Source organism: Aquicoccus porphyridii, from assembly GCF_008369105.1.
Taxonomy (GTDB): domain Bacteria; phylum Pseudomonadota; class Alphaproteobacteria; order Rhodobacterales; family Rhodobacteraceae; genus Aquicoccus; species Aquicoccus porphyridii.
The window spans coordinates 110847-166619 of sequence record NZ_VINQ01000008.1; the positions used below are offsets into that span (position 1 = coordinate 110847).

A 55773-nucleotide genomic window follows, 5' to 3' on the forward strand; every position below is an offset into this window, starting at 1 on the left:
TCGCGCGCTCTCCTTCGGGGAGATCGGGAGACGGATCGGTCATGTTCATCTCGATCCGCTCGACCAGCGTTCCGAAGGCCGATTCCGCCTTGCCCATGCCGCCCTCTTCCATCTTGGCGAGCACGTCGGGGGCAAGTTGCAGGTTCCATGCGATGTCGTATTCGCCGGTTTCCATCACCGCGCGCCCGGCGCCCGTGGCATCGCCGCCGCCTTTCAGCGTGAGCGTGGCAAAGGCGGGCTTTGCCGGGTCACGGTAGTTGGGGTTGGCGACATACTGGATCACGTCGTTGGGCTTGAACTCTTCCACCATGAAGGGTCCGGTGCCGATGGGCCCGAAATTCGCGTCGGTGCATTCCTGCGCCTTCGCGCCCATGCAGTTCTCGTACTGGGCCTTCTGGATGATCGGCGATTGCGCGCCCATGAAGGCCGAGTAAGGATAGGGTTGCGGCCGCTTGAAGTTGATCACGACGGTCAGATCATCCGGGGTTTCGATGCTTTCGACCCCTTCGAATTTCGAAAGCTGTGCACAGCCCCCTTCGGGATGCATGCAATAGTCGGCGGTGAATTTCACGTCGGCCGAGGTGAAGGGCGTGCCATCCGACCAGACCAGGCCTTCCTTGAGTTTCCAGGTGATCGAGGTCAGATCCTCGGCCACGCCGCCATTCTCGATCGTCGGGATTTCCCGTGCGAGGAACGGCACCATGTTGCCGTTCTCATCGAAGCGGCCAAGCGGTTCGATCACCAGCGACGAGGCCTCGATGTCCTTGGTGCCGCCCGAGAGATAGGGGCTCAGGATCGAGGGCGCCTGCCAGTAGATCACGCCGACATGGCCGTCCGATCCGCGCTCAGCCATGGCCGCGGGGGCCAGTGCGAACGCTACGGCGGCGCCGAGCAGGGTTGATTTCATTTTCATGTCTCACTCCTTGTTGGACAGGATTTGAACCTGTGCGTTTGTTGCCACGCGAAGGGCGTGGTTTTCGATTGGTTTGCCGGAATGATATGTAACACATTCGAGGGGACAAAAACCCCCGATTTCGCGCATCCGCCCCGACAACTGTGACGCATCACAGACCGAGTGGCCGCAAATTGCAAGGCTTGCGTCCGGGTCTGCGCCTTTTTTTTCATCACCGCCCAATTGTTTGACATCTTGCCGAAGCTGCCGTTAGCGTTTCGCAATATCCAGCACATGCAATGGGGATTTCCATGCTCGACCAGCCGATTGCGACGATCGAGAAGCTCCGGGTGGAGTTTCAGACCAAGGATGGCCCGGTGGTTGGGGTCGAGGATGTGTCATTCGATATCAAGCCGGGCGAAACCGTTTGCATCGTTGGCGAATCCGGATCGGGCAAGTCGGTGTCGAGCCTGTCTCTGATGCGGCTGGTGGAGTATGGCGGCGGCGAGATCGCGGGCGGACGGTTGCTGTTCAACCGGCGCGAGGGCGATGAGATCGACCTGGCGAAAACCGACCAGGGGCTGATGCGGACGATTCGCGGCAACGAGATCGGGATGATCTTCCAGGAGCCGATGACCGCGCTCAACCCGGTGTTTACCGTGGGGCGGCAGTTGACCGAAGGGTTGCGCCTGCACATGGGGATGAACCGCAAACAGGCCGAGGCGCGGGCGCTGGAACTGCTCAACCAGGTGCGAATCCCCGAGGCCGAGCGGCGATTGAAGCAATATCCGCACGAATTGTCCGGCGGCATGCGCCAACGGGTGGTGATCGCGATGGCGCTGGCCTGTGAGCCGCGGCTGTTGATCGCGGACGAGCCGACGACGGCGCTGGACGTGACGATCCAGGCCGAGATCCTGGCGCTGGTGGACCGCTTGAAGCGCGAGACCGGAACGGCGGTGATGTTCATCACCCATGACATGGCGGTGGTGGCGCAGATGGCCGACCGGGTGGTCGTGATGTATCGCGGCAACAAGGTCGAAGAGGGAACGGTCGAAGAGATATTCGAGAATCCGCAGCACGATTACACCAAGGCGCTTCTCTCGGCGGTGCCACGGCTGGGCGAGATGACCGGCAAGGATCTGCCCGAGCCGATGAAGCTCCTGGGGGTCGAGGGACATCGCACCGATCCGATTCCGGGCAGTGAAGACGTGCTTTTGGAAGTGCGCAACCTGACCACGCGGTTTCCGGTCAAGGGCGGGTTTTTCCGCCGGACGGTGGCCAATGTGCATGCGGTCGAAGACGTGTCCTTTTCGATTCGCAAGGGTCGAACGCTGAGCCTCGTGGGCGAATCGGGATGCGGAAAATCCACCGTGGGTCGCTCGATCCTGCGGCTGGTCGAGCCGCAGGAAGGGCATGTGACGCTGGGCGGGGTGGATATCATCGCGCTGGGCCATGACGGGCTGCAAAAGGCCCGGGCCGACATGCAGATGGTGTTTCAGGATCCGTTCGCGAGCCTCAATCCGCAGATGCAGTTGATGGACCAGGTGGCCGAGCCGCTGCGCAATTACCATGTCGTCAAGGGCAAGGAATTGCAGGACCGGGTGGCACAGCTTTTCGACCGGGTGGAATTGCCGCGCAGTTTCCTGCGGCGCTTCCCGCATGAATTGTCGGGCGGGCAGCGGCAGCGGGTGGCCATTGCGCGGGCACTGGCGCTGAATCCCAAGCTGATCGTCGCGGACGAGGCGGTTTCGGCGCTGGACGTGAGCGTGCAGGCGCAGGTGCTGAACCTGATGATGGAGCTTCAGGCGGAGCTGGGCCTGTCCTACCTGTTCATCAGCCACGACATGGCGGTGGTCGAGCGTGTGTCGCACGATGTGGGGGTGATGTATCTTGGGCGCATCGTCGAGATGGGGCCGCGCCGGGCCGTGTTCGAAGACCCCCGGCACCCCTATACACGCGCATTGATGAAGGCGGTTCCGATCGCCGATCCGCACCGGCGGAAATCGGAAAAGGAATTGAACTTCAAACCGATCCCGTCGCCCATGCACCCGGTGGATTACGAGCCCGCACCTTCGGAATACGAAGAGGTGAGCCCGGGCCATTTCATCCTGACCACCGACAGCGGGTATTGAGGATCAGCGGGCATGGCCAAGGCAGGACCGCGCAAATCGGTATTGATCACGGGAGGAGCGCGGGGCATCGGAGAGGGAATCGTTGCCGCCCTCTACCCCGATCATGATCTGACTGTCCATTACAACAGGACGAGGCCGGACACGGATATGATCGGGCAATGCGCCGTGTTTCAGGGTGATTTGACCGACCCGTCCACGCCGGCCCGCGCGGTTGAGGCAGCAATGGCGCGTTTTGGCAGGCTTGACGCGATTGTGCACAATGCCGGTGTGATCGCAGATTCGCCCCTCGACAGCTTCGACCCCGATGCATATCGCGCGATGTTCGAGGTGAATCTCTTTGCTGCACAAGGCTTGTTGGCAGCGGCGCGGCCACATTTCGGGCGCGGGGGGGTGATGGTCAATATTTCATCGGTCAACGCCGTCCTTCCGCCAAGTGGTGCGTCGATGTATGGGGCGAGCAAGGCGGCCCTTGAGCTTTGGACGCGCGGAGCGGCCAAGGAACTGGGACCGCAAGGTATTCGAGTCAACGCTATTGCGCCCGGTGCCATTGACGTGGCCGGTGCGGCGCGCGATGAGGCTCTGAAGCAGGCCTTTGTCGAAATGACCGCGCTTGGCCGCATGGGGACGCCGCAGGACATAGCGGACGCTGTGTGTTTCCTGATCAGCGATCAGGCGGCGTTCATTACCGGAGAAGTGCTGACCGTGTCAGGAGGATACAGACTGTGACCACACGACTGAGCCCGCTGGAACTGATGGAAAAGCTGGTGAGCTTTCCGACGGTGAGCCGCGATTCGAACCTGCCGCTTGTCGATTGGGTCGAGGAATACCTGACCGGTCACGGGATTGTCTGTCACAGACATTACCGTGAGGATAACGAACAGGCCGCGCTTTTCGCCCATGTCGGCCCCGAGGTCGAGGGCGGGGTGATTCTCTCGGGGCATACCGACGTGGTGCCGGTGGATGGCCAGCCATGGGCCAGCGACCCGTTCACCGTAACCGAGCGCGACGGCAAGTATTTCGGGCGTGGCACCTGCGACATGAAGGGGTTTGACGCGCTGGCGCTTTGGGCGCTGGTCGAGGCGAAGTATCAGGGCGTGACGCGCCCCCTTCAGATCGCGCTTTCCTATGACGAGGAAGTGGGCTGTGTCGGGGCGCCGCCGATGATCCGGGCGATGCAGGGGCCGATCCCCAGGGCGAGTGCCGTGATCGTGGGCGAACCGTCGGAGATGCGCGCGGTCACGGGGCACAAGGGCGGGATCGGTATCGTCACGAATATCGTGGGGTTCGAGGTGCATTCGAGCCTGATGCACACCGGGGTCAACGCGATCATGGAGGCGGCGAAGATCATCGACTGGACCAACCAGGTCAATGCCGAGGAGATGGCGCGCGAGCCGGATGAACTGGCCGCGATGTTCGAGCCACCCTGGACGCTGGGCCATGTCGGCACGATTCAGGGCGGCACGGCCAACAATATCACGGCCAAGGATTGCCGGTTTACCCTAGGCTATCGCGTGGTGCCGAGCCAGTCGGCCGAGGATTGGCGCGACCGATATATCGCCAAGCTGCGCGAGGTCGAGGCGGAGATGAAGAAGATCCGCCCCGAGGCGCGCATCGACTTCGAGCAAGCCTTTGACGTGCCGGGGCTGGTACCGGAAGAGGATGGCGCGGCCGAGGCGTTGGCGCGGCGGCTGACCGGGGATAACGGAACCCACGTGGTGAGCTACGGCACCGAGGCCGGGCAGTTCCAGGCGGCGGGGTATTCGGCCGTGATCTGCGGCCCGGGCAGTATCGAACAGGCGCACCAGCCCGACGAGTTCATCAGCGTGGCGCAGTTCAATGCGGGCCATGATTTCATGAAGGCATTGCTGCGGGAATTGGCGTGACCGGTTTTCCCATTGCGATGGGGCAGGCGGTGGAACATGACGCGGCGCTGCCCGAAATGGCCGATGTGGTGATCATCGGGGGCGGTGTGATCGGGATCACTGCGGCATGGTATCTGGCCCGCAAGGGTCAGCGGGTGGTCGTGGTCGAAAAGGGCCGCGTGGCTGCCGAACAAAGCGCGCGCAACTGGGGCTGGATTCGCCAGACCGGGCGCGACCGCGCCGAGTTGCCGATCATGGTCGAGGCGCTGTCGCGCTGGCGCGAACTGGCCGAGGAAACGGGCGAGGATATCGGCCTGCGGAGCTGTGGGATCACGTTTCTCGGAGCGGACGAGACGAAACTGGCGGCGTTCGAGGCATGGTTGCCCGAGGCGCGCGCCAATGGCGTGGACAGCCGGATGATGAGCCAGGCCGAGCTGGCTACGATGATGCCGGGTGCGGCGCGGGGTTGGGCCGGGGCGCTGCACACGCCCAGCGACATGTGCGCCGAACCGTTCGTGGCGGTGCCGGCGCTGGCGCGAGGGGCCATGCGTGCGGGTGTGACCATCATCGAGGGTTGCGCAGCGCGCGGGCTTGATATCGCGGCGGGGCGGGTTGCGGGGGTGGTGACCGAGAAGGGGCGCATCGCTTGCGACCGGGTGCTGGTGGCGGCGGGGGCGTGGTCGGCGCTTTTCCTGCGGCGCGAGGGGGTGAAGATCCCGCAGCTTTCGGTGCGCTCGAACGTGTTGGCCACGGGGCCGGTGGCGGATGTGCATGGCGATGCGGCGGGCGAATCGGGCATGGCGTTTCGGCGGCGGGCGGATGGCGGCTATACGCTGGCTTCGTCTGGGTTCTACGAGTTCTGGATCGGGCCGGATGCGTTCCGCGCGCTGCCGCAGTATCGGCAGCTTCTGATGGGTGATCCGTTCGGGCCGCGCTATCGGCTGTTCGCACCCGAGGGCTATCCGGATGGCTGGGGCACGCCACGGCGCTGGTCGCTGGACGAGCAAAGCCCGTTCGAGCGGATGCGTATTCTTGACCCCGCGCCGAACGAGCGGGCGCTGACCGACGTGCTGCGGCGGTTCGAGGAGACCTTTCCGGCGCTGGGAAAAGTGCCGGTGGCGCGCAAATGGGCGGGGATGATCGACACCATGCCCGACGTGGTGCCGGTGGTGGATGAGGCGGCAAAACTGCCGGGGCTGTTCATCTGCACCGGCATGTGCGGGCATGGGTTCGGGATTGGCCCGGGGTTCGGGCGGATCATGGCCGATCTGATGTGCGGCGAGACGCCGGGGCATGATCTGGGCCGGTTCCGTTTGTCGCGTTTTTCCGACGGCTCGAAACTGGAGCTGGGCCCCGATCTCTGACCCCCCCCTTGCCCATGCCGGTGAGGGGAGTAAGTTCAACGCTGCGCAACAGGAGAGACACCATGCCCGTCAAGAATCGCCTGGCCGAAATGCAGCAAGACATCGCCGGGTGGCGACATCATCTGCATGCCAACCCGGAACTGCGGTTCGAGGAGTACGAAACCGCCGGTTTCGTGGCCGGAAAGCTGCGCGACTTTGGCTGTGACGAGGTGGTCGAGGGTGTCGGCGGCACGGGTGTTGTCGGGGTGATCCGGGGGCAGGGCGGTGGCGATCGTGCGATTGGCTTTCGCGCCGACATGGACGCATTGCCCATAAATGAGGCGACCGGGTCGGCACATGCCTCGACCCGGCCCGGCAAGATGCATGCCTGTGGCCATGACGGGCATACCGCGATGCTTCTGGGGGCGGCGAAATACCTGTCCGAGACGCGCAATTTCGACGGCTCGGTCGTGTTGCTGTTCCAGCCCGCCGAAGAGGGTGGCGGTGGCGCGAGGGCAATGGTCGATGCGGGCGTGATGGAGCGTTGGAACGTGGCCGAGGTTTACGGGCTGCACAACTGGCCCGGGATGCCGGTGGGCCATTTCGCGATGCGTCCGGGGCCACAGATGGCCGCGCCGGACAAGTTCGAAATCCTCGTGCGGGGCAAGGGCGGGCATGGCGCGATGCCGCATCTGGGGGTCGATACGGTGCTGGCCGCGTCGCAGATCGTGCAGGCGCTGCAATCCATCGCGTCGCGCAATGTCGATCCGCTCGAAAACGTGGTGGTGTCGGTTTGCGGGTTTCGCAGCGAGAGCGACACCTACAACGTGCTGCCCGACAGCGTGACGCTCAAGGGGACGGTGCGGACGTTGAAGCCCGAGGTGCAGACGCTGGTGCGCGAGCGGATGGAGGTGCTGGCGCGGCTGACGGCGCAGGCGCACGGGGCCGAGGCCGAGTTGACCTATATCGCCGACCGGGTGGTTCTGGTGAACGATCCGCAAGGCGTCGAGAACGCGGCCCATGCCGCGCGGCGGATTTCGGATGCGGTCGAGACCGAGATGACCCCGGTGATGGGCGGCGAGGATTTCGCCGATATGCTCGATGCGCGACCGGGGGCCTATATTTTCATCGGCAACGGGGCGAGTGCCGATCTGCATAACCCGAAATACGAATTCAACGACGAGGCGATCCCGTTCGGCACGAGCTGGTTTGCCGAACTGGCCGAGACGCGGATGCCGCTGGGCTGAGACATAGCAACAAGAAGGAAAGACAAAGATGCCAGTCAAGAACCGCTTTGCGGAGCTGCACGGGGAAATCACCGAATGGCGACGCGATATCCATCAACATCCCGAGATCCTGTTCGATACGCACCGGACATCGGCGTTGGTCGCCGAGAAGCTGCGCGAATTCGGCTGTGACGAGGTGGTGGAAGGAATCGGGCGCACCGGGGTCGTGGGCGTGATCAAGGGCAAGAGCGACAAGTCGGGCAAAACCATCGGGTTGCGGGCCGACATGGATGCGCTTCCGATGGATGAGGCGACGGGGCTCGACTATGCGTCGAAGACGCCGGGCGCGATGCATGCCTGTGGCCATGACGGGCATACCGCGATGCTTCTGGGGGCGGCGAAACATCTTGCCGAGACGCGCAATTTCGACGGCACGGCGGTGGTGATCTTTCAGCCCGCCGAGGAAGGCGGCGGCGGCGGCAAGGAGATGTGCGACGACGGGATGATGAAGCGGTTCAACATTCACGAGGTTTACGGGATGCACAATTGGCCGGGCTTGCCGGTGGGGGCGTTCGCGATCCGCTCGGGGCCGTTCTTTGCCGCGGCGGACCGGTTCAACATCACCTTCGAGGGCCTTGGCGGCCATGCCGCCAAGCCGCATGAGACGGTCGACACCACGGTGATGGCGGCGCAGGCGGTCACGGCGCTTCAGACCATCGCCAGCCGCAATGCCGATCCGATTGATCGGGTCGTGGTGTCGGTCACGTCGTTCGAGACCTCGTCGAAAGCGTTCAACGTGATCCCGCAGCAGGTCGAGCTGAAGGGCACGGTGCGGACCATGAGCCCCGAGATGCGCGACCTTGCCGAACGCCGGATTTCCGAGATTTGCCAAGGGATTGCGGCCACGTTCGGGGGGCGGGCCGAGATCGACTATCTGCGCAGCTACCCGGTGATGGAGAACCATCCCGAGCAGACAGATTTCGCGATCGAGGTGGCGAAATCCATCTCGGGCGATTGCGGCGAGGCGCCGTTGGTGATGGGGGGCGAGGATTTCGCCTTCATGCTGGAGGAACGGCCGGGGGCCTATATCCTGCTGGGCAATGGCGACACGGCGATGGTGCACCACCCCAAGTACAACTTCAATGACGAGGCGATTCCGGCGGGCTGTTCATGGTTCACGGAAATGGTCGAAAAGCGGATGCCTGCCGCGTAAGGCATTGAAAACAAAGGGCGGGGGTGATGTGACCCTGCCCTTTGGCCTATCCGCCTGTGTGGCTCATGTGGCGGGGCATCTGGCCCGAGACGTCCTGCCGCGAATAATCGAAATCATGGCCCTTGGGCTTGCGCGCGATGGCGGCGCGGATCGCCGCTTCGAGCGGCGCGTCGCTGTCGGGGTGATTGCGCAGGGGCACGCGCAGGTCGGCCTGATCCTCTTGTCCGAGGCACATGAAAAGTTCGCCCGTGCAGGTGAGGCGGACGCGGTTGCAGCTTTCGCAGAAATTATGCGTGAGCGGCGTGATGAAACCTATCTTCTGACCGGTTTCATTGATCTTAACATAGCGCGCAGGTCCGCCCGAGCGCTCGGCGAGGTCGGTGAGCGTGTAGCGTGATTCGAGTTTTGCGCGCAGATCCTTGAGCGACCAGTATTGATCGAGCCGGTCCTCGTTGCCGATGTCGCCCATCGGCATGACCTCGATCCAGGTGAGGTCCATGTCGCGGGCGGCGGCCCATTCGGTCAGATCGAACAGTTCGACATCGTTGAAACCCTTGAGCGCGACGGCGTTGATCTTGACCCTCAGGCCCGCCTCTTGCGCCGCGTCGATCCCGCGCAGCACGTTGTCGAGCTTGCCCCAGCGGGTGATCGCGGCGAATTTGTCGGGGTCGAGCGTGTCGAGTGAAATGTTCACCCGGCGCACGCCGGCATCGTACAAGTCCTTGGAAAAGCGGTGTAACTGGCTGCCATTGGTGGTCAGCGTCAATTCCCTGAGCGCGCCGGAGTCGAGATGGCGGGTCATCGAGCGGAAAAACGTCATGATGTCGCGCCGCACCAGCGGCTCACCGCCGGTGATGCGCAGTTTCTCGACACCGAGGCGGATGAAGGTGGAACACATCCGGTCAAGCTCTTCCAGCGTCAGGAGTTCCTTCTTGGGCAGGAAGGTCATGTTCTCGGACATGCAATAGACGCAGCGAAAATCGCAGCGGTCGGTCACCGAGACGCGCAGGTAGGAGATGGCGCGCTGGAATGGGTCGATCAGGGGTGCTGTCATGACACAAGGAACCTATGCGTGGGCGGTGCCACGCGCAAGGGCGATCTGCGCGATTGATGGAGCAGGGGGAAGGGCGTAACCTGTCCCCATGAAACAGCGGTTCGTGAGTGTTGGTGTGGCGGTTTTCCTGGCAGGATGCGGGGAAATCATGCCTATGGAACAGGGGGTTGCGCCCGATGGCGGCGGCGAGCCGCAGGTCCGCCCGGTGGCGCGGCCAGGGGAGGCGGATGCCGCGGTGCGCCCGTCCATGCGGACCCGGACGGTCGAGGAGTTCGACACCACCAGCGCCGAGGAAAGGCAGGCGGCCGAGCGTGCCGGGCAGACGGCGCAGGCTGGCGGGCAGGGGCGCAGCCTTGGGCGCACCATCGCGTCGCTGGGCGATCCGGCGCGGCCGGGCCTGTGGATCGAGACGCCGCTTGTTTCCGCCGCGGGGCAGGGGCGCGTGATTTTTCCCAGCAATGGCAAGGCGGTAGAGCTTGACCTGATCCCGATTGATGCACCGCGTGGCGCCGGAAGCCGCATGTCACTGGCCGCTTTTCGGGTGATCGAGGCGCCGCTGACCGACCTGCCAGAGGTCGAGGTTTACAGTGAGTGACCGCACCGTCCCGCCGGGTTAACGCGGGGTTTCGGTGTAAATCCGGGGGGTGATCCCCGGCTGCTGCCCGGCTGTTGGGCGTGCACCGCCGCGATGCAGCGAAACGGGCGGCCGAAATGGTAAAGGCTGCGCGCGGCGGCGACGCGTGTGCAGGATCTCATGGCAGGTATTTCCCCGCCTCCTTGCGGGCAAACGGTTTCATTCGCGCCCCGTGGGCGTCGAGGAAGGCACGGCTTCTGGCGGGGTCGTGTTTCGAAAGATCGCGCAGCCACCAGGCCACGGCTTTCTGGATGAACCAGTCCGGATCATCGACGTAAGAGGCGGCCCACCCCAGCACCCTGTCGCGGAGTGCCAGATCATCCGGGCCGGGGTGGTTCTGCCGGGTCCAGGGCAGGGTAATGACCAGTGCTGCGCGGCGCGTCCACATATGGTCGGACCGGGTCCAGGGCTCGACCGCGTCGAGCCGCGCGGGGTCGGCGACGAGACGTTTCTGCCCGGCAATGCAGGCGTGATCGGCAATTGCCCAACTGTCGAAATCGGGCACCCAGCCCTGGATCAGCGCCCAGGCGGCGGCGTCGGGGCGGATGCGGGCCTGGGTCAGCAGCTTGGCGGCGGCGATGCGGGCCTCGAAGATATCGGTCTGCCAGAGCTGATCGGCGAGGGTGACGCGCTCGTCCACGGTGAGCGACCGGCGCCACGCCTTGGCAAGGTCGTTCAGCGCGGGGTTGGGGATGCCCAGCACTTCGCGGCCCTGCTTGTGATAGGCTTTCTGGCCCTCGGCGCGACCGGGTTCGATATGGGCGCGCAGCTGGTCGAGGGCATCGGAAAGGGTCATCGCGGATTACTCGACCGTCACCGATTTGGCGAGGTTGCGCGGCTGGTCGACATCGGTGCCCTTGGCGACGGCGGTGTGGTAGGCCAGAAGCTGGGCCGGGAGGGCGTAGAGGATCGGGGTGAGATTGGGCTCGACCTGAGGCAGGGTGAGGGTGATCCATGCGTCATCCGCGGCCTCGGTGGCGCCGGGCGGATCGGTTATCAGGAGCACGCGGCCGCTGCGGGCGATCACTTCCTGCATGTTCGAGGTGGTCTTGTCAAAGAGCGCGTCGCGCGGAGCCATCACGACCACGGGCACATGTTTGTCGATGAGCGCGATGGGGCCGTGCTTGAGTTCGCCGGATGCGTAGGCCTCGGCGTGGATATAGCTGATCTCCTTGAGCTTGAGGGCGCCTTCGAGGGCGAGGGGGAACATCAGGCCGCGGCCAAGGAAGAGGATGTCGCGCGCTTCGGCGAGCTTCTGTGCGGCGGCGGCCATGGCTTGCGAGCCTTCGAGCGCGGTGTTGAAGGCCGAGGGCAGGGCGCGCAGGGCGCTGAGATGATCGGTGAGCTGGTCATCGCCGATGGCACCGCGATCATGTGCGGCCTTGAGGGCGAGCATGTAGAGAACGGTGAGCTGGCAGGTGAACGCCTTGGTCGAGGCGACGCCGATCTCGGTGCCTGCAAGGATCGGCAGCGCGAGGTCGGATTCGCGCGCGATCGAGCTTTCGGGGACGTTGACCACCGACAGGATGGAGGAGGCCTTGCCCTCGCAAAAACGCAGTGCGGCCAGCGTGTCGGCGGTTTCGCCCGACTGGCTCACGAAGAGCGCGGCGGTGCGGGCGGGGATGGGCGGTTCGCGGTAGCGGAATTCGGAGGCGATATCGACATCGCAGGGCAGGCCGGCGATCTGTTCGAACCAGTATTTCGCGGTGAGGCAGGCATAGAAGGCGGTGCCGCAGGCGACCAGCGAGAGCCGGTCGATTTGCGTGAAGTCGACCCCCTTGCCGGGCAGGACCACCGATTTGCCGTCATCCGAAAGGTAATGCAGGATCGCCTCGCCGATCACCTTGGGCTGTTCGGCGATCTCCTTGGCCATGAAATGCTGATGCCCGCCCTTGTCGACCTGCGTGTTCTTGATCGAAACGGTGCGGATCTCGCGGTTGGCGGGGCGGTTCTCGCGGTCGAGGATTTCCAGTGAACTGCGGGTGATGACGGCGAAATCGCCCTCTTCAAGATAGGTGATGCGGTTGGTCATCGGGGCGAGCGCGATGGCGTCGGAGCCGACGAACATCTCGTTCTCGCCATGACCGATGGCGAGCGGCGAGCCCTGTCGCGCCGCGATGAGCAGATCCTCCTCGCCTTCGAAGAGGAAACAGAGCGCATAGGCACCGGTCAGCCGCTTGATGGTTTCGAGCGCGGCTTCGCGCGGTGACAGGCCCTGCTCCATGAGGCATTGCACCAGCAGGGCCACGGTTTCGGTGTCGGTTTCGGTGGTGAACCGGATGTCCTTTTCGGCCAGTTCGGCGCGGATTTCGCGGAAATTCTCGATGATGCCGTTATGCACCACGGCCACCGGCCCGGCGCGATGCGGGTGGGCGTTATCCACGGTGGGCGCACCATGGGTGGCCCAGCGGGTATGGCCGATGCCGGATTTGCCGGTGAGCGGGTCATGCACTAGGAGATCGGAGAGGTTGACCAGTTTGCCGACCGCGCGGCGGCGGTCGAGATGGCCGCCGTTCAAGGTGGCGATACCGGCGCTGTCATACCCGCGATATTCCAGCCGCTTGAGCGCCTCGACGAGGATGGGTGCTGCTTCGTGGTTGCCCAGAACCCCTACAATTCCGCACATTATCCAGCCTCCTTATCGCGTTTTGCTTTCTTGGATTTCAACATTTCGAACAATTTGCGCGCCAGCCCCGGCTTGTTGACCTGCTCGGCGCGACCGACGGCCAGCGCCGCATCGGGCACGTCGCGGGTGACCACGGTGCCGGAACCGGTCATCGCGTCGTCACCGACCCGGACCGGGGCGACAAGCATGGTGTTCGAGCCGATGAAGGCGCGCGCGCCGATTTCGGTGCGGTGTTTCATCACGCCGTCATAGTTGCAGGTGATCGTGCCCGCGCCGATATTGGTGCCCGCGCCGATGCTGGCATCCCCGAGATAGCTGAGGTGATTGGCCTTGGCCCCCTCGGCGAGCGTGGCGTTCTTGATCTCGACGAAATTGCCGACATGGACGTTTTCGGAAAGTTCCGCGCCGGGGCGCAGCCGTGCATAGGGGCCGACCACGGCACCGCGCGAGACGTGGCAGCCTTCGAGATGGGAAAAGGCGCGGATGCGGGCGCCGGATTCGACGGTCACATCGGGGCCGAAGATCACGTTGGGTTCGATCACCGTGTCGCGGCCGATCACCGTGTCATGGGCGAAGAACACGGTTTCGGGGGCGGTGAGGGTGATGCCGTTTTCCAGCGCCTCGGCGCGGGCACGGGCCTGGAACGCCGCCTCGGCCCGGGCCAGTTGGTCGCGGGAGTTGACGCCCATCGTCTCGGCCTCATCGCAGGTGACGGCGCTGGCGGACAGCCCCCGATCGCGGGCGATGGCGACGATATCGGTGAGATAGTATTCCCGGCTGGCATTGTCGTTGCTGACGGCATCGAGCAGGTCGAAAAGCGTGTCGGCCGAGGCCGCGATAACGCCGCTGTTGCAAAGGGTTATGGTGCGCTCTTCGTCGGAGGCGTCCTTGTATTCGACGATCCGCTCCAGCATCTCGCCCTGCATCACGAGGCGCCCGTAGCGGCCCGGATCGGCCGGTTCGAACCCCAGCACGACGACATCATGGCGCGCCCGCGCCTCGGCCATGCGTTCGAGCGTTTCGGGGCGGATGAAGGGTGTATCGCCATAAAGCACGATCACGTCACCCGATGCCCCCTTGAGCGCCTCGCGGGCACAGAGCACCGCATGGCCGGTGCCAAGCTGTTCGGACTGGATCACCACCTGTGCCGTGTCATCGAAGGCCTGCGCCGCGGCGGCGACCGCGTCGGCCCCCACGCCGGCGACGACGACGGTGCGTTCGGGGGCGAGCGCGGCACCGGATTTCATCGCGTGGACCAGAAGCGGCGCGCCAGCCACAGGATGCAGCACCTTTGGCAGATCGGAGTTCATGCGCGTGCCTTGCCCGGCGGCGAGGATAATCAGGTTGGTGCTCATCAACGATTCTCTTGTTAATACATTGGCGCCCGTTTTATCCGGCTGGTATCGCATGACAAGGGCGCGAATCTTCAAGATAGTTTGCGACGTGTAACAGGGGCAGGCGGGTTTTCGCCGGGAAGGGGCAGGCAGATGAAATCGGTGATTTTCGATCTCGACGGAACATTGGCGGACACGTCGGGCGATCTGATCGCGGCGGCGAATGCCTGTTTCCGGGCGATGGGGGCGGGCGATCTGCTGGTCCCGGGGCGCGATGCGGGCACTGCCCTGCGCGGGGGCAAGGCGATGCTGCGGCTGGGATTTGCCCGGATGGGCGGCCCGCGCGAAGACGAGATCGAGGCGTGGTATCCGCGCCTGCTCGAGGAATACGCGGGCGCCATCGACCGGCACACCGTGCTTTACCCCGGGGCGATGGCGGCGGTCGAGCTGTTGGCGCGGGCGGGCTACGGCGTGGGGATCTGCACCAACAAGCCCGAGGCGCTGGCCGAGCGGCTGATGGTGAGCCTCGGTGCACGCGCGGCTTTCGGCGCACTGGTGGGGGCCGATACGCTGGCGGTGCGCAAGCCCGACCCCGCGCCGCTGCGCGAGGCGGCGCGACGGTTGGGCGGCGATCCGGCGCGCTGTCTTCTGGTGGGTGACAGCGACACCGACCGCCTGACCGCCCGGGCGGCGGGCGTGCCGTCGGTCCTGGTGACGTTCGGGCCATCGGGTGCGGATATGGCGGCACTGGCGCCCGAGGCGATGATCGACAGCTACGAGGAATTGCCCGGCGTGGTGGAGCGATTGCTGGTATAAGCGGCGCATGTGCCGTTGACGCGCCGCGCGGCGTGGCGCAGAAATATCCCATGAGCGAGGTTTTCAAAGGCAGCTTCACCCAGCAGGAGCCGATTCCCGATGCCGGGATCGAGGCCGCCATCGAGGTGATGAAAAGCGGCCGGTTGCATCGCTACAACGTGGCGGGCGACGATCCGGGCGAAGCGGCGCTTCTCGAACGCGAATTCGCGCAGGCCATGGGTGCGAAATACTGTCTTGCCGTGGCCTCGGGGGGGTATGCGCTGGCCTGTGCGCTGCGCGCGGTGGGGGTGGAGCCGGGTGAGCCGGTGCTGACCAATGCCTTCACGCTGGCCCCCGTGCCGGGGGCGATCGCCAGTGTCGGCGCGGTGCCGGTTTTCGTCGGCGTGACCGAGGGGCTGGTGATCGACCTTGACGATCTGGCGGCCAAGGCGGGCGAGGCGCGGGTGCTGATGCTGAGCCATATGCGCGGGCACCTGGCCGACATGGACCGGCTTATGGAGATCTGTGACGCCCATGGCATCACCGTGATCGAGGATTGCGCCCACACGATGGGCGCGCGCTGGCGTGGGCGGCTTTCGGGCCGGGACGGGTTGATCGGGTGCTATTCGACCCAGACCTATAAACATCTCAATTCGGGCGAGGGCGGGTTCCTCATCACCGATGACGCGGAGATCGCGGCGCGGGCGGTCGTGCTGTCGGGGTCCTACATGCTCTATGGTCGCCATCTCGCCGCGCCCGAGGAGGCGGTGTTCGAGGCGGTGAAATACGACACGCCCAATGTTTCGGGGCGGATGGACAATTTGCGCGCGGCGATCCTGCGCCCGCAGCTTGCCCGGCTCGACGCCCAATGCGCGGCATGGACGGCGCGTTACCGGGTGGTCGAGGAAGGGCTGCGCGGCGCGCCGGGGCTGACCGTGGTGGAACGGCCGGAAGAGGAGGAATTCGTCGGCTCCTCGATTCAGTTCCTGCTGCTCGACTGGGCCGAGGAGAAGATCAACGCGGTCCTGCGCCGCTGTGCCGCGCGGGGGGTGGAACTCAAGTGGTTCGGCGGGGCCGAGCCGGCGGGCTTTACCTCGCGCTATGACAGTTGGCGCTACGCGCCCTCGATGCCGATGCCCGAAAGCGACCGCATCCTGAAATCCATCCTCGACATGCGCCTGCCGCTGACCTTCGGGTTCGACGATTGCGCGCTCATCGCCCGGATCATCCGCGCCGAGGTGGGCGCGGTGTTCCAGGGCGAGTAAAGGCGGCCCGGGTGCGAACCGGAAAGACGGGAGCGGGGGCCAGCCCCCGCACCCCCGAGGTATTTGCGGTCAGATGAAGCCCAATTCCCCGATCTTCATCTGACCTGAAATACCTTGGGGGTCTGGGGGTGAAACCCCCAGGCGCCGGTTTTGTGCGGACCCATGGTTCAGGTTGATCCGAATCGGGGGATGGGGTAGGAAATGAACAACTGTTCAATAAACCGGAGGGCGGCCGCATGTTCATGGGGTCAATGAATTTCGATCTGGGCGAGGATGTGAACGCGCTGCGCGAGATGGTGCATCGCTGGGCGCAGGAGCGGATCAGGCCGATGGCGGGCGAGATCGACCGCAGCAACGAGTTTCCCAACGAATTGTGGCGCGAGTTCGGTGAATTGGGCCTGTTGGGTGTGACCACGCCCGAGGAATATGGCGGGGCGGAGATGAGCTATCTCGCCCATGTCGTCGCGGTCGAGGAGATCGCGCGGGCCTCGGCCTCGGTCAGCCTTTCCTATGGCGCGCATTCCAACCTCTGCGTCAACCAGATCCGCCGCAACGCCACCCATGAGCAGAAGCTGAAATTCCTGCCCAAGCTCATTTCGGGCGAGCATGTGGGCGCACTGGCGATGTCCGAATCCTCGGCCGGGTCGGACGTGGTGAGCATGAAGCTGCGTGCCGACAAGAAGAACGACCGCTATATCCTCAACGGCAACAAGTACTGGATCACCAACGGGCCGGATGCGGATGTGCTGGTGGTCTATGCCAAGACCGACATGGAGGCGGGCCCCAAGGGGATCACCGCCTTCATCGTGGAAAAGACCATGAAAGGGTTCTCGACCAGCCCGCATTTCGACAAGCTGGGCATGCGCGGGTCGAACACCGCCGAGCTCATTTTCGACGATGTCGAAGTGCCGTTCGAGAACGTGCTGGGCGAAGAGGGCAAGGGCGTGGCGGTGCTGATGTCGGGTCTTGATTACGAGCGGGTGGTGCTGTCGGGCATCGGCACAGGCATCATGGCGGCCTGCATGGACGAGGTCATGCCCTACATGAAGGAGCGCCAGCAGTTCGGCCAGCCGATCGGGAATTTCCAGCTCATGCAGGGCAAGATCGCCGACATGTACACGGCGATGAATTCGGCCCGCGCCTATGTCTACGAGGTGGCCAAGGCCTGTGACCGGGACGAGGTCACCCGGCAGGACGCGGCGGCCTGCGTGCTTTATGCCAGCGAGGAGGCGATGAAGGTCAGCCACCAAGCGGTGCAGGCCTTTGGCGGGGCCGGGTATCTTTCCGACAACCCGGTGGGCCGCATCTTCCGCGACGCCAAGCTGATGGAGATCGGCGCGGGGACGTCCGAGATTCGCCGGATGCTGGTGGGCCGCGAATTGATGGGGTTGATGGGGTAAGCGCGCTTCGCGCGACACCTAGACCGCTTGTTAAACCGGGGGAGTTCCCATGAAACTGCAATCCCAGGCCATTCCGACGTCGGAGGCGTTCCAGACCAACCGCGACGGCCATCTCGAGGCCTTGCGCGTGGTGCGCGAGGCCGCCGAACTGGCCGCTGCGGGTGGTGGCGAGAAGGCGCGCGCGCGCCATGTGAGCCGGGGCAAGATGCCGCCGCGCGAGCGGGTGGCGGGGCTGCTCGATCCCGGCTCGCCCTTTCTTGAGATCGGTGCGACGGCGGCGCATGGCATGTATGGCGGGGCCGCGCCCGGTGCGGGGATGATCTGTGGCGTGGGGCAGGTGCATGGGCGTGATGTCATGGTGCTGTGCAATGACGCCACGGTGAAGGGCGGCACCTATTACCCGATGACGGTGAAGAAACACCTGCGCGCGCAGGAGATCGCGGAGCAGAACCAGTTGCCCTGTATCTATCTCGTGGATTCGGGCGGTGCGAACCTGCCGCAGCAGGACGAGGTGTTCCCCGACCGCGAGCATTTCGGGCGGATCTTCTACAACCAGGCCAACATGAGCGCGAAGGGCATTCCCCAGATCGCGGTGGTGATGGGATCGTGCACGGCGGGCGGGGCTTATGTTCCGGCGATGTCGGACGTGTCGATCATCGTGAAGGAACAGGGCACGATCTTCCTTGCCGGGCCGCCCTTGGTGAAGGCGGCGACGGGCGAGGTGGTTTCGGCCGAGGATCTGGGCGGCGGCGACGTGCATACGCGGCTTTCGGGTGTGGCGGATTACCTCGCCGAGGATGACGCGCATGCGCTGGCATTGGCGCGGCGGGCGGTCTCGAACCTCGGCGCCGGGAACGCGCTTGGTGTGGAATTGCAATCGCCCGAAGAGCCCGCCTATGACCCCGAGGAGATCCTCGGGGTGGTGCCGGCCGACCTGCGCACGCCCTATGACATCCGCGAGGTGATCGCGCGAGTCGTCGATGGCTCGCGTTTCGACGAGTTCAAGGCGCGGTTCGGCGAGACGCTGGTCTGCGGGTTCGCCCATGTGAAGGGCATGCCGGTGGGGATCGTGGCCAATAATGGCGTGCTCTTCTCCGAAAGCGCCGTGAAGGGCGCGCATTTCGTCGAGCTGTGCAGCCAGCGCAAGATCCCGCTGGTGTTCCTGCAGAACATCACCGGCTTCATGGTGGGGCGTCGCTATGAGAATGAAGGCATCGCCCGGCACGGGGCCAAGATGGTGACGGCGGTGGCCTGCACCTCGGTGCCCAAGATCACCATGCTGGTGGGCGGTTCCTTCGGGGCGGGCAATTACGGCATGGCGGGGCGCGCCTATTCCCCGCGGTTCCTGTGGACGTGGCCCAACAGCCGGATTTCGGTCATGGGCGGTGAGCAGGCGGCGGGGGTTCTGGCCACCGTCAAGCGCGATGCGATGGAGCGTGCCGGCGAGGCGTGGTCGGCCGAGGCGGAGGTCGAGTTCAAGCGGCCCACGATCCAGATGTTCGAGGAGCAAAGCCACCCGCTCTATGCCTCTGCCCGGCTTTGGGATGACGGGGTGGTGGACCCGCGCAAGACCCGCGATGTTCTGGCGCTGTCGTTGCGTGCGGCGTTGAATGCACCGATCGAGGAGACGCGGTTCGGCGTCTTCCGGATGTGACCTGATGGGCGCGCGGCTGAAACCCGGCGAGATGCGGCGCGGCAAGCGCGACCGCGAGACCGGCATCGCCTGGGTCCAGGTCAGCCGCGAGGCGGCGCATGGGCATCCGCTGGGGCAGCTTGACTGGGTGATGTACCTGATCATCGGTTTTTTTCTTTTCGCCGGTCTGACGCGCGGCTGGATGGTGGCCGGGCAGGGCGCGGGTATGGCACTTGTCCTCGGGGTGGTGGCCTTGCCGCTGGTAACGGCGCTTTTGCTGTGGATGCGGGCGGCGTTGGCGCGGGTTCTGGTGGTGGGCACGGGGCTTTTCGCGCTCTTTGGCATCCTGTCGCGCGGGTTTGACGGCACGGCCGATGCGGGGCTGGCCGCGTCGCTTTGGGTGCTGGGCGAGTTGATCGCGATCCTCGCGATCACGGTCTACCTGTGGGAGGGCGACCGGCCCAACATGATCTATGCACATCGGTTTCGCAGTTACCGGGACGCGGAGGGCAAGGCGTGAATCTTGATGCTGCCCTCGCTTGCTATCCGGGTGCGCAGAGGTTCCGGTTTGGCGACGGGCCGGTTCTGAATTCCGAGATTCTGGCGTTGGTTCTGGCGGGGCGCAAAAGCGTGACCTGTGATGCTGTGGCAGGATTTGAGGCGCGTGGCGAGACGCCGCCCGAACCGGGGCGTGTGGATATCGCTTGTGACTGGGAGTGGCGGCCAGTGTGTGCTGTTCGCACCATCGAGGTGATGCGGATGCCCTTCGAGGCGGTGTCCGAGGCGCTGGTGGCTGCGCAGGGTGAGTTTGCCGACCTTGAGGATTGGCGAAAGGGATATGAGGCCTATCTGGGCCGGACGGTCGGTTTCGTTTCCGGGATGGAGATGCTGCTGGAACGGTTCGAGGTAGTGGAGGCGTTTCGTTGCGATTGATCCCCGATTCCGGGCCGCGCGCCCGCCCGACCCGCGCCGCCCGGGGGCACTGTGCCCGGGCGACGCGCAGGTGGTTGGGACAGGATTTGAGTATTTTATCCAAGAAAGAACAGGGGTGCGGCATGATCGGGGTTTGGCGGGTGCCCGGTGGTGTGCGCGGAGGTGCCGCCCGGGGCGGTGGTGAAGGAGGCTGGACATGTTTGACAAGATCCTGATTGCGAACCGGGGCGAGATCGCGGTGCGGGTGGCGCGCTCGGCGCGGGCGCTGGGCTGCCGGGTGGTGGCGGTCTATTCCGATGCGGATGCGGGCGCGGCCCATGTCGCGGCGGCGGATGAGGCGGTGCATATCGGCGGCAACGCGCCCGCCGAGAGCTACTTGCGCGGTGAGCGGATCATCGAGGCGGCGCTGGAGACGGGGGCGCAGGCGATACATCCGGGCTATGGGTTCCTCAGCGAAAACCCCGATTTCGTGCGCGCGGTCGAGGCGGCGGGGCTCATCTTCATCGGGCCATCGGCGGAGGCGATCGACGCGATGGGCCTCAAGGACGCGGCCAAGGCGCTGATGGAAGAGGCGGGGGTGCCGGTGGTGCCGGGCTATCACGGTGCCAACCAGGACCCCGAGCATCTGGCAGGTGCGGCGGATGCGATCGGCTATCCGGTGCTGATCAAGGCCGTGGCGGGCGGTGGCGGCAAGGGGATGCGCCTTGTCGAGACGCCAAGGGAGTTCATGGATGCGCTCGCCAGTGCGCAGAGCGAGGCCAGAACCGCCTTTGGCAACGAGGCCGTGCTGATCGAGAAATTCGTGGAAAAGCCGCGCCATATCGAGGTGCAGGTCTTTGGCGACGGCACCAGCGCGGTGCATCTTTTCGAGCGCGACTGCTCGCTTCAGCGCCGTCACCAGAAGGTGATCGAGGAGGCCCCGGCACCGGGCATGACCGAAGCGATGCGCGCCGCCATGGGGCAGGCGGCGGTGCGCGCGGCCGAGGCGATCGGCTACAAGGGGGCGGGGACGGTCGAATTCATCGTTGACGGGAGCCACGGGCTTCGCCCGGACGGGTTCTGGTTCATGGAGATGAACACGCGCTTGCAGGTGGAACACCCGGTGACCGAGGCGATCACCGGCGTTGATCTCGTGGAATGGCAGTTGCGCGTGGCGGCGGGCGAGTCCCTGCCCGCGCGGCAGGACGCGTTGCGCATCACCGGCCATGCCTTCGAGGCGCGGCTTTATGCCGAGGATGTGCCCAAGGGGTTCCTGCCCGCGACCGGAACGCTGTCGCATCTGCACTTCCCCGAAAATGCCCGGGCCGATAGCGGGGTGCGGGCGGGCGATGCGATTTCGCCCTTCTATGACCCGATGATTGCCAAGCTGATCACCCATGGCGCCACGCGCGAGATCGCGTTGAAGCGCATGGCGCAGGCGCTCTGCGAGACGCAGGTGGCCGGGACGGTGACGAACCTTGCCTTTCTCGGGGCGCTTTGCGCGCATGAGGGGTTTGCCGCGGGCGATGTCGATACCGGGCTGATCGGGCGCGATCTTGAGCGGCTGATCGCGAGTGATGCCCCGGCGCCGCGCGTGGTGGCGCAGGCGGCGATGGTGGCGCTGGGCCTGATGGGCGCGCCGGATTGGGCGCGGGGGTTCGCGCTCTGGGCGCCTGCGCCGCGTCGTGTATTGCTGGCGCAGGGCGAGGCGGAGCAGGAGATTGCCGTGATCGTGGACGGGCCGGGGGCCGCGCGGATCAGGGTGGGCGAGGCCGAGGTCGAGGCCGAATGGCGTGATGGCTGGCGGTTCGACGGCAGGCCAGCCGCCCCCTGGGCCGCGGCCGAGGGGCAGATCACGGTGTTCGATGGCTATGGCCAGGGTTTCCGCGTGATCGACCCGCTGGAGCGTGCGGCGGCCACGGGGGCGGGGGTCGGTGTGATCGAGGCGCCGATGCCGGGGCTGGTCAAGGCGGTCTTTGCCGAGGCGGGACAGGCGGTGCAGGCGGGTGATCGGTTGGCCGTTCTGGAAGCGATGAAGATGGAACATGCGCTGCTTGCCCCGCGCGACGGGGTGGTGGCCGAGGTGCTGGTCGAGGCCGGGGCACAGGTCGAGGCCGGTGCGGCGTTGGTCCGGCTGGAGGAGGAAGAGGCGGCGGTGGCCTGAAGGGGCAACCGGGCGTCTTTCTTGGGAAAAATACTCATGGCGCGCGGCTGCGCGAAGGCGCGGGATCGAGGCGAAGAGGAGCGGATCATGCAAGAGCCGATCAGATTGCACAGCGTGGCGGGCAGCCGGTCGTTCCGGGTGCTGTGGCTGCTTTACGAGATGGGGCTGGAGCCGGAGGTGATCAGTTACGATCTCGCCAAGGGCGAGTTGCGCAAGCCCGATTTCCAGGGGCTGAGCCCGGCGGGGCGGGTGCCGGTTCTGGAGATCGACGGGCAGGTTTTGTTCGAGAGCGGGGCGATTACCGAATACCTGTGCGAAACGCGGTCCGAAAAGGGGCTTGCGCCGATGCCGGGCGAGGATGAGCGGGCGCAATATCTCACATGGTTGCACTATGCCGAGACCATTGGCGTGCTGATCCAGAACCTCAACCTGCAACAGGTGTTCCTGCCCGATCCGGCGATGCGTTCGCCCACGGTGATCGGGATCGAGGTCAAGCGGCTGGCGGTCTCGCTCAAGCCGTTGGAGCGGATTCTGGCGGAGCAGGACTTCCTGCTCAGGCGCGGGTTTTCGGCCGCCGACACGATGATGGGGTTCACGCTGGAAAGCGCGCGGCATTACGTGCGATTCGACCGGTTTCCGAAGCTTTCGGACTACAAGGCGCGGATCGAGGCGCGTCCGGCCTATCAGCGGGCGCTGGAGGCCGAGGGGTTGCAGCAATTCTATGACCGGGAGTTCTATGAGGTGCCCGAGGGCTGAGCCGCGCGGTCGGATGCCTCCGGCGGGAGTATTTTGGGCAAGATGAAAGGCGGGGTTCAAATGGTTGAACGCGTTGAGATTTTCGAGATGGGCCCGCGTGACGGGTTGCAGAATGAAAAGCGGCAGATCCCGACGGTGGAAAAGATCGCGCTGGTCGACTGCCTGAGCGGGGCGGGCTTTCGGCGGATCGAGGTGGCGTCGTTCGTCAGCCCGAAATGGGTGCCGCAGATGGCCGATTCGGCGGATGTGCTGGCCGGGATCGTGCGCGCGCCGGGCGTGCGTTATGCGGCGCTGACGCCGAACCTGCGCGGATTCGAGGGGGCGGTGGCGGCGAAGGCCGACGAGGTGGCGATTTTCGGGTCGGCCTCGGAGGGGTTCAGCCGGGCCAATATCAACGCGAGCATTGCCGAAAGTCTTGAACGGTTCGGGCCGATCATGGCGGCGGCGCAGGAGCAAGGCATGCCGGTGCGGGGCTATATTTCCTGCGTTACCGACTGCCCCTATGATGGGAAAACCCCGCCCGGGGAGGTCGCCCGCGTGGCAGAAATCCTTTGGAACATGGGGGTTTACGAGATCAGCCTCGGCGACACGATCGGGCAGGGCACGCCGGAAAGCATCGACGCGATGCTGGGCGCGGTGCTGGATGTGGTGCCGGCCGGGAAGCTGGCCGGGCATTACCACGATACCGCCGGGCGGGCGCTGGAGAATATCGAGGTGTCGCTGGCGCGGGGGGTGCGGGTGTTCGATGCCGCGGTGGGCGGATTGGGCGGATGCCCCTATGCGCCGGGGGCGGCGGGGAACGTGGCGACGGAAGCCGTGCATGACCGGTTGGTGGCATTGGGATACGAGACGGGGCTGGATCGGGCAGCCCTTGAAGAGGCGGCCGGAATGGCGAAGCAGATGAGGGTTGAACGCGATGTATGAGACGCTTGTAATCGAGCGCGACGGGCGCGGGGTGGCCACGCTCTGGCTTGACCGGGCTGAGAAACACAATGCCATGTCGGGCGCGATGATCGAGGAATTATCAAGCGCTGCCAAGGTGTTGGACGAGGACGCGCAGGTGCGTGTCGTGGTTCTGGCGGCGCGGGGCAAGAGCTTTTGCGCGGGGGGGGATCTGCGCTGGATGCAGGCGCAGATGGAAGCGGGGGCCGAGCAGCGGCGGGCGGAGGCGCGCAAGCTGGCGATGGCGCTTTATGCGCTCAACACGCTGTCGAAACCCTTGATCGCGCGGGTGCAGGGCAATGCGTTCGGGGGCGGCGTGGGCATGATGGCGGTGGCCGATGTGGCGGTCGGCGCGGACACGGCGAAGTTCGGGCTGACCGAGGTACGCCTCGGCCTCATCCCGGCGACGATCAGCCCCTATGTGCTGGCCCGGATGGGCGAGACCCATGCCCGGAAGGTGTTCATGTCGGCGCGCATATTTGGTGCGCAAGAGGCTGAAAAGCTTAACCTTTTGTCACGTGTCGTGACCGAGGACCAGCTCGATGCGGCGGTCGAGGAAGAGGTGCGGCCCTACCTGGCGGCGGCCCCCGGGGCGGTGGCGGAATCCAAGCGCCTGGCGCGGATGCTGGGGCCTGCGATCACGTCCGAGATCGTCGATGCGACCATCGAGCGGCTGGTGCAGACATGGGAAGGGGACGAGGCGCGCGCCGGCATCGAGGCGTTCTTTGCCAAGCGCCCGGCGCCATGGGTGGTTGACGGATCGTAACCCCGGCGTGCCGCGTGGTTAACGGCGATTTTCCGGCCAGAAACCGGGGGGTGACTCCCGGCTGCTGCCCGGCTGCCATCCGGCTGCCGGGGGCGGGTTCAGACCTTGTTAAGCAAAACGGTTAACGCGGCGCCCGCACGACCGCGAGTCGCCGCGAACCGGGCCGCAAAAACAGGCGGGTGAGAAACATGTTTTCCGGGGCGATTCCGGCATCGGGCCGCCTTGCGATGCTGCGCTGCCGCGAAGCCCTTGTTTTACTGAATTTGTGTGCAATCGCATACCGGGGCATTCCGATATGTTCATATTCCGGAATGTGTCCGGGCGTCGGTTGACCCTGCCCGGGGCCGGGAGTAAACCCGAGGACGAGTTTTGCAGCCACTTTGGCACGCGCGAACGCCGTGCCCGGAAAGGAGCTAATCTGTGGAAGAGATGCTCAGGGAGTACCTGCCTGTCCTCATCCTGCTGGGAATCGCCATCGGACTTGGGATCGTGCTGATCCTCGCGGCGGTGGTTCTGGCGGTGCGCAATCCCGATCCGGAGAAGTTGAGCGCCTATGAATGCGGCTTCAATGCCTTTGACGATGCGCGGATGAAATTCGACGTGCGGTTCTATCTCGTGTCGATCCTGTTCATCATCTTCGATTTGGAAATCGCGATGCTGTTTCCATGGGCCGTGGCGTTCCGCGATGTCAGCGATGTCGGATTCTGGTCGATGATGATCTTCCTGGCCGTTCTGACCGTTGGCTTTGCCTATGAATGGAAGAAGGGGGCGCTTGAATGGTCATGACCGGAGCCAACACCGCCGAAGCGGATCGCGAGGTTGCCACGCAGTCGCTGAACGCGGAATTGCAGGACAAGGGGTTCCTGCTGACCACCACCGAGGATGTCATCAACTGGGCGCGCACCGGCAGCCTGCACTGGATGACCTTCGGTCTCGCCTGTTGCGCGATCGAGATGATGCATACCTCGATGCCGCGCTATGATCTTGAACGGTTCGGCACCGCGCCGCGCGCCAGCCCGCGCCAGTCGGACCTGATGATCGTGGCGGGCACGCTGACCAACAAGATGGCGCCGGCGCTGCGCAAGGTCTATGACCAGATGCCCGAGCCGCGTTACGTGATCAGCATGGGAAGCTGTGCCAATGGCGGCGGGTATTATCACTACAGCTATTCGGTGGTGCGCGGATGCGACCGGATCGTGCCGGTCGATATCTATGTGCCGGGCTGTCCGCCGACGGCCGAGGCGCTGCTTTACGGTATCCTGCAACTGTCGCGCAAGATCCGCCGGACCGGGACGATCGTGCGCTGAGGCGCAAGGCATCAGGCCGCGCCGGGCGTGGGAAGGATAAGAGACGATGAGTGAAGCATTGGAAGAGCTGGGCGCGCATATCGAGGGCAAGCGCCCCGATTGCGTGCTGGGCTGGGCGATTGCCCATGACGAGCTGACGCTGGACGTGGCCCCGGCCAATATCGCCGGGCTGATCGAGTTCCTGCGCAACGACGGCACCTGCCGGTTCTCGACGCTGGTCGATATCACCGCGGTGGATTACCCGGAACGGACGCGGCGGTTCGACGTGGTCTATCATTTCCTGAGCATGCATCAGAACCAGCGTATCCGGCTGCGGGTGGCCATTCGCGAGAGCGAGATCGTGCCGTCGATCACCGAGATCCATCCCAGCGCCAACTGGTTCGAGCGCGAAGTGTTCGACATGTTCGGCATCCTGTTCTCGGGGCATCCCGATCTGCGCCGTATCCTGACCGATTACGGGTTCCGCGGTTATCCGCTGCGCAAGGATTTCCCGACCACGGGCTATGTCGAGCTGCGCTATGACGAGGCGCAGAAGCGGGTGGTCTATGAGCCGGTCAACCTTGTTCAGGAATATCGCCAGTTCGATTTCATGAGCCCGTGGGAGGGTGCGAAATACATCCTGCCGGGCGACGAGAAGGGGGAGGCGAAATGATGAGCCTGCCGGTTCAGGAGGTTGCCGACAGGGCGCGCGCCTATTGCGAGGCGCTGCACTGGTCGGACGAAACCGTTTTCGAAGACATGTGCCACGAGAATTTCCTGATGACATATGTCGGTGAGGACAATCAGGGGCGGTTCATCGACAAGCGTGCGTTTGTCGGCCGGGTCGCGGCGCGCGACGCCTTTGCAGGCGAGCCGTCCTATCATATCGAGACGGTCGACGTGGCGGGGCATGGCATCGCGCATGTCAAGCTTTGGGTCGACATGCCGCCGCGGCGGTTCGAGGATTACCTCGGCTTCTTTCACGTCGGCGGTGAATGGAAGCTGATCACCAAGCTGTTCCGGGTCGCGAGCGGCCCGGCGCTGGAAGGTTGAGGGATGACATGATGGATGGCTCCAAGGGTTTCGACGACGCGCTGACGGGCGAGCAGAAGATCCGCAATTTCAACATCAACTTCGGCCCCCAGCACCCGGCGGCGCACGGGGTGCTGCGGCTGGTTCTGGAGCTGGATGGCGAGGTGGTCGAGCGGTGCGATCCGCATATCGGGCTGTTGCATCGCGGGACCGAGAAGCTCATGGAGAGCCGGACCTATTTGCAGAACCTGCCCTATTTCGACCGGCTCGACTATGTCGGCACGATGAACCAGGAACACGCCTGGTGCCTGGCGATCGAGAAGCTGACCGGGGTGGAGGTGCCGCGCCGGGCGAGCCTGATCCGGGTGCTTTACTGCGAGATCGGGCGGGTTCTCAACCATATCCTCAACATCACCACGCAGGCGCTGGATGTCGGCGCGCTCACCCCGCCGGTCTGGGGCTTTGAAGAGCGTGAGAAGCTGATGGTGTTCTATGAGCGGGCCTGTGGCGCGCGGCTTCATGCGGCCTATTTCCGGCCCGGTGGCGTGCATCAGGACCTGCCGCCCGATTTGATCGACGATATCGACGCATGGGCCGAGGGGTTCCCGAAATTCCTCGACGATATCAACGAGCTCTTGACCGAGAACCGCATCTTCAAGCAGCGCAACGTGGATATCGGCGTGATCAGCGAACAGGATGTTCATGATTACGCGATGTCGGGCGTGATGGCGCGGTCGGTCGGGATGGCGTGGGATCTGCGCCGGGCGCAACCCTATGAATGTTATGACGAGTTCGACTTCCAGATCCCGGTGGGCAAGAACGGCGATTGCTATGACCGTTACCTGATGCGGATGGAAGAGATGCGCCAGTCGATCCACATCATGCGGCAGGCCTGTGCCAAGCTGCGCGAACCCGAGAACCAGGGCGAGGTTCTGGCGCGCGGCAAGATCACGCCGCCCCGGCGCGGCGAGATGAAGACCTCAATGGAGGCGCTTATCCATCACTTCAAGCTTTACACCGAGGGGTTCAAGGTGCCCGCGGGCGAGGTTTACGCCGCGGTCGAGGCACCCAAGGGCGAGTTTGGCGTCTACCTTGTGAGTGACGGGAGCAACCGGCCCTACCGCGCCAAGATCCGGGCGCCGGGCTATCCGCACCTTCAGGCAATGGATCATATCGCGACCGGTCATCAGCTTGCCGATGTGGCAGCGATCATCGGGTCGCTCGATGTCGTGTTCGGGGAGATTGACCGGTGAAGAAACTTGCATTCGCGATGGCCTGTGCCACGATTTTGTCCGGCTGCCTGGCGATCCCGCCAAAGGACACCACGCCCGAGATGCGCGACGATTACCTTGCCGCGGTGGCCAGTGTCGGCTGCGTGATGCGTAGCGAGAAACAATACCTGCCGGTCGAGTTGCAGGCCGGGCTGACTCGTGAGCAGGCGGTCGCGTTGACCGAGTATCACCTTGCCAGCGGGAAGGCCGAGAAGCTGCCCGGGGACCAGGGTGTGAAACTGATGACAGGAGCCTGTGCCTGATGCTGCGCCGCCTTCATTTGGAGCAACCCGAGAGCTTTGCCTTTACCCCCGAGAACCGGGCATGGGCCGAAGCGCAGATCACCAAGTATCCCGAGGGTCGCCAGGCCAGCGCGGTCATTCCGCTCTTGTGGCGTGCGCAGGAGCAGGAGGGGTGGCTGAGCAAGCCGGCGATCGAGCATGTCGCGGACATGCTGGGCATGGATTACATCCGGGCGCTGGAAGTGGCGAGTTTCTATTTCATGTTCCAGTTGCAGCCGGTGGGCAGTGTTGCGCATTTCCAGGTCTGCGGCACGACGCCCTGCATGCTGTGCGGGTCCGAGGCGCTGGTCGAGGTGTTGCAGGAAAAGGTCGCGGCCAACCCGCACGAGGTGTCGGAGGATGGCAAGTTCTCGTGGGAAGAGGTCGAGTGCCTCGGGGCCTGCGCCAATGCACCGATGGCCCAGATCGGCAAGGATTACTACGAGGATCTGAGTCCCGAGCGCCTGTCGGAGATCATCGATGCGCTCGGTGCAGGCGAAGTGCCGGTGCCGGGGCCGCAGAGCGGGCGCTATGCCTCGGAGCCCGCATCGGGGCTGACGTCGCTCAGCGCATTCGAGAGCGGGCGCACGCAGTACAATGCCAGCGTCGCGCGGGCGGTGGAACTGGGCGAGACGGTGAAACGCATCGACGGCAGCGAAGAGCCGCTGCGCACGCCATGGCTCGATGCCTGGGCGCGGGGCAAGGGGGTCAAGACGGCCAACACGTCCGAGGCGCCCAAGGCCCCGGCCAGCAAGCCAAGGGCAGAGGCGGTGGCACCCGCCGAGACGGCCGTCGCCGAGAAAGCGCCCGAGACGCTGAGCGCGCCGCGCGCGGGCGGGGCCGACGATCTCAAGAAGATCGGCGGGGTCGGGCCCAAGCTCGAAGGGCTGTTGAACGAGATGGGGTTCTGGCATTTCGACCAGATCGCCAAATGGACCGAGGCCGAGGTGGCCTGGGTCGATGCGCGTCTGAAATTCAAGGGCCGCATCGCGCGGGACAACTGGATCGAACAGGCCCGCAGACTGGCAGATGGCGGCGAGACCGGGGTCTCGCGCGACAAGAAGGAAGAGTGAGCAGGAATCAGGACAGGACAGGCACGCATCAACCGATAGAGGGATGAGATCATGACGGAACAATCAGGACTGGGAACCTGCGGCTGGGTTAGCTGGGGTGTCGGCATCGTGGCCGGGATTCTTGCCTATTGGATGTCGGTTGGGGCGGTGACATGGCTGCCTGCGCTCTTGATCGGGATTTCCGTTGCGGTGTTCGTCGGGTTGATTTTGCTCAGGCTGGTCTGTGGCGGGTCGGTGACCGATCCTGATGCGGATCATGGGCCGACACCGGCCCAGACCGTGGCAAGCGGGGCCGCCGAAGCCGGTGCAGCCGGGGCCACCGCGATGGCCGCGGGGGCGACGGCGATGGCCGACAAGGCCGAGAACAGCGCCGACAAGATGAGCGGCAAGGCCGAGGATGTGACCGAAGCGGCGGCGGAGACGGCCGGAGAGGCCGCCGAGGCGGCGACGGACACGGCCGAAGAGGTGGCGGAGAAGGCAGCGGACACCGCCGAAGACGTCGCGGACGAAGCCAAGGATGCAGGCGCAACGGCGGCGTCGACGGTCGCGGATGTGGCCGAAGAGGTGACGGGCACCCGGCCCGAGGCGCTGAGTGCGGCGCGCGACGGGCAGCCGGACGATCTCAAGCAGATCAAGGGGATCGGGCCGAAGCTGGAAAAACTGTGTAACGAGCTCGGGTTCTATCATTTCGACCAGATCGCGGGCTGGACCGAGGACGAGGTGGCCTGGGTCGATGCCAATCTGCAAGGATTCAAGGGTCGCGTGAGCCGCGACGACTGGGTGGGACAGGCCAAGACGCTGGCCGCGGGTGGCGAGACCGATTTCTCGCAGCGCGTGGGCAAGGGCGAGGTCTATTGAGGCGCTGAGACATGGGTGAGGACGAGCGGCAACAACTGGCGCGCAAGGGGCGGGTCACCGCGCTTGTGATCGCGGGGACCGGCGTGTTCTGGATCCTGGCCATGTTGATTGGCAATGGTATGGGTCTGAGCAACCGGGTGATGGCCCTGTTCGACCTGATCGCGCTGGCGGGGTTCATCCTTGCCTTCGTGATGATTTTTCAAATCCGGCGGGCACGCCGGGACATGGAAGGCTAAAGCGATGCTGAAGGACGAGGACCGCATCTTCACCAACCTCTACGGCATGCATGAACGCAGCCTTGCCGGTGCGAAGGCGCGTGGCCACTGGGACGGCACGGCCGGGATCATCGCGCGGGGGCGGGATGCGATCGTTGACGAGATGAAGGCGAGCGGATTGCGCGGGCGTGGCGGCGCGGGCTTTCCGACTGGACTCAAATGGTCGTTCATGCCCAAGGAGAGCGACGGGCGGCCCGCCTACCTCGTGGTCAATGCCGACGAATCCGAGCCCGGCACCTGCAAGGACCGCGAGATCATGCGCCATGATCCGCACACCTTGATCGAGGGGTGCCTGATCGCGTCTTTCGCGATGAACGCGCATACCTGCTACATCTATATCCGCGGCGAATATATCCGCGAGCGCGAGGCGCTGCAGGCGGCGATCGACGAATGTTACGACGCGGGGCTCTTGGGGCCGAACGCGGCCGGGTCGGGATGGGATTTCGACCTCTACCTGCATCACGGTGCGGGGGCCTATATCTGTGGCGAGGAAACCGCGCTTCTGGAAAGCCTTGAGGGCAAGAAGGGCATGCCGCGGATGAAGCCGCCGTTTCCCGCCGGGGCGGGGCTTTATGGCTGTCCCACCACGGTCAACAATGTCGAAAGCATCGCGGTGGTGCCGACGATCCTGCGCCGCGGCGCGGAGTGGTTCTCGGGCTTTGGCCGTCAGAACAACGCGGGCACCAAGGTGTTCGCGATCTCGGGCCATGTGAACACCCCCTGCGTGGTCGAAGAGGCCATGTCGATCAGTTTCGAGGAGTTGATCGAGCGCCATTGCGGCGGCATCCGGGGCGGTTGGGACAACCTTCTGGCGGTGATCCCGGGCGGCGCATCCGTGCCCTGCGTGCGCGGCGAGAACATGCGCGACGCGATCATGGATTTCGACCATCTGCAAAAGGAATTGCGCTCGGGTCTGGGCACGGCGGCGGTGATCGTGATGGACAAGAGCACCGACCCGATCAAGGCGATCTGGCGGCTGGCGAAATTCTACAAGCATGAAAGCTGTGGCCAGTGCACGCCCTGCCGCGAAGGCACCGGCTGGATGATGCGGGTGATGGAGCGGCTGGTGAAGGGCGAGGCCGAGATCGAGGAGATCGACATGCTGTTTGATGTCTCCAAGCAGGTCGAGGGCCACACGATCTGTGCGTTGGGCGATGCGGCGGCCTGGCCGATCCAGGGGCTTATCCGCAATTTCCGCGAGGAGATCGAAGACCGGATCAAGGCACAGAAATCGGGCCGCATGGGCGCGATGGCGGCGGAGTGAGCGGGATGCGGTTCAGTCATATCATCGGGGGCGCGCTGATCGCGGCGCTGCTGGCCGGGTGCGGGATAACCGACCGGGCGCGGGCCAACCGGGTGGCGTTCGACGGGGTGGAGTTTCGCCCCCGGTCGCAGCAGGTGGGCGAGGCGCGCGAGGAATTCGCGATCACCGTGCCCCGGGCGGGCCAGAGCCTCGTGGGTGCGCGGGCGGCGGGTGCGCATGAGGCCACGCGCTATTGCATCGAGAATTTCGGGCGCTCGGATCTTGAATGGGAGATCGGCCCCGAGGACGAGGAACTGCTGATCGAGAACGGCACGCTGACGCTTCGGGGGCGCTGCGACGGATGGTGAGGCAGTGCGCATATCGCGGGCTATCCGGGCGGAATGCTGCCGGGACGGCGTCCGGTTATTGCATAACGGGGGCGCGGACACCCATCTCGCAGGAAGAGGGGGGCGCCATGGTGGCCGCCCCTTCCATGCTGCGTGAAAGGAATGCCGTGATGCGACTGGTGACAGGTGGACTGGTGGGGTTGATGCTGATGGCGGGGGCGGTGCAGGCCGCCGCCGATGCCAAGGCCCCGCTGCGCGACGTGCGCGAGATCGACGACAACATGCTGTGGGCGGGGATCGCGCTCAGGATCAGCGAAGAATGCGGAGAGATCGACGCGCGGACGTTGAAAGGGCTCAATTTCCTGTGGTCGATCAAGAAGAAAGCCAACGCGCTGGGCTATAGCGACGATGAGATCAACGCCTACCGCAAGAGCGACGCCGAGAAGGCGCGCATCGAGGCGCGGGGCAAGGCCTATGTGAAATCCAAGGGGTTCGATCCGGGCGACGCCGGCGATCTGTGCGAACTCGGCCATGCCGAGATCGCGCGGAACAGCGTCATCGGCACCCTGTTGAAAGCGAAGTGAGGGAAGCATGAGCGACCTGCGAAAGATCATCATCGACGGCAAGGAGATCGAGGTCGATCCCGCATTGACCCTGATCCAGGCCTGTGAGCAGGCGGGGGTCGAGATCCCGCGGTTCTGCTATCACGAGCGGTTGTCGATCGCGGGCAATTGCCGGATGTGCCTTGTCGAGGTGCAGCCCGGACCGCCCAAGCCGGCCGCGTCCTGCGCGATGCAGGTCAAGGACATGCGCCCGTTTCCCGACGGCGAGCCGCCGCAGGTCAAGACCAACTCGCCCATGGTCAAGAAGGCCCGCGAGGGGGTGATGGAATTCCTGCTGATCAACCATCCGCTCGACTGCCCGATCTGCGACCAGGGCGGCGAGTGCGATCTGCAGGATCAGGCGATGGCCTATGGCGTCGATTTCAGCCGCTACCGCGAACCCAAGCGGGCGGTTGATGACCTCGATCTCGGGCCGCTGGTCGAGACCCACATGACGCGCTGCATCTCGTGCACGCGCTGCGTGCGCTTTACCAGCGAGGTGGCGGGCGTCATGCAGATGGGCCAGACCGGGCGCGGCGAGGATGCCGAGATCACCACCTATCTGAACGAGACGCTCGATTCGAACCTGCAGGGCAATATCATCGACCTTTGCCCGGTGGGCGCGCTGGTGTCGCGCCCATACGCGTTCACCGCGCGGCCGTGGGAGTTGACCAAGACCGAAAGCATCGACGTGATGGATGCGCTGGGCTCGTCGATCCGGGTGGACACCCGGGGGCGCGAGGTGATGCGGGTGCTGCCGCGCAACCATGACGGCGTGAACGAGGAATGGATTTCCGACAAGACGCGGTTCATCTGGGACGGCTTGCGGCGTCAGCGGCTGGACCGGCCCTATGTGCGCGAGAATGGCAAGTTGCGCCCCGCGACATGGCCCGAGGCGCTGGGCCGCGCGGCCGAGGCGATGAACGGGGCCAGCAAGGTTGCCGGTCTGGTTGGCGACCTGGTGCCGGTCGAGGCGGCCTATTCGCTCAAATCGCTGGTCGAGGGGATCGGCGGAACGGTGGAATGCCGTGTCGATGGGGCGCGCCTGCCTGCGGGCAATCGCGGCGCCTATGTCGGCACGGCGGCGATCGAGGATATCGACGCGGCGCGATATATCCTGCTGATCGGGACCAACCCGCGCGATGAGGCGCCGGTGCTCAATGCGCGCATCCGCAAGGCATGGCTGCAAGGCGCCAATGTCGGGCTGGTCGGTGAGCCGGTTGACCTGACCTATGAATATGCCCATGTGGGCACCGACCGCGCGGCGCTGCAATCGCTGGTCGATCAGGGCTATGGCGCGGTCAAGGATGTGCCGAGCCTCGTGATCGTGGGGCAGGGTGCGCTGCGCGAAGCCGATGGCGAGGCGGTTCTGGCCGCCGCGCAGGCGGTTGCGGAGAAATCGCAATCGGGGCTTCTGGTGCTGCATACGGCCGCCGCCCGCGTCGGCGCGATGGATGTGGGCGCCGTGACCGAGGGCGGCATGGCCGCGGCGGTCGAGGGGGCCGACGTGATCTTCAACCTCGGTGCGGACGAGATCGACATTGAGCCCGGCCCGTTCGTGATCTATCAGGGCAGCCATGGCGACCGGGGCGCGCATCGCGCCGATGTGATCCTTCCGGGCGCCGCTTACACCGAGGAACAGGGGTTGTTCGTGAACACCGAAGGTCGCCCGCAATTGGCGTTGCGTGCCGGTTTCGCACCGGGCGAGGCCAAGGAGAACTGGGCCGTCCTGCGTGCCCTGTCGGGCGAGATGGACCGCACGCTTCCCTGGGACAGCATGGCGCAATTGCGCCGCGCGCTGGTCGACGAGGTGCCGCATCTGGGGCTGGTGGACGAGTTGGCCGAAAACGACTGGCAACCGCTGGCGCCGGGCAAGCTTGGCAAGGGGTCGGTGGCATTCCGCAACGCGATCGGCGATTTCTACCTGACCAACCCGATTGCGCGCGCCAGCGAAGTGATGGCCGACCTGTCGGCCCGGGCGCGCGCCCGCGCCGGCGAGAAGATGGCGGCGGAGTGATCGGGGGGCTTCGCATAACGCCCCTCGCGCTTGCGGCGCTGGTGATGGGTTGCGACATGCAGGAGCGGCCGGGCGAGGTGACGCGCATGGCGCCCATGCCCGAGGGGCTGGAGTATCGCGGGATCGAGACGCGGCTGCTTGACGGGGAATTGGTGCAGTTCGTGGTGGGCATGGGCCCCAAGGCCGAGCCCGAGCATGTCGAGCGCTATGCGGAATGCGCGGCGGCGCAATACGCGCTTATTCGTGGATACGGTTTTGCGCGCCATGTGCGCACGAATATCGACAAGGAAGACAATGGCGGCTGGCGGGGAGATGCGGTCTATACCATCTCGCCGTCGCTGCCCCGGGGATTGAAGACCATCGACGCCGAAGTCGTGGCCGGCAATTGCGCGGAGAACGGAATACCGATGGTGTGAGGACCTGATGGCTGAATTCTTTACCACCCCTTTTGGGATCTTCGTGCTGATCGTGGCGCAATGCCTTGCGGTCGTGGGGTTCGTGATGATCTCGCTTCTGTTCCTCGTTTACGGGGATCGCAAGATCTGGGCCGCGGTGCAGATGCGCCGGGGGCCGAACGTGGTGGGGGCCTTCGGCATCCTGCAATCGGTGGCGGATGCGCTCAAATACGTGCTGAAGGAGGTGGTGATCCCGGCGGGGGCCGACAAGCCGGTGTTCCTGCTCGCGCCGCTGACGAGTTTCGTGCTGGCGATCCTGGCCTGGGCGGTCATTCCGTTCAACGAGGGGTGGGTTCTTTCGGATATCAACGTGGCGATCCTCTTTGTGTTCGCGGTGTCCTCGCTCGAGGTTTACGGCGTGATCATGGGGGGCTGGGCCAGCAACTCGAAATACCCGTTCCTCGGCAGCTTGCGTTCGGCGGCGCAGATGATCTCTTACGAGGTCTCGCTTGGCCTCATCATCATCGGGATCATCATCTCGACGGGTTCGATGAGTTTCGGCAATATCGTGGCGGCGCAGGACACGGGTTACGGGTTCTTTGGCTGGTACTGGCTGCCGCATTTCCCGATGGTGTTCCTGTTCTTCATCAGCGCGCTGGCCGAGACCAACCGCCCGCCCTTTGATCTGCCCGAGGCGGAATCGGAGCTGGTGGCGGGCTACCAGGTGGAATATTCGGCGACGCCGTTCCTGTTGTTCATGGCCGGCGAATATATCGCGATTTTCCTGATGTGTGCGCTCACCAGCCTGCTCTTCTTCGGCGGGTGGCTGTCGCCCATTCCGGGGCTGCCGGATGGCGTGCTGTGGATGGTGGGCAAGATGGCGTTCTTTTTCTTCATCTTCGCGATGGTGAAGGCGATCACGCCGCGTTACCGCTATGACCAGTTGATGCGGATCGGTTGGAAAGTGTTCCTGCCGCTGTCGCTCGGCTGGGTGGTGTTCGTGGCCTTCGCGGCAAAATTCGAATGGTTCTGGGGCGTTTACGCGCGCTGGACGATGGGGGGCTGACTGATGGCGAATGTCGATTACAGGCGCGCGGCGGGGTATTTCCTGCTCACCGATTTTGCCAAGGGCATGTGGCTGGGGCTGAAGTATTTCTTCGCGCCCAAGGCGACGCTCAACTATCCGCACGAGAAGGGGCCGCTTAGCCCGCGCTTTCGCGGCGAACATGCGCTGCGGCGTTATCCCAATGGCGAGGAGCGCTGTATCGCCTGCAAGCTGTGCGAGGCGATCTGCCCGGCGCAGGCGATCACGATTGATGCCGAACCGCGTGACGATGGCAGCCGCCGGACCACGCGTTATGACATCGACATGACGAAATGCATCTATTGCGGCTTTTGCGAGGAAGCCTGCCCGGTGGATGCGATCGTCGAGGGGCCGAATTTCGAGTTCGCCACCGAGACCCGCGAGGAGCTTTTCTACAACAAGGAGAAGCTTCTGGCGAACGGGGACCGCTGGGAAGCCGAGATCGCCCGCAGCCTTGAGATGGATGCACCCTACCGATGAGCGACGCGAAAAGCCCTTTCGAATTGATGATGGCGCAGGCGCAGGAGATGGCACAAGCCTTCAACCCGGCGCTGGAATCCTTTTCGCCCAAGGGGTTCGAGAAGCTGTGGCCGACCATGCCGAAAGAGGTGATGGAGATGTGGTTCGGCAAGGGCATGTCGCAGGAGGGGCTTGACGCCAAGACGCGGCTGTTGTTGACGCTGGCGGGGATGACCATGCAGGGCGCGCAGGCCGAGACGCCGTTTCGCATGACGGTGCGCCACCTGATCGAGGCGGGCGCCACCCGCGAGGAAATTGCCGAGACCATCGCGCAGATGTCGATGTTCGCCGGCATACCCGCCATGACACGGGCCATGGAACTGGCCCGCGATGTCCTGGCCGAGAACGAGGAAGATGACACATGACCGTCGCGAGCCTTGCATTTTACCTTTTCGCCCTGTCCGCCATCGTCGGCGGTTTTTTCACGGTGGTCAGCCGCAACCCGGTGCATTCGGTGCTGTTCCTGATCCTGGCCTTCCTGTCGAGCGCGGGGTTGTTCGTGCTCCTGGGCGCCGAATTCGTGGCGATGCTGCTCATCATCGTCTATGTCGGCGCGGTGGCGGTCCTGTTCCTCTTCGTGGTGATGATGCTGGACGTGGATTTCGCCGAGTTGAAGGCGGGGATGGCGCAATACCTGCCCATCGCGCTGGCGATTGGCGTGGTTCTTCTGATGCAACTGGGGCTGGCCTTTGGTGATTGGCACATCGCCGAGGGGGCCGAGGCCGCGCGCGCTGCGCCCACGCCCGAGGGGGTCGAGAACACGGCGGCGCTCGGTCTCTTGCTTTATGATCAATATTTCCTGCTGTTCCAGTTGGCCGGGCTTATCCTGCTGGTGGCGATGATCGGGGCGATTGTCCTGACGCTGCGCCACCGCGAGGGTGTCAAGCGGCAGGATGTGCTGCAACAGATGTGGCGCGATCCGGCCACGGCGATCGAGTTGAAGGATGTGAAGCCGGGGCAGGGGCTTTAGGGATGAACGCGGGGACCTGGACAGCGGTGGCCATCGGGGTTCTCACCGCTGTTCTGGTCGCAAACGGTTATTTCGGCGGATAGACCGAAGAGGGACAGACATGATCGGACTTGAACATTATCTCACGGTGGCGACGACGCTTTTCGTCATCGGCATATTCGGGCTTTTCCTCAATCGGAAGAACGTGATCATCCTGCTGATGTCGATCGAGTTGATCCTGCTTTCGGTGAACATCAACCTTGTCGCCTTTTCGAGTTTCCTCGGTGACATGGTGGGGCAGGTCTTTGCCTTGTTCGTGCTGACCGTGGCGGCGGCCGAGGCGGCGATCGGGCTGGCCATTCTTGTCGTCTTCTTCCGCAACCGGGGCACGATCGACGTCGAAGACGTCAACGTGATGAAAGGGTAAGGGGTCATGGAACAGATCATTCTCTTTGCCCCGCTCGTGGCCGCGATCATCGCGGGGTTTGGCTGGCGGATCATCGGCGATCAGGCCGCGCAGTGGTTGACCACGGGCATCCTGTTCCTGATCTGCCTTTTGTCGTGGATCGTGTTCTTTGGCCATGACGGGACCACGCAGCATATCGAGGTGATGCGCTGGATTCAGTCGGGCACGCTCGACACGTCATGGGGCATCCGCATGGACCGGCTGACCGCGATCATGCTGATCGTGGTGACGACCGTTTCGGCGCTCGTGCATCTTTATTCCATGGGCTACATGGCGCATGACGAGAATTTCAGCGAAAAGGAAAGCTATCGCCCGCGGTTCTTTGCCTACCTGTCGTTCTTTACCTTCGCGATGCTGATGCTGGTGACGGCCGACAACCTTGTCCAGATGTTCTTTGGCTGGGAAGGCGTGGGCGTCGCCTCGTATCTGCTGATCGGGTTCTATTACAAGAAACCGAGCGCGAATGCCGCGGCGATCAAGGCGTTCGTGGTCAACCGCGTGGGGGATTTCGGGTTCGCGCTGGGTATCTTTGGCCTGTTCTTCCTCGTCGATTCGATCATGCTCGACGATATTTTCGCGGCCGGACCGATGCTGGCCGAAACGCAGCTTACCTTCCTTTGGACCGAGTGGAACGCGGCGAACCTGCTGGCTTTCCTTTTGTTCGTGGGGGCGATGGGCAAATCGGCGCAGCTTTTCCTGCACACATGGCTGCCCGACGCGATGGAAGGCCCGACGCCGGTTTCGGCGCTCATTCACGCCGCCACCATGGTGACGGCGGGGGTGTTCCTCGTGTGCCGGATGTCGCCGTTGATGGAATTCGCGCCCGAAGCCAAGATGATCGTGGTCTATATCGGGGCGATGACGGCGTTTTTCGCGGCGACCGTGGGCCTTGTGCAGAACGACATCAAGCGGGTCATCGCCTATTCGACCTGTAGCCAGCTGGGGTACATGTTCGTGGCGGCGGGTGTCGGCGTCTATTCGGTGGCGATGTTCCACCTTTTCACCCATGCCTTCTTCAAGGCGATGCTGTTTCTCGGTGCGGGCTCGGTCATCCACGCGATGCATCACGAGCAGGACATGCGCAACTATGGCGGGCTGCGCAAGAAGATCCCCTATACGTTCTGGGCAATGATGGTGGGCACGTTGGCGATCACCGGGGTGGGTATTCCGCTCACCCATATCGGGTTTGCCGGGTTCCTGTCGAAAGACGCTGTGATCGAGAGCGCATGGGCGGGGACCGATGCGGGCTTTGCCTTCTGGGCGCTGGTGATCGCGGCGCTGTTCACCAGTTTCTATAGCTGGCGGCTGATGTTCATGACCTTCTATGGCAAGCCGCGCGGCGACAAGCACACCCATGAGCATGCCCATGAAAGCCCGGTGGTGATGCTGATCCCGCTGGGGGTTCTGGGGCTGGGCGCGATTTTCGCGGGGATGATCTGGTTCGGGTCGTTCTTTGGCGATCATGACGAGGTCAACCGGTTCTACGGCATTCCCGAACAGCACGCCGAGGCGAGCGAGGATGCCGCAACAATGGCCGGAGTGGCGCCGCAGGGGGCGATCTTCATGGCGCCGGACAACCACGTGATGGACGACGCGCATCACGCGCCCAAATGGGTCAAGGTGAGCCCGTTCATCGCGATGCTGATCGGGCTGGTGGTGGCGCTCTGGTTCTATGTTCTCGATCCCAAGATGCCCAGGCGCGTGGCCGAGGCGAACCGGCCGCTTTACCTCTTCCTGCTCAACAAGTGGTATTTCGACGAGATCTATGACTTCGTGCTGGTCCGTCCCACCAAGGCGGTGGGCCGGTTCCTGTGGAAACGCGGCGATGGCGGGGCGATCGACGGGACGATCAACGGGGTGGCCATGGGCGCGATCCCGTGGGTTACGCGGCTCGCCGGGCGGGCGCAATCGGGATACATCTTTACCTATGCCTTCGCCATGGTGATCGGGATCGTGATCCTCGTCACCTGGATGGCTCTTGGCGGGGGAGCGCAGTAATGGACAACCTTCTTTCCATCGTCACCTTCATCCCGGCGCTGGCGGCGCTTATCCTGCTGGTCTTCCTGCGGGGCGAGGACGAGGCGGCACAGCGCAACGCCAAGTGGGTGGCGCTTCTGGCCACCGGCCTGACCTTCCTCGTGTCGCTGTTCATCCTGGCCGGGTTCGACCCCTCGAACACGGGCTTCCAGATGGTCGAGGAGCGCGCATGGCTCCTCGGTCTGCAATACAAGATGGGGGTCGACGGGATCAGCGTTCTTTTCGTGATGCTGACCACCTTCATCATGCCGCTGACCATCGCGGCAAGCTGGAACGTGACCGACCGCGTCAAGGAATACATGATCGCCTTCCTGCTCTTGGAAACGCTGATGCTGGGCGTGTTCATGGCGCTCGACCTCGTGCTCTTCTATCTCTTCTTCGAGGCCGGGCTTATCCCGATGTTCCTGATCATCGGGATCTGGGGCGGTAAGGAGCGGATCTATGCCAGCTTCAAGTTCTTCCTCTACACCTTCCTCGGTTCGGTGCTGATGCTGGTGGCGATGGTGGGGATGTATGCCGAGGCCGGGACCACCGACATCGCCCAGCTCTTGCGGCATGATTTCGGGTCCGAGACGATCTCGCTTTTCGGGTTCCAGATCGTGGGCGGGATGCAGACGCTGATGTTCATCGCTTTTTTCGCCAGTTTCGCGGTGAAGATGCCGATGTGGCCGGTGCACACATGGCTGCCCGATGCGCACGTGCAGGCGCCGACCGCCGGGTCGGTCGTTCTGGCCGCGATCCTGCTGAAGATGGGGGGCTATGGCTTCCTGCGCTTCTCGCTGCCGATGTTCCCGGTGGGGGCGGACCTTCTCACCCCGCTGGTGTTCTGGATGTCGGCGATCGCCATCGTTTACACGAGCCTCGTGGCGCTGGTGCAGGAGGACATGAAGAAACTCATCGCCTATTCGTCGGTGGCGCACATGGGCTATGTTACGATGGGGATTTTCGCGGCCAACCAGCAGGGGATCGACGGCGCGATCTTCCAGATGATCAGCCACGGTTTCATCTCCGGCGCGCTCTTCCTCTGCGTGGGGGTGATCTATGACCGGATGCACACCCGCGAGATCGACGCCTATGGCGGCCTCGTGAACCGGATGCCGGCCTATGCGCTCATCTTCATGTTCTTCACCATGGCCAATGTCGGGCTGCCCGGCACGTCCGGGTTCGTGGGCGAGTTCCTGACGCTGGTGGGGATCTTCAAGGTCAACACATGGGTGGCGCTTTTCGCCACGTCGGGGGTGATCCTGTCGGCGGCTTACGCGCTCTGGCTCTATCGCCGGGTGGTCATGGGCGATCTCATCAAGGAGAGCCTCAAGACGATCAAGGACATGACCACGCGCGAAAAGGCGATCTTTGCGCCGCTGGTGGCGATGACCCTTTTGCTGGGTGTCTATCCGGCGCTTGTGACCGATATCATCGGGCCGTCGGTCGGGGCGCTGATTGGAAATTACGAAACCGCGCTGGCGAATGCGGCATCCGCAAGCCAGTTCGCGGCGTCGCAGTGACGGAGTGACAGAGATGATCCAGGCTGATCTGAATGTAATCCTGCCCGAGATTGTGCTGGCGCTCTATGCCATGGCGGCCCTGCTGATCGCGGTCTATGCCGGCAAGGACCGGTTCACCGGGCCGCTGATCTGGCTGACTGCGGGGTTGATGGCGGTGCTGGCGGCGTGGATCGGAATCAACGGCGAGGGCACGCGCGCGGCCTTTGGCGGCATGTTCCACGATGACGGGTTCTCGCGCTTTGCCAAGGTCACGATCCTCATGTCCGGCGCGGCGGTGCTGGTCATGGGGCAGGATTTCATGGCCAAGCGCGACATGATGCGGTTCGAGTACCCGCTTTTGCTGGTGCTGTCGGTCATCGGCATGATGGTGATGGTGTCGGCCGGGGATCTCATGGCGCTTTACATGGGGCTCGAGCTGCAATCGCTGTCGCTTTACGTGGTGGCGGCGATGCGGCGCGACTCGGCGCGTTCGACCGAGGCGGGGCTCAAGTATTTCGTGCTGGGCGCGCTCAGTTCCGGGTTGCTGCTTTACGGGGCCTCGCTCACCTATGGCTTTGCGGGCACGACGCTGTTTTCCGGCATCATCGACGCGGCGGGCGAGGGGCAGGCGCCGCTTGGCCTTCTGTTCGGGCTGGTCTTCGTGATGGCGGGGCTGGCCTTCAAGGTCAGCGCGGTGCCGTTTCACATGTGGACGCCGGATGTTTACGAGGGCGCGCCCACCCCGGTCACGGCGTTTTTCGCGACCGCCCCCAAGGTGGCGGCGATGGCGCTTCTGGCGCGGGTGCTGCATGACGCCTTTGGCGGGGTGAGCACCGATTGGGGCCAGGTTCTGGCGGTTCTGTCGCTTCTGTCGATGTTCCTTGGCGGGGTGGCGGCGATCGGCCAGACCAATATCAAGCGGCTGATGGCCTATAGCTCGATCGCGCATATGGGGTATGCGCTGATGGGGCTGGCGGCGGGCACGGTGCTGGGCGTGCAGGCGATGCTGGTTTACATGGCGATCTATGTGACGATGAACGTGGGCACCTTCGCCTTTATCCTGTCGATGGAGCGTGACGGGCAGCCGGTGACGGATATTTCGGCGTTGAACCAGTATGCCAAGGCCGAGCCGGGCCGGGCGCTGGCGATGCTGGTGCTCTTGTTCAGCCTTGCCGGCGTGCCGCCGCTGGTGGGCTTTTTCGGCAAGTTCTACGTGCTGCGCGCGGCCTATGACGCGGGGCTTGTCTGGCTGGCCGTGGCCGGTGTGGTGGCGAGCGTGATCGGCGCCTTTTACTACCTGCGCATCGTCTATTACATGTATTTCGGCGAGGAGGGCGAGGCGCTGGACCGCAGCCGCGCGTCGGTCGCCGGGGTGCTTTTGATGGCGAGTGCCGCGATCATGGTCGTCGGGGTGGTGAACCTCTTTGGCATCGAGACGGCGGCGCAGGCGGCGGCGGCGGCGCTGGTCAACTGAGACAGGTTGCAACATTTTGCGAGCGCCCGCCCGTGATGGCGGGCGTCTTGCGTGTTGAAGGGTCGAGTTTGAGTATTTTTACCAAGAAAGAGCGGCAGGTGCGGTCATGAACGACTGGCCGGTTGGATATGGGCGGCGGGTGCTGGACGAGGTGGGCAGCACGATGGAAGAGGCCGCCCGCATCGGGCCGGGGCTGGAGCGGCCCGAGTGGATATTGGCGCGGCGCCAGACCCGGGGGCGCGGGCGGCGCGGGCGGGCCTGGACCGACCCGGAGGGCAATTTCGCCGCAACGCTGGTGATGCGGCCCGAAGGGGGCGCGGCGGAGGTGGCGCTCAGGTCCTTCGTGGCGGCGCTGGCGCTTTATGACGCGCTGGCGCTGGCCGTGGGGCGGGGCAGCGGGCTGAGCCTCAAATGGCCCAATGATGTGCTGTTGAACGGGGGCAAGCTGGCCGGGATCCTGCTGGAAAGCAGCGGGCAGGGGGGGCGGATCGGCCATCTGGCGATCGGCATCGGGGTCAACCTGTGCAATGCGCCCGACAGGGTCGAACCGGGTGCGGTGGCCCCCGTGTCGCTTGTCGGGGAGACCGGGGTGCGGGTCGACCCGGAAGAGTTTCTCGACCTGCTGGCCCCGGCCTATGCGCAGTGGGAGGCGCGGTTTCGTGCGCAAGGTTTCGCGCCGATCCGCGCGGCATGGCTGGCCCGCGCCGCCCGGTTGGGCGAGGCGATCGTGGCGCGCACCGCGCGCGAGGAATGGCGCGGGGTTTTCGAGACGGTGGACGAGCGGGGCAATCTTGTTCTATCCACCGCGGATGGGCGCCGGGCGATTGCCGCGGCCGAGGTTTTCTTTTGAGGGGGCGGGGCATGCTTCTGTGCATTGATTGCGGCAACACCAACACGGTGTTTTCGATCTGGGATGGCGAACGGTTCCTGTGCACGCTGCGCACCTCGACCCACCATTCGCGCACGGCGGATGCCTATTTCACGTGGTTTTCGACGCTGATCAAGCATTACGGGATCGAGACGGATATCACCGAGGTGATCATCAGCTCGACCGTGCCGCGCGTGGTGTTCAACCTGCGGGTCTTTGCCGACCGGTTCTTCAATTGCCGTCCGCTTGTCGTGGGGCGCCCGGAATGCCTTTTGCCGCATCCGCCGCGGGTGGATGCGGGCACGCAGGTCGGGCCGGACCGGCTTGTGAACACCGCCGCCGCCTTTGACCGGCATGGCGGGGATATCATCGTGGTCGATTTCGGCACCGCCACGACATTCGACGTGGTGGCCGCCGATGGCGCCTATGTCGGCGGGGTGATCGCGCCCGGCGTGAACCTGTCGCTGGAAGCGCTGCACATGGCCGCCGCTGCGCTGCCGCATGTCGATATCGCCAAGCCGCAGAAGGTGGTGGGCACCAACACGGTGGCCTGTATCCAGTCGGGGGTGTTCTGGGGCTATGTCGGCCTCGTCAAGGAAATCTGCGTCCGCATCCGGGGCGAGCGCGACCGCGAGATGAAGATCATCGCGACCGGCGGCCTTGCGCCGCTGTTCCAGCAATCCGAGGATCTGTTCGACCGGTTCGAGGACGATCTGACCATGCACGGGCTGACCGTGATTCACGCATATAACAAAGAACAGGGCACCTTATGAGCAAGAAAAAACGGCTGATCTATCTGCCCCTCGGTGGCGCGGGGGAGGTGGGCATGAACGCCTATGTCTATGGCTACGGGCCCGAGGGGGCCGAGCGGCTGATCCTCGTCGACCTGGGGGTGACATTTCCCGACATGGACACCAGCCCGGGGGTCGACCTGATCCTGCCGGACATGAGTTGGCTCATCGAGCGCCGCGATCGGCTGGAGGCGATTTTCATCAGCCATGCGCACGAGGACCACGTCGGCGCGGTGAGCCGGTTTCCCGACCTTCTGGACGTGCCGGTCTATGCCCGCGCGTTCACGGCCAATATCGCGCGCGGCAAGTTGAAAGAAGCCGGCCTCGATGAGCGGATCGTGCGGACGGTGTCGCCCTGGCCCGAGATGACCGAGGCCGGGCCGTTCAGCGTCGGCTTTGTGCCGATCTCGCATTCGATTCCGGAGACCTCGGCGCTGGTCATCGACACGCCCGAGGGGCGGCTGGTGCATTCGGGCGATTTCAAGATCGACCACACGCCGCTCGTTGGGGAACCGTTCGACGAGGCCGTCTGGGAAGAGATCGGCAAGTCGGGGGTGCGGGCGCTGATGTGCGATTCGACCAACGTGTTCTCGCCCCATGCCGGGCGTTCGGAGGCCGAGCTGGAACCGCAGATCGAGGAGTTGTTCAAGGGCGCGAAGGGCATGGTAGTGGCGACGACATTTGCCTCGAACGTGGCACGGGTCAAGACGCTGGCGCTGGCGGGCGAACGCACGGGGCGGTCGATCTGTCTTTTGGGGCGGGCGATGCGGCGGATGATCGAGGCCAGCGTCGAGACCGGGGTTCTGCGCGATTTTCCCAAGGTGGTGAGCCCCGAAGAGGCACAGGGGATTGCGCGCGAGAGCCTGATGCTGCTGGTCACCGGCAGCCAGGGCGAGCGGCGGGCGGCCAGCGCGCAACTGGCGCGGGGCAAGTATAACGGGCTCGAGATGAAGGAGGGCGACCTGTTCCTGTTCTCGTCGAAGACGATCCCGGGCAATGAACGTGGCGTGATCCGCATCATGAACCAGTTTTCCGAAATGGGCGTCGACGTGGTGGACGAGAATGCAGGATTGTATCACGTATCGGGCCATGCCAACCGGCCCGATCTGGCCAAGATGCACGCGCTGGTCGATCCGCAGATGATCATCCCGATGCATGGCGAGCACCGGATGCTGCGCGAGCATGTCAAGCTGATCAAGGAGGGCCGACGCGAAGGTATCGTGGCGGTGAACGGCACGATGGTGGACCTTTCGGGCAATGCGCCGAGCGTGGCCGGGTTTGTCGAGACCGGGCGGACCTATGTCGATGGATCAGTGCAGATCGGGGCGCTGGACGGGATCGTGCGCGACCGGATTCGCATGGCATTGAACGGGCATGTGGTGGTGACGCTGATCCTCGACGAGGCGAATGAACCGCTGGGCGAGCCATGGTGCGAGGTGATGGGCCTGCCCGAAACCGGGCGCAGCCGCGCGGCGCTGGTCGAGGTTCTGGAGAACGATCTTGGACAGTTCCTTGCGCGGGCCGGGGCCAAGACGCTGGCCGATGATGACAAGCTCGAACAGGAGATGAAACGCATCGTGCGCAAGGTGGCGCAGGACGAGATCGGCAAGAAACCCGAGGTGACGGTGATCACGAGCCGCCTGGCGTGACGGGTTGCGGCGGACCCGGGGCTCTGCCCCGGACCCCGGAGTATTTTTCGCAAGATGAAGGAATGGCCGGGGTTACCCGGCGCGGCGTTCGTCGAAGCTCTTGGCGATGAAGCCGGGCAGGTGGTCGCCCATGCCGACAACCTTGTTGCCACTATCCGATTTCCCGCGCTTGCCCTGGCCGCTGCCCTGATCGCTCTTGGGCTTGGTGTCGCGGGGCGTGTCGTCCTTGCGGGGCGCGTCCTGTTCAGCCTTTTCGGGCTTTTCGGATTTGTCGGGCGATTTGCGGGTGCTGCGTTTCGCAGCCGGCTTGGGTTCTTTCTGAGGTGCGTCCTTGCCGGTTTCCTGGACCGTCTCCTTGGCCGCGTCATTTGCGGGTTTGGCGCCCGTGAGCGGGTTGTCGATCCGGGGAATGTCCTTCTGGAGCAGCTTTTCAACCGCGTCGAGGTTCTTTTCGTCGCGCGGGCCGCAGAGCATGAGCGCCTTGCCGTCCCGCCCGGCGCGGCCGGTGCGGCCGATACGGTGCACGTAATCCTCGGGGTGGCCGGGGACATCGAAATTGAACACGTGGCTGACCGAGGGCACGTCGAGCCCGCGGGCGGCGACGTCCGACGCGATCAGCAGCTTGAGCTTGCCTTCGCGGAAGCCGTCGAGCGTGCGGGTGCGTTGGGATTGATCGAGATCGCCATGGATCGGCGCCGCGTCGTAGCCGGATTTCTTGAGCGATTTGGCGACGATATCCACGTCGGTCTTGCGGTTGCAAAAGACGATCGCATTGGTGAGTTTTTCGCCCTCGCCGTCGATCAGCGCGCGCAGCAGATTGCGTTTTTCGCTGGCTTCGCGGTCGCGGCGCGAGGGGTGGAACATGACCACGCCCTGTTCGATGGTTTCGGAGGCGGTGGCCTGGCGGGCAACCTCGATCCGGGCGGGGTTGGAGAGGAAGGTGTTGGTGATCCGCTCGATCTCGGGTGCCATGGTGGCCGAGTAGAAAAAGGTCTGGCGGGTGAAGGGGGTGAGCGAGAAGATGCGTTCGATATCGGGGATGAAGCCCATGTCGAGCATGCGGTCGGCCTCGTCCACCACCATGATCTGAACGCCGTTGAGCAGAAGCTTGCCGCGTTCGAAATGGTCGAGCAGGCGGCCCGGCGTGGCGATAAGGACGTCGACGCCCTTGTCGATCAGGAGATCCTGTTCCTTGAACGAGACCCCGCCGATCAGCAGCGCCTTGCTCAGCTTGACGTATTTCGCGTAGGTGTCGAAGCTTTCGGCCACCTGCGCGGCAAGTTCGCGTGTCGGGCAGAGCACGAGGCTGCGCGGCATCCGCGCGCGGGCACGGCCGCGGGCGAGCATCGAAACCATCGGAAGGGTGAAGCTGGCGGTCTTGCCGGTGCCGGTCTGGGCGATGCCCAGAATATCGCGCCCTTCGAGCGCGTGCGGGATCGCACCCGCCTGAATCGGGGTCGGTGTTTCATAGCCCGCATCCGCGATGGCTTTGAAAACCTTCGGGTCGAGGTTCAGGTCTGAGAATTTTGTCATTTTTATCCGTAGTTTACGGACAATTCGCGCCCGTAGCGGCTGTTTTGGGGCGGGCCCGGATGGCCCTGTGGCAGTTCACATAGATAACCCACGCGGCAGACATACAGAAATCTGCGAGCAGCGTCAATCACATGGGGGTGTCCGGGCTCAATCTGCCTTGGCGTGTGCCGCCGTTTCGCGTTTCGATGACGGTCAGGCGAGCCATGGGAAATGGCGCGCGCGCTTGGCATCGAGGCCGAGATCGTAGCACCGGAGCAGCCCGTGCGCGTCGAGCCGCGCGCGCAGTGCGGGTGTGGCGCGGCAGGTTTCGTCGTAAAAGGCGCGCAAGCCGGGTTCGCCTTCAGTATTCTCGATAAAGGTAAACAATTCGTGCATCGACATACCACCCGTGTCGCGGGCGCGGTTGGGGGCGAGGTCGGGGCGGTAGGAGCCCCGTTCAAGGCGGTAGCGATAGCTCGTGATGAAGTCGTGCCAGCTTTGGGCATGCATGTGGCACAGCTCGGTCTGGTCAAGCTCGACCTGCCCGGGGTTCTGCTCCTCGCCAAGATGGATGTTGTGGATCTTCATGGTGAGCCCGTCGATGCCGGTGCGAAAGAAGAGCTTGCCCGCGACATGGGAGAGAAACCCGCCATTGAGAAACCCGCCATAGGTGGGAAAGATCGTCTCGGTCTGGCGTTGGCGGGTGGCGCGGTCGTTGGTCATGGCCTTGAAACAGGTGCGAGCGGCGGGAATGTCGTCGATACCGTCGGAGGAGAGCGCCTCGACCGGGCGGATGCGGGCGCAGAGGCAATCGGCGGACAATGCTTGAAGTTGATCTTCTAACGGTTTGTGTGGCCACAGGAATTCGTCAACATCGATATGCGCGATCCAGTCGATATCGGCGGCCTTGCGGGTATAGGCGTGGCGCGCATTGGCGGTCTGGCGGGCCTGATGCTTGGCCGGGCGGTTGGGGTTGCGCCAATGGTCGGCATCGGCCTTGAACACGCGGATCTTGGGGTGCTGTTTCAGTGCTTCGAACGCCGCCGGGTTGTCATCGTCGAGATAGATGATCAACCGATGCGCGTCCAGGTCGAGGTGATGGGCGGCGAAATCGGCGATCTCGCGCAGCGGTGCCTTGATCGTCGAGACGATGCCCCAGCGAAGCCTGTCCTGCGCCATTCAATCCCCGCCTTGCTGTGCTGCGCCGGGCATGCGGATCAGACCATCATTTCCTTGGTGGCCTTGAGCGTCACCTCGGGATGGTCGCGTTCGATCCGGTCGATATCCCATTGCAGCCGGGTGAGATAGACGATGTCGCCATCATGGTCGTGGGCGATGTGTTGCTTGTTGGAATCTGTAAATTTTTCAACGGCCTGCCTGTCGCCGTCCACCCAGCGGGCCGAGGTGAACTGTGACGGCTCGAAGCGCACCGGGATGCCGTATTCCATCTCGATACGCGAGGCCAGGACCTCGAATTGCAGGGCGCCGACAACGCCGACGACGAAGCCCGAACCGATGGCCGGTTTGAAGACCTTGGCGGCGCCTTCCTCGGCGAATTGCATGAGCGCCTTTTCAAGGTGTTTGCCCTTCATCGGGTCGGTGGCGCGGACCGATTGCAGAAGCTCGGGGGCGAAGGAGGGGATGCCGGTGACGCGCAGCATCTCGCCCTCGGTGAGGGTGTCGCCGATGCGCAATTGCCCGTGGTTGGGGATGCCGATGATGTCGCCGGCCCAGGCCTCTTCGGCGAGTTCGCGGTCGGAGGCGAGGAACAGCACCGGGGCCGAGACGGTCATCGGTTTCTTGCTGCGCACATGGGTCAGTTTCATGCCGCGCCTGAAGTGGCCCGAGGCCAGGCGCATGAAGGCGACGCGGTCGCGGTGCTTGGGGTCCATGTTCGCCTGGACTTTGAAGACAAAGCCGGAAACCTTTGTTTCTTCAGGAGAAATCTGGCGAGAATCGGCGGATTGCGGTTGCGGTTCGGGGCCGTAGGTGGCGATGCCTTCCATCAGTTCCTTGACCCCGAAGGAATTGATCGCGGAGCCGAACCAGATCGGCGTCATGTGGCCTTCGAGCACCGCCGCCGGATCGAGCGTGGGCAGCAGTTCGCGGGCCATCTCGACCTCGTCGCGGAGTTGCGCGAGCAGGTCGGCGGGGATGTGTTCCGCGAGAAGAGGGTCGTTCAAGCCCCTGATTTCAATGGTTTCGGCCACCCGGTTGCGGTCGGCCCGGTCCATCAGTTCGAGCCGGTCATTGAGCATGTCGTAACAGCCCAGGAAATCGCGGCCCTGCCCGATGGGCCAACTGGCCGGGGTCACGTGAATGGCCAGCATTTCCTGAATTTCGTCAATGATTTCAAAGGTGTCTCGCGCCTCGCGGTCCATCTTGTTGCAGAAGGTCAGGATCGGCAGGTCGCGCATGCGGCAGACCTCGAAAAGCTTCTGCGTCTGGCTCTCGACCCCCTTGGCGCCGTCGATCACCATGATCGCGGCATCGACCGCGGTGAGCGTGCGATAGGTGTCTTCGGAGAAATCCGAGTGCCCGGGCGTGTCGACAAGATTGAAGCGGAACGTCTTGAAATCAAACGACATTGCCGAAGCCGAGACGGAGATTCCGCGATCCTTTTCCATCTGCATGAAATCCGAGCGGGTGCGTCGCGCCTCGCCCTTGGCACGGACCTGTCCGGCCATCTGGATCGCGCCGCCGAAGAGCAGGAATTTCTCGGTCAGCGTGGTCTTGCCGGCATCCGGGTGCGAGATGATGGCAAAGGTGCGCCGACGGGCGATTTCGGCGGGCAGATCGGGGCGGTTTGGTGCGGTGTCAAGCATGAGCGCGCGTATAGGTAAGGTTTTGGACAAAGGCAAGAAAAGAGGGGGGTGACATCCGACTGCGTTCCGGCTGTTGCCCGGCTGCCGTGCGATCGGCTTGGGCCGCGTTAACCTTTGGCGGTCAGGGTCGGGGCCGAGGTCGCATGAAAGGATGAGTAAGATGAGTGAAACGAAACGCATGGCCGAGGCGCGGATGGTCGAGGAGTTGCGGCGCTTCCAGGAGCAGTTGTCGAGGAACTGGGTCGAGCGGTCATTGCCCGAGGAGTGGAATGGTCTCGCGTCGCGCCAGCCGCTTGAGCCGGTCAAGGATCGGGTGACGATCCGGCTCGACGCGGACATGGTGCGGTGGTTTCGCAAGCTCGGGCCGGGATACGGGCGGCGGATCAACGCGGTGCTGCGGATCTACTGGGAGGCGCTGAGCGCGGGACGGATCAAGGCGCATTGGGACGAGGACGAGTTGTCACCGCCCTTCATGGAGCTGATCGAGCGGATGGCGGAACTGAGCGAGGCGCGGCGTGGCGACGGGGGATAGAGCGTGTCGCGTTTGATTGGGAACGCGCGCGCCCCGGATTTGGGTTGGGGCCCGTGACGAGGGTGAGAGGCCCCGGCGCAAGGCCGGGGCGGGGTGGCGAGACGCCGTTGCCCCTGCCCATGGCGCGCGGCCCACCCACCCACCCGCCGCGCGCCATGGGCAGGGGGCACATATGCCGGGGGGCTGGCCCGGAGGATGGCGAGGCCATGAGTATTTTTGCCAAGAAAGAGCAGGGGTGCGCGCGTGGCGTTGGGAGTGCCGGGGTCAGCGGGTCGTGGCGCGGCGCAGGATCGCGGCGGCGTCGGGGCGGTCGAGCAGGTTCTGCCCGATCTCGAAGTCGAGATGGCTGGCCATGGCGTGGCGCGGCAGGGTTCCGGCCAGTTTCGCGGCCACGCCGTCGGGCAGGGCGGGGCGGGTGCGCGGGTCGATCAGCAGGGTTTCGGCGGCGATGCCTTCGGCGAAGATGATCTGGTGGCGGTCAAAGAGAAGCTGGAAGTAATCGACGAACCCGCCCGCCTGCACCCGGATGCTGTCGCCGTTGACGAGGTGGCGTGCCCGCACGAGGATTTCGGCGCGGCCCGCGCCGATCCGGTCGGAGCGTTGATAGATGAACAGCCGGTGATCGGGCGAGACCAGCAGGTCGTGCTGATTGTGCAGGGTGTCGGCGGTGATCAGGATCGGGGCGAAGTCGCCCACCGCGCGCACCGTGTTCTGGCCGATCCAGCGAATGGCCTGCGGGCCGTCATCGCGGGTAAGCACGCGGTCGCCAACGCGCAGATCCTCGATCGGGCGCTGTTCGCCGGTGGCCAGCGTGATCCGCGTGCCGCGGGCGAAGGAGACGCAGGCGACCTGTGCAAAGCGCGACAGGGCGGTTTCGCGGTCGATGCCAACCAGCAGGTAATCGGTCCTGGGCTGGAGCGTGGCCAGCGGCAGGCCGTAGATCTCGGCGACGTGGCCGTCGGCATCGACCTCGACCAGCACCAGCAGCTCGGTCACGTCGCTGGCGCGGGTCATGAAGGTGAGGCAGGAATCGAGCACCACGGTCGCCCCGGGCCGACCCAGCGGCGAATCCTCGGCGATGGTGAAATGCCCGTTATCGGCGGTATGGAGCGCGAGCCGGGCCGGGGCCGCGCCGGGGGCGAGTTCATAGCTGTCTTCGGGCACCAGTTCATCCGCGAAGCCGAGCCCGTCGCCCATGTTGGCGCCGTTCGTCACCCGCAGCATGGCCGACGGGTAGACGGGCAGGGCATGGGCCGGGCGGTCGCGGTCGGAGCTCATTTCGGGCCTTTTCGTGGTGGTGGTGCCGGACAGGCGAAGCCCTAGGTTAGGATTATGGCGAGATCGGGTCAACGTGTCGGAGATTTGGGGGCCGGGCGTGGATTACTGTCCTGTTGTGCCGTTTTGGCGGCGACGTGGGGATCGGCTGGCATCCCGCGCCGGGTTGCGGTTAAGTCGGGGCCGGAGATGACAACAAGGGAGCGAAAAGATGGATCTGGGAATCGCGGGCAAGAAGGCGGTGGTTTGCGCCTCGTCGAAAGGATTGGGCCGGGGCTGTGCCGAGGCGCTGGCCGGGGCGGGCGTGTCGCTGGTGCTCAATGCGCGCGGCGCGGAGGCGCTCGAGGCGACGGCGGAAGAGATCGCCGCGGCGCATGGCGTCGAGGTTGTGCCGGTGGCGGCCGACATTACCACCGAAGCGGGCCGCGCCAAGGTGCTGGAGGCCGCGGGCGCGGCGGATATCCTTGTCAACAATGCGGGCGGGCCGCCGCCGGGCATGTGGTATGACTGGGAGCGCGAGGATTTCATCAAGGCGCTGGATGCCAACATGCTGGCCCCGATCGCGATGATGAAGGCGCTGTTGCCGGGGATGATGGAACGCGGATGGGGCCGGGTGGTGAATATCACCTCGGTGTCGGTCAAGGCGCCGATCGGGGTGCTGGGCCTGTCGAATTCGGCGCGCGCGGGGCTTACCGGCTATGTCGCGGGCACGGCGCGGCAGGTGGCCGGGTCGGGCGTGACGATCAACAACCTGCTTCCGGGTATTCACGCGACCGACCGCGCCGTGGCGCTGGACGGGAATGCCGCGAAGGCGCAGGGGCTGACCCCCGAGGAGGTGCGCGCGGCGCGCTGTGACACGATTCCCGCCGGGCGCTATGGCACGGCCGACGAGTTCGGCGCGGCCTGTGCGTTCCTGTGTTCGCGGCATTCGGGCTTTATCGTGGGGCAGAATATCCTGCTCGATGGCGGGGCGGCGAACATCTCGATGTAAGGGCACGACCGGGTCTTGCCGCGCCGCGGGGGGCGGCGTAAGGGGAGGCCATGGGACATCCTGTCACATATCGCGAGCATGCCCGTTCGGTGCTGATTCTCGGCCTGCCACTGATTGGCGGCAACGTCGCGCAATACGCGGTGACGTTGACCGATACGCTCATGCTTGGCTGGTACGACGTCGGCGCGCTGGCCGGTAACGTGCTGGGCGGCATGGTGTTTTTCGTGCTGTTCATCTTTGGCGCGGGATTCGCGCTGGCGGTGATGCCGGCGGTGGCCTCGGCCGAGGCCGAGGGCAACACGGTGCAGGTGCGGCGGGTCACACGGATGGGGCTTTGGGCCTCGCTCGGATTCGGGCTGGCGGCGATGCCGATCTTCATCTTTGCCCGGCCCATCCTTGGCATGATGGGGCAGGAGGCGGATGTCGCCGAGCTGGCCGCGCAATACCTCAACATCGCGGGCTGGGGCATCCTGCCGGCGCTGGCGGGGATGGTGCTCAAGAGCTATCTTTCGGCGCGCGAATATACCGGCATCGTGCTGTGGGGGACGGTGGTGGCGGCGCTGGCCAACGTGGTGGTGAATTACGCGCTGATCTTCGGCAATTGGGGCGCGCCGGAACTGGGCATTCGCGGCGCCGCGATTGCCTCGGTCGTGGTGCAGACGGTGCTTCTGGTGGCGCTGATGGGCTATATCCTGATCCGGGCGCCGGAACACACGCTGTTCCGCCGGTTCTGGCGCCCCGACTGGGAGGCGCTGGGGCAGGTGGTGCGCGTGGGGTTGCCGATCGGGCTGACCCTGCTGGCCGAGGTGAGCCTCTTCGCGGCCAGTTCGGTGATGATGGGCTGGCTCGGCAAGGTGCCGCTGGCGGCGCACGGGATCGCGCTCAACATCTCGTCGCTGGTCTTCATGGTGCATCTCGGCTTGTCGAGTGCGGCCACGGTGCGGGTGGGCCGCGCGATCGGGCGGCGCGATTACGAAGGGCTCAGGCGCGGGGCGATTGTCGTGCTGGCCCTGTCGATGGTGGCGGCGCTGATATCGGTGGTGCTGTTCCTGACGGTGCCCGGCCCGATGGTCGGGCTGTTTCTCGACCCCAACGATCCGCAGCGCGAGGCGGTGCTGGCGATCGGGGTCATCCTGATGGCGGCGGCGGCGCTGTTCCAGCTGGTCGATGCGGCGCAGGTCATGGCGCTGGGCCTGTTGCGCGGGGCGCAGGACACCAAGGTGCCGATGCTGATCGCGGTGCTGGCCTATTGGGTCGTGGGCGTGCCGGCGAGCTATGGGCTGGGCTTCGTGCTGGATTTCGGCGGGGTCGGGATCTGGCTCGGCCTTGCGCTCGGTCTGGCGGTGGCGGCGGGCCTCCTGACGTGGCGCTTTTTCGCGGTCTCGATGGCGCGCGCGTTCTGAACGCGCAGCCCGCCCTGCCTGCTCTTTCTTGGGAAAAATACTCACTTGCGCAACGCCGCCGACTGCACAGCGTTGCATTTGCGCGCGCGGCTCAGTCCTTCATCAGCCGGTCGGCCTTCTTGCGCACCAGCACCGTGCGCAGGTCGTGCATCGCCAGCAGGAGCGCATCCGTCACCTCTTCGAGCTGGGCATCGCTGGCGCGGGACTGGGCCCAGTGGGTGGTGAGGTTGAGGTGATCCACCGCGCGGTGGATGTCGTCGATGTCGCGCGCGGCGAGGGTGTCTA

At 64.6% G+C, this 55773-nt stretch carries 55 protein-coding genes (2 of these 55 running past the window's edge); 45 read left to right on the forward strand and 10 right to left on the reverse strand.

Going from position 1 to position 55773, the window contains the following annotated elements; all coding sequences use genetic code 11:
* Positions 1 to 913, reverse strand: the 5' portion of a protein-coding gene (locus FLO80_RS12035; protein WP_111366731.1) for a peptide ABC transporter substrate-binding protein. It extends 788 nt beyond the left edge of the window; 913 of the gene's 1701 nt are visible here — the first part of the coding sequence; the start codon lies at positions 911 to 913; its stop codon lies off the left edge, out of view.
* Between the two features lie 290 nt (positions 914 to 1203).
* Here FLO80_RS12035 and FLO80_RS12040 point away from each other — a divergent pair, with 290 nt between their 5' ends.
* The 6 genes from FLO80_RS12040 to FLO80_RS12065 all read left to right on the forward strand — a co-directional run bounded on the left by FLO80_RS12040 (position 1204) and on the right by FLO80_RS12065 (position 8668).
* Positions 1204 to 3024 (forward strand): ABC transporter ATP-binding protein, encoded by a 1821-nt coding sequence (locus FLO80_RS12040; RefSeq protein WP_111366733.1) that lies wholly within the window; start codon positions 1204 to 1206, stop codon positions 3022 to 3024.
* Positions 3025 to 3036: 12 nt separating this feature from the next.
* On the forward strand, positions 3037 to 3750 hold the full coding sequence (locus FLO80_RS12045; RefSeq protein WP_111366735.1) for an SDR family NAD(P)-dependent oxidoreductase: 714 nt from the start codon (positions 3037 to 3039) through the stop codon (positions 3748 to 3750).
* A complete protein-coding gene (gene argE / locus FLO80_RS12050; protein WP_111366737.1) occupies positions 3747 to 4907 on the forward strand; it encodes an acetylornithine deacetylase in 1161 nt (386 codons plus the stop codon). Before FLO80_RS12045 ends, argE begins: the two co-directional genes overlap by 4 nt.
* Positions 4904 to 6250 (forward strand): NAD(P)/FAD-dependent oxidoreductase, encoded by a 1347-nt coding sequence (locus tag FLO80_RS12055; protein ID WP_439328720.1) that lies wholly within the window; start codon positions 4904 to 4906, stop codon positions 6248 to 6250. Before argE ends, FLO80_RS12055 begins: the two co-directional genes overlap by 4 nt.
* 62 nt (positions 6251 to 6312) lie before the next feature.
* Positions 6313 to 7476 (forward strand): M20 aminoacylase family protein, encoded by a 1164-nt coding sequence (locus FLO80_RS12060; protein WP_111366739.1) that lies wholly within the window; start codon positions 6313 to 6315, stop codon positions 7474 to 7476.
* A 28-nt stretch (positions 7477 to 7504) separates the two neighbouring features.
* Positions 7505 to 8668, forward strand: coding sequence for a M20 aminoacylase family protein (locus FLO80_RS12065; protein ID WP_111366741.1), 1164 nt, complete (start codon positions 7505 to 7507; stop codon positions 8666 to 8668).
* A 46-nt stretch (positions 8669 to 8714) separates the two neighbouring features.
* Here the strand turns inward: FLO80_RS12065 and moaA are convergent, their stop codons facing one another.
* Positions 8715 to 9722 (reverse strand): GTP 3',8-cyclase MoaA, encoded by a 1008-nt coding sequence (moaA, locus tag FLO80_RS12070; protein WP_111366743.1) that lies wholly within the window; start codon positions 9720 to 9722, stop codon positions 8715 to 8717.
* Between the two features lie 88 nt (positions 9723 to 9810).
* Here moaA and FLO80_RS12075 point away from each other — a divergent pair, with 88 nt between their 5' ends.
* Positions 9811 to 10317, forward strand: a complete 507-nt coding sequence (locus FLO80_RS12075; protein ID WP_111366745.1) for a hypothetical protein — start codon at positions 9811 to 9813, stop codon at positions 10315 to 10317.
* A 157-nt stretch (positions 10318 to 10474) separates the two neighbouring features.
* Here the strand turns inward: FLO80_RS12075 and FLO80_RS12080 are convergent, their stop codons facing one another.
* Genes FLO80_RS12080 through glmU form a run of 3 tightly spaced genes read right to left on the reverse strand, consistent with a single transcriptional unit; the run spans position 10475 to position 14337 of the window.
* Positions 10475 to 11152 (reverse strand): DNA alkylation repair protein, encoded by a 678-nt coding sequence (locus FLO80_RS12080; protein WP_111366747.1) that lies wholly within the window; start codon positions 11150 to 11152, stop codon positions 10475 to 10477.
* A 6-nt stretch (positions 11153 to 11158) separates the two neighbouring features.
* Positions 11159 to 12982: a glutamine--fructose-6-phosphate transaminase (isomerizing) gene (gene glmS / locus FLO80_RS12085; protein WP_111366749.1), complete on the reverse strand. Its 1824-nt coding sequence runs from the start codon at positions 12980 to 12982 to the stop codon at positions 11159 to 11161.
* Entirely contained in the window at positions 12982 to 14337 is a 1356-nt protein-coding gene (glmU, locus tag FLO80_RS12090; protein WP_111366751.1) for a bifunctional UDP-N-acetylglucosamine diphosphorylase/glucosamine-1-phosphate N-acetyltransferase GlmU, read from the reverse strand. The genes glmS and glmU overlap by 1 nt, the downstream gene beginning before the upstream one ends.
* Positions 14338 to 14469: 132 nt before the next feature.
* Here glmU and FLO80_RS12095 point away from each other — a divergent pair, with 132 nt between their 5' ends.
* The 35 genes from FLO80_RS12095 (at position 14470) to FLO80_RS12265 (ending at position 46950) form a co-directional block, all read left to right on the forward strand.
* Positions 14470 to 15132, forward strand: coding sequence for an HAD-IA family hydrolase (locus FLO80_RS12095; protein WP_111366753.1), 663 nt, complete (start codon positions 14470 to 14472; stop codon positions 15130 to 15132).
* 50 nt (positions 15133 to 15182) lie between these two features.
* Positions 15183 to 16376: a DegT/DnrJ/EryC1/StrS family aminotransferase gene (locus FLO80_RS12100; protein ID WP_111366755.1), complete on the forward strand. Its 1194-nt coding sequence runs from the start codon at positions 15183 to 15185 to the stop codon at positions 16374 to 16376.
* Between the two features lie 236 nt (positions 16377 to 16612).
* On the forward strand, positions 16613 to 17776 hold the full coding sequence (locus tag FLO80_RS12105; protein ID WP_111366757.1) for an isovaleryl-CoA dehydrogenase: 1164 nt from the start codon (positions 16613 to 16615) through the stop codon (positions 17774 to 17776).
* A gap of 49 nt (positions 17777 to 17825) precedes the next feature.
* Positions 17826 to 19430, forward strand: a complete 1605-nt coding sequence (locus FLO80_RS12110) for a carboxyl transferase domain-containing protein (protein WP_111366759.1) — start codon at positions 17826 to 17828, stop codon at positions 19428 to 19430.
* Between the two features lie 4 nt (positions 19431 to 19434).
* A complete protein-coding gene (locus FLO80_RS12115) occupies positions 19435 to 19929 on the forward strand; it encodes a hypothetical protein (RefSeq protein ID WP_111366761.1) in 495 nt (164 codons plus the stop codon).
* On the forward strand, positions 19926 to 20342 hold the full coding sequence (locus FLO80_RS12120) for an ASCH domain-containing protein (protein WP_111366762.1): 417 nt from the start codon (positions 19926 to 19928) through the stop codon (positions 20340 to 20342). The genes FLO80_RS12115 and FLO80_RS12120 overlap by 4 nt, the downstream gene beginning before the upstream one ends.
* Before the next feature lie 196 nt (positions 20343 to 20538).
* The gene (locus FLO80_RS12125) at positions 20539 to 22485 is read left to right on the forward strand and encodes an ATP-binding protein (RefSeq protein ID WP_111366764.1); all 1947 of its coding nucleotides are present in this window, start codon (positions 20539 to 20541) and stop codon (positions 22483 to 22485) included.
* An 87-nt stretch (positions 22486 to 22572) separates the two neighbouring features.
* Complete coding sequence (locus tag FLO80_RS12130) at positions 22573 to 23241, forward strand: glutathione S-transferase family protein (RefSeq protein WP_111366896.1); 669 nt, start codon at positions 22573 to 22575, stop codon at positions 23239 to 23241.
* Between the two features lie 60 nt (positions 23242 to 23301).
* Positions 23302 to 24165, forward strand: coding sequence for a hydroxymethylglutaryl-CoA lyase (locus FLO80_RS12135; protein ID WP_111366766.1), 864 nt, complete (start codon positions 23302 to 23304; stop codon positions 24163 to 24165).
* Complete coding sequence (locus tag FLO80_RS12140) at positions 24158 to 24949, forward strand: crotonase/enoyl-CoA hydratase family protein (RefSeq protein ID WP_111366768.1); 792 nt, start codon at positions 24158 to 24160, stop codon at positions 24947 to 24949. The genes FLO80_RS12135 and FLO80_RS12140 overlap by 8 nt, the downstream gene beginning before the upstream one ends.
* A gap of 420 nt (positions 24950 to 25369) precedes the next feature.
* Positions 25370 to 25735 carry an NADH-quinone oxidoreductase subunit A gene (locus FLO80_RS12145; RefSeq protein WP_111366770.1) on the forward strand — a complete coding sequence of 122 codons (366 nt, stop codon included), beginning with the start codon at positions 25370 to 25372 and terminating at the stop codon, positions 25733 to 25735.
* On the forward strand, positions 25726 to 26256 hold the full coding sequence (locus FLO80_RS12150) for a NuoB/complex I 20 kDa subunit family protein (RefSeq protein WP_111366772.1): 531 nt from the start codon (positions 25726 to 25728) through the stop codon (positions 26254 to 26256). The genes FLO80_RS12145 and FLO80_RS12150 overlap by 10 nt, the downstream gene beginning before the upstream one ends.
* 46 nt (positions 26257 to 26302) lie before the next feature.
* Positions 26303 to 26908, forward strand: coding sequence for an NADH-quinone oxidoreductase subunit C (locus FLO80_RS12155; protein WP_111366774.1), 606 nt, complete (start codon positions 26303 to 26305; stop codon positions 26906 to 26908).
* Entirely contained in the window at positions 26908 to 27288 is a 381-nt protein-coding gene (locus tag FLO80_RS12160; protein WP_188078285.1) for a nuclear transport factor 2 family protein, read from the forward strand. The genes FLO80_RS12155 and FLO80_RS12160 overlap by 1 nt, the downstream gene beginning before the upstream one ends.
* An 8-nt stretch (positions 27289 to 27296) precedes the next feature.
* Entirely contained in the window at positions 27297 to 28520 is a 1224-nt protein-coding gene (locus FLO80_RS12165; RefSeq protein WP_111366778.1) for an NADH-quinone oxidoreductase subunit D, read from the forward strand.
* Positions 28517 to 28801: a hypothetical protein gene (locus tag FLO80_RS12170; RefSeq protein ID WP_188078286.1), complete on the forward strand. Its 285-nt coding sequence runs from the start codon at positions 28517 to 28519 to the stop codon at positions 28799 to 28801. The genes FLO80_RS12165 and FLO80_RS12170 overlap by 4 nt, the downstream gene beginning before the upstream one ends.
* Positions 28801 to 29892 carry an NADH-quinone oxidoreductase subunit NuoE gene (gene nuoE, locus FLO80_RS12175; protein ID WP_111366780.1) on the forward strand — a complete coding sequence of 364 codons (1092 nt, stop codon included), beginning with the start codon at positions 28801 to 28803 and terminating at the stop codon, positions 29890 to 29892. The genes FLO80_RS12170 and nuoE overlap by 1 nt, the downstream gene beginning before the upstream one ends.
* Positions 29893 to 29943: 51 nt before the next feature.
* Positions 29944 to 30750 (forward strand): helix-hairpin-helix domain-containing protein, encoded by an 807-nt coding sequence (locus FLO80_RS12180; protein ID WP_111366782.1) that lies wholly within the window; start codon positions 29944 to 29946, stop codon positions 30748 to 30750.
* Positions 30751 to 30761: 11 nt separating this feature from the next.
* The gene (locus FLO80_RS12185) at positions 30762 to 30986 is read left to right on the forward strand and encodes a DUF5337 domain-containing protein (RefSeq protein ID WP_111366784.1); all 225 of its coding nucleotides are present in this window, start codon (positions 30762 to 30764) and stop codon (positions 30984 to 30986) included.
* Positions 30987 to 30990: 4 nt separating this feature from the next.
* Positions 30991 to 32289, forward strand: coding sequence for an NADH-quinone oxidoreductase subunit NuoF (gene nuoF, locus FLO80_RS12190; RefSeq protein WP_111366786.1), 1299 nt, complete (start codon positions 30991 to 30993; stop codon positions 32287 to 32289).
* A gap of 5 nt (positions 32290 to 32294) precedes the next feature.
* On the forward strand, positions 32295 to 32636 hold the full coding sequence (locus FLO80_RS12195) for a hypothetical protein (RefSeq protein WP_111366788.1): 342 nt from the start codon (positions 32295 to 32297) through the stop codon (positions 32634 to 32636).
* Between the two features lie 149 nt (positions 32637 to 32785).
* Complete coding sequence (locus FLO80_RS12200; RefSeq protein ID WP_246156668.1) at positions 32786 to 33199, forward strand: DUF5333 domain-containing protein; 414 nt, start codon at positions 32786 to 32788, stop codon at positions 33197 to 33199.
* A gap of 7 nt (positions 33200 to 33206) precedes the next feature.
* Positions 33207 to 35234 carry an NADH-quinone oxidoreductase subunit NuoG gene (nuoG, locus tag FLO80_RS12205; RefSeq protein ID WP_111366790.1) on the forward strand — a complete coding sequence of 676 codons (2028 nt, stop codon included), beginning with the start codon at positions 33207 to 33209 and terminating at the stop codon, positions 35232 to 35234.
* Between the two features lie 56 nt (positions 35235 to 35290).
* Positions 35291 to 35650, forward strand: a complete 360-nt coding sequence (locus FLO80_RS12210; RefSeq protein ID WP_246156671.1) for a YNQ4 family lipoprotein — start codon at positions 35291 to 35293, stop codon at positions 35648 to 35650.
* Between the two features lie 7 nt (positions 35651 to 35657).
* Positions 35658 to 36695 carry an NADH-quinone oxidoreductase subunit NuoH gene (gene nuoH, locus FLO80_RS12215; RefSeq protein ID WP_111366799.1) on the forward strand — a complete coding sequence of 346 codons (1038 nt, stop codon included), beginning with the start codon at positions 35658 to 35660 and terminating at the stop codon, positions 36693 to 36695.
* A gap of 3 nt (positions 36696 to 36698) precedes the next feature.
* Entirely contained in the window at positions 36699 to 37193 is a 495-nt protein-coding gene (nuoI, locus tag FLO80_RS12220; protein ID WP_111366801.1) for an NADH-quinone oxidoreductase subunit NuoI, read from the forward strand.
* Positions 37190 to 37597, forward strand: a complete 408-nt coding sequence (locus FLO80_RS12225; protein WP_111366803.1) for a carboxymuconolactone decarboxylase family protein — start codon at positions 37190 to 37192, stop codon at positions 37595 to 37597. Before nuoI ends, FLO80_RS12225 begins: the two co-directional genes overlap by 4 nt.
* On the forward strand, positions 37594 to 38202 hold the full coding sequence (locus tag FLO80_RS12230) for an NADH-quinone oxidoreductase subunit J (protein WP_111366805.1): 609 nt from the start codon (positions 37594 to 37596) through the stop codon (positions 38200 to 38202). Before FLO80_RS12225 ends, FLO80_RS12230 begins: the two co-directional genes overlap by 4 nt.
* A gap of 100 nt (positions 38203 to 38302) precedes the next feature.
* Complete coding sequence (nuoK, locus tag FLO80_RS12235; protein WP_111366807.1) at positions 38303 to 38608, forward strand: NADH-quinone oxidoreductase subunit NuoK; 306 nt, start codon at positions 38303 to 38305, stop codon at positions 38606 to 38608.
* Positions 38609 to 38614: 6 nt separating this feature from the next.
* Positions 38615 to 40645: an NADH-quinone oxidoreductase subunit L gene (nuoL, locus tag FLO80_RS12240; protein ID WP_111366809.1), complete on the forward strand. Its 2031-nt coding sequence runs from the start codon at positions 38615 to 38617 to the stop codon at positions 40643 to 40645.
* Positions 40645 to 42189 (forward strand): NADH-quinone oxidoreductase subunit M, encoded by a 1545-nt coding sequence (locus FLO80_RS12245; RefSeq protein ID WP_111366811.1) that lies wholly within the window; start codon positions 40645 to 40647, stop codon positions 42187 to 42189. The genes nuoL and FLO80_RS12245 overlap by 1 nt, the downstream gene beginning before the upstream one ends.
* A 13-nt stretch (positions 42190 to 42202) precedes the next feature.
* Entirely contained in the window at positions 42203 to 43642 is a 1440-nt protein-coding gene (gene nuoN, locus FLO80_RS12250; RefSeq protein WP_111366813.1) for an NADH-quinone oxidoreductase subunit NuoN, read from the forward strand.
* 106 nt (positions 43643 to 43748) lie between these two features.
* Positions 43749 to 44492: a biotin--[acetyl-CoA-carboxylase] ligase gene (locus FLO80_RS12255; RefSeq protein WP_111366815.1), complete on the forward strand. Its 744-nt coding sequence runs from the start codon at positions 43749 to 43751 to the stop codon at positions 44490 to 44492.
* 11 nt (positions 44493 to 44503) lie between these two features.
* Positions 44504 to 45283 (forward strand): type III pantothenate kinase, encoded by a 780-nt coding sequence (locus FLO80_RS12260; RefSeq protein WP_111366817.1) that lies wholly within the window; start codon positions 44504 to 44506, stop codon positions 45281 to 45283.
* The gene (locus FLO80_RS12265; protein WP_111366819.1) at positions 45280 to 46950 is read left to right on the forward strand and encodes a ribonuclease J; all 1671 of its coding nucleotides are present in this window, start codon (positions 45280 to 45282) and stop codon (positions 46948 to 46950) included. Before FLO80_RS12260 ends, FLO80_RS12265 begins: the two co-directional genes overlap by 4 nt.
* A 72-nt stretch (positions 46951 to 47022) precedes the next feature.
* On the opposite strand, the gene FLO80_RS12270 is transcribed toward FLO80_RS12265, so the two are convergent.
* The 3 genes from FLO80_RS12270 to FLO80_RS12280 all read right to left on the reverse strand — a co-directional run bounded on the left by FLO80_RS12270 (position 47023) and on the right by FLO80_RS12280 (position 51287).
* A complete protein-coding gene (locus FLO80_RS12270) occupies positions 47023 to 48483 on the reverse strand; it encodes a DEAD/DEAH box helicase (RefSeq protein WP_111366821.1) in 1461 nt (486 codons plus the stop codon).
* A 192-nt stretch (positions 48484 to 48675) separates the two neighbouring features.
* On the reverse strand, positions 48676 to 49641 hold the full coding sequence (locus FLO80_RS12275; protein WP_111366823.1) for a glycosyltransferase family 2 protein: 966 nt from the start codon (positions 49639 to 49641) through the stop codon (positions 48676 to 48678).
* A gap of 38 nt (positions 49642 to 49679) precedes the next feature.
* Positions 49680 to 51287, reverse strand: coding sequence for a peptide chain release factor 3 (locus FLO80_RS12280; RefSeq protein WP_111366825.1), 1608 nt, complete (start codon positions 51285 to 51287; stop codon positions 49680 to 49682).
* Positions 51288 to 51447: 160 nt separating this feature from the next.
* On the opposite strand from FLO80_RS12280, the gene FLO80_RS12285 reads away from it, so the two are divergent.
* Positions 51448 to 51819 (forward strand): BrnA antitoxin family protein, encoded by a 372-nt coding sequence (locus FLO80_RS12285; RefSeq protein ID WP_188078287.1) that lies wholly within the window; start codon positions 51448 to 51450, stop codon positions 51817 to 51819.
* Between the two features lie 264 nt (positions 51820 to 52083).
* Here FLO80_RS12285 and FLO80_RS12290 read toward each other — a convergent pair whose 3' ends face one another.
* Positions 52084 to 53097, reverse strand: a complete 1014-nt coding sequence (locus FLO80_RS12290; RefSeq protein ID WP_111366827.1) for a Hint domain-containing protein — start codon at positions 53095 to 53097, stop codon at positions 52084 to 52086.
* Positions 53098 to 53305: 208 nt separating this feature from the next.
* On the opposite strand from FLO80_RS12290, the gene FLO80_RS12295 reads away from it, so the two are divergent.
* Both FLO80_RS12295 and FLO80_RS12300 read left to right on the forward strand, forming a co-directional pair.
* Positions 53306 to 54085 (forward strand): SDR family oxidoreductase, encoded by a 780-nt coding sequence (locus FLO80_RS12295; protein WP_111366829.1) that lies wholly within the window; start codon positions 53306 to 53308, stop codon positions 54083 to 54085.
* Positions 54086 to 54135: 50 nt separating this feature from the next.
* Positions 54136 to 55488, forward strand: coding sequence for an MATE family efflux transporter (locus tag FLO80_RS12300; RefSeq protein ID WP_111366831.1), 1353 nt, complete (start codon positions 54136 to 54138; stop codon positions 55486 to 55488).
* Positions 55489 to 55579: 91 nt separating this feature from the next.
* On the opposite strand, the gene FLO80_RS12305 is transcribed toward FLO80_RS12300, so the two are convergent.
* Positions 55580 to 55773, reverse strand: the 3' end of a protein-coding gene (locus FLO80_RS12305; RefSeq protein ID WP_111366833.1) for a hypothetical protein. The gene runs 208 nt beyond the window's last position; only the last 194 of its 402 coding nucleotides appear in the window; its start codon lies beyond the right edge, outside the window; the stop codon is at positions 55580 to 55582.

What these genes read in the sequence shown, in the direction of transcription:
- FLO80_RS12065 (WP_111366741.1), top strand. Translation starts at nt 7,505, where the DNA reads ATGCCAGTCAAGAACCGCTTTGCGGAGCTGCACGGGGAAATCACCGAA.
- nuoL (WP_111366809.1), top strand. Translation starts at nt 38,615, where the DNA reads ATGGAACAGATCATTCTCTTTGCCCCGCTCGTGGCCGCGATCATCGCG.
- FLO80_RS12265 (WP_111366819.1), top strand. Translation starts at nt 45,280, where the DNA reads ATGAGCAAGAAAAAACGGCTGATCTATCTGCCCCTCGGTGGCGCGGGG.
- FLO80_RS12130 (WP_111366896.1), top strand. Translation starts at nt 22,573, where the DNA reads ATGCAAGAGCCGATCAGATTGCACAGCGTGGCGGGCAGCCGGTCGTTC.
- nuoF (WP_111366786.1), top strand. Translation starts at nt 30,991, where the DNA reads ATGCTGAAGGACGAGGACCGCATCTTCACCAACCTCTACGGCATGCAT.
- FLO80_RS12040 (WP_111366733.1), top strand. Translation starts at nt 1,204, where the DNA reads ATGCTCGACCAGCCGATTGCGACGATCGAGAAGCTCCGGGTGGAGTTT.
- FLO80_RS12125 (WP_111366764.1), top strand. Translation starts at nt 20,539, where the DNA reads ATGTTTGACAAGATCCTGATTGCGAACCGGGGCGAGATCGCGGTGCGG.
- FLO80_RS12200 (WP_246156668.1), top strand. Translation starts at nt 32,786, where the DNA reads ATGCGACTGGTGACAGGTGGACTGGTGGGGTTGATGCTGATGGCGGGG.
- FLO80_RS12255 (WP_111366815.1), top strand. Translation starts at nt 43,749, where the DNA reads ATGAACGACTGGCCGGTTGGATATGGGCGGCGGGTGCTGGACGAGGTG.
- FLO80_RS12110 (WP_111366759.1), top strand. Translation starts at nt 17,826, where the DNA reads ATGAAACTGCAATCCCAGGCCATTCCGACGTCGGAGGCGTTCCAGACC.
- FLO80_RS12135 (WP_111366766.1), top strand. Translation starts at nt 23,302, where the DNA reads ATGGTTGAACGCGTTGAGATTTTCGAGATGGGCCCGCGTGACGGGTTG.
- glmU (WP_111366751.1), bottom strand. Translation starts at nt 14,337, where the DNA reads ATGAGCACCAACCTGATTATCCTCGCCGCCGGGCAAGGCACGCGCATG.
- FLO80_RS12060 (WP_111366739.1), top strand. Translation starts at nt 6,313, where the DNA reads ATGCCCGTCAAGAATCGCCTGGCCGAAATGCAGCAAGACATCGCCGGG.
- nuoN (WP_111366813.1), top strand. Translation starts at nt 42,203, where the DNA reads ATGATCCAGGCTGATCTGAATGTAATCCTGCCCGAGATTGTGCTGGCG.
- FLO80_RS12180 (WP_111366782.1), top strand. Translation starts at nt 29,944, where the DNA reads ATGACGGAACAATCAGGACTGGGAACCTGCGGCTGGGTTAGCTGGGGT.
- glmS (WP_111366749.1), bottom strand. Translation starts at nt 12,982, where the DNA reads ATGTGCGGAATTGTAGGGGTTCTGGGCAACCACGAAGCAGCACCCATC.
- FLO80_RS12100 (WP_111366755.1), top strand. Translation starts at nt 15,183, where the DNA reads ATGAGCGAGGTTTTCAAAGGCAGCTTCACCCAGCAGGAGCCGATTCCC.
- FLO80_RS12105 (WP_111366757.1), top strand. Translation starts at nt 16,613, where the DNA reads ATGTTCATGGGGTCAATGAATTTCGATCTGGGCGAGGATGTGAACGCG.
- FLO80_RS12185 (WP_111366784.1), top strand. Translation starts at nt 30,762, where the DNA reads ATGGGTGAGGACGAGCGGCAACAACTGGCGCGCAAGGGGCGGGTCACC.
- FLO80_RS12115 (WP_111366761.1), top strand. Translation starts at nt 19,435, where the DNA reads ATGGGCGCGCGGCTGAAACCCGGCGAGATGCGGCGCGGCAAGCGCGAC.
- FLO80_RS12290 (WP_111366827.1), bottom strand. Translation starts at nt 53,097, where the DNA reads ATGAGCTCCGACCGCGACCGCCCGGCCCATGCCCTGCCCGTCTACCCG.
- FLO80_RS12140 (WP_111366768.1), top strand. Translation starts at nt 24,158, where the DNA reads ATGTATGAGACGCTTGTAATCGAGCGCGACGGGCGCGGGGTGGCCACG.
- nuoE (WP_111366780.1), top strand. Translation starts at nt 28,801, where the DNA reads ATGCTGCGCCGCCTTCATTTGGAGCAACCCGAGAGCTTTGCCTTTACC.
- FLO80_RS12075 (WP_111366745.1), top strand. Translation starts at nt 9,811, where the DNA reads ATGAAACAGCGGTTCGTGAGTGTTGGTGTGGCGGTTTTCCTGGCAGGA.
- FLO80_RS12080 (WP_111366747.1), bottom strand. Translation starts at nt 11,152, where the DNA reads ATGACCCTTTCCGATGCCCTCGACCAGCTGCGCGCCCATATCGAACCC.
- FLO80_RS12275 (WP_111366823.1), bottom strand. Translation starts at nt 49,641, where the DNA reads ATGGCGCAGGACAGGCTTCGCTGGGGCATCGTCTCGACGATCAAGGCA.
- FLO80_RS12160 (WP_188078285.1), top strand. Translation starts at nt 26,908, where the DNA reads ATGAGCCTGCCGGTTCAGGAGGTTGCCGACAGGGCGCGCGCCTATTGC.
- FLO80_RS12210 (WP_246156671.1), top strand. Translation starts at nt 35,291, where the DNA reads ATGCAGGAGCGGCCGGGCGAGGTGACGCGCATGGCGCCCATGCCCGAG.
- FLO80_RS12260 (WP_111366817.1), top strand. Translation starts at nt 44,504, where the DNA reads ATGCTTCTGTGCATTGATTGCGGCAACACCAACACGGTGTTTTCGATC.
- FLO80_RS12225 (WP_111366803.1), top strand. Translation starts at nt 37,190, where the DNA reads ATGAGCGACGCGAAAAGCCCTTTCGAATTGATGATGGCGCAGGCGCAG.
- nuoG (WP_111366790.1), top strand. Translation starts at nt 33,207, where the DNA reads ATGAGCGACCTGCGAAAGATCATCATCGACGGCAAGGAGATCGAGGTC.
- nuoH (WP_111366799.1), top strand. Translation starts at nt 35,658, where the DNA reads ATGGCTGAATTCTTTACCACCCCTTTTGGGATCTTCGTGCTGATCGTG.
- FLO80_RS12280 (WP_111366825.1), bottom strand. Translation starts at nt 51,287, where the DNA reads ATGCTTGACACCGCACCAAACCGCCCCGATCTGCCCGCCGAAATCGCC.
- FLO80_RS12155 (WP_111366774.1), top strand. Translation starts at nt 26,303, where the DNA reads ATGAGTGAAGCATTGGAAGAGCTGGGCGCGCATATCGAGGGCAAGCGC.
- FLO80_RS12285 (WP_188078287.1), top strand. Translation starts at nt 51,448, where the DNA reads ATGAGTGAAACGAAACGCATGGCCGAGGCGCGGATGGTCGAGGAGTTG.
- FLO80_RS12230 (WP_111366805.1), top strand. Translation starts at nt 37,594, where the DNA reads ATGACCGTCGCGAGCCTTGCATTTTACCTTTTCGCCCTGTCCGCCATC.
- nuoI (WP_111366801.1), top strand. Translation starts at nt 36,699, where the DNA reads ATGGCGAATGTCGATTACAGGCGCGCGGCGGGGTATTTCCTGCTCACC.
- FLO80_RS12045 (WP_111366735.1), top strand. Translation starts at nt 3,037, where the DNA reads ATGGCCAAGGCAGGACCGCGCAAATCGGTATTGATCACGGGAGGAGCG.
- moaA (WP_111366743.1), bottom strand. Translation starts at nt 9,722, where the DNA reads ATGACAGCACCCCTGATCGACCCATTCCAGCGCGCCATCTCCTACCTG.
- FLO80_RS12195 (WP_111366788.1), top strand. Translation starts at nt 32,295, where the DNA reads ATGCGGTTCAGTCATATCATCGGGGGCGCGCTGATCGCGGCGCTGCTG.
- FLO80_RS12295 (WP_111366829.1), top strand. Translation starts at nt 53,306, where the DNA reads ATGGATCTGGGAATCGCGGGCAAGAAGGCGGTGGTTTGCGCCTCGTCG.
- nuoK (WP_111366807.1), top strand. Translation starts at nt 38,303, where the DNA reads ATGATCGGACTTGAACATTATCTCACGGTGGCGACGACGCTTTTCGTC.
- FLO80_RS12300 (WP_111366831.1), top strand. Translation starts at nt 54,136, where the DNA reads ATGGGACATCCTGTCACATATCGCGAGCATGCCCGTTCGGTGCTGATT.
- FLO80_RS12095 (WP_111366753.1), top strand. Translation starts at nt 14,470, where the DNA reads ATGAAATCGGTGATTTTCGATCTCGACGGAACATTGGCGGACACGTCG.
- FLO80_RS12165 (WP_111366778.1), top strand. Translation starts at nt 27,297, where the DNA reads ATGATGGATGGCTCCAAGGGTTTCGACGACGCGCTGACGGGCGAGCAG.
- FLO80_RS12245 (WP_111366811.1), top strand. Translation starts at nt 40,645, where the DNA reads ATGGACAACCTTCTTTCCATCGTCACCTTCATCCCGGCGCTGGCGGCG.
- FLO80_RS12150 (WP_111366772.1), top strand. Translation starts at nt 25,726, where the DNA reads ATGGTCATGACCGGAGCCAACACCGCCGAAGCGGATCGCGAGGTTGCC.
- FLO80_RS12270 (WP_111366821.1), bottom strand. Translation starts at nt 48,483, where the DNA reads ATGACAAAATTCTCAGACCTGAACCTCGACCCGAAGGTTTTCAAAGCC.